General features: G+C 60.8%; 45 protein-coding genes and 1 tRNA gene (1 of these 46 running past the window's edge). 27 read left to right on the top strand and 19 right to left on the bottom strand.

Annotation, left to right across the window (positions count from 1 at the left end; genetic code table 11):
* The 7 genes from J7E24_RS14055 to J7E24_RS14025 all read left to right on the top strand — a co-directional run.
* On the top strand, positions 1-1,374 hold the final stretch of the coding sequence (locus J7E24_RS14055) for a phosphoribosylformylglycinamidine synthase subunit PurL (RefSeq protein ID WP_215138786.1). It extends 1,656 nt beyond the left edge of the window; the window shows 1,374 of its 3,030 coding nt (coding positions 1,657-3,030); its start codon lies off the left edge, out of view; it ends in the stop codon at positions 1,372-1,374.
* Between the two features lie 5 nt (positions 1,375-1,379).
* The gene (locus J7E24_RS14050; RefSeq protein WP_215138785.1) at positions 1,380-2,870 is read left to right on the top strand and encodes a phosphoribosylformylglycinamidine synthase subunit PurQ; all 1,491 of its coding nucleotides are present in this window, start codon (positions 1,380-1,382) and stop codon (positions 2,868-2,870) included.
* 84 nt (positions 2,871-2,954) lie between these two features.
* Positions 2,955-3,890 carry a phosphoribosylaminoimidazolesuccinocarboxamide synthase gene (locus tag J7E24_RS14045; protein WP_215138784.1) on the top strand — a complete coding sequence of 312 codons (936 nt, stop codon included), beginning with the start codon at positions 2,955-2,957 and terminating at the stop codon, positions 3,888-3,890.
* Between the two features lie 12 nt (positions 3,891-3,902).
* Positions 3,903-5,186 carry a phosphoribosylamine--glycine ligase gene (gene purD, locus J7E24_RS14040; protein WP_215138783.1) on the top strand — a complete coding sequence of 428 codons (1,284 nt, stop codon included), beginning with the start codon at positions 3,903-3,905 and terminating at the stop codon, positions 5,184-5,186.
* Positions 5,170-5,784: a phosphoribosylglycinamide formyltransferase gene (gene purN / locus J7E24_RS14035; RefSeq protein ID WP_251047205.1), complete on the top strand. Its 615-nt coding sequence runs from the start codon at positions 5,170-5,172 to the stop codon at positions 5,782-5,784. Before purD ends, purN begins: the two co-directional genes overlap by 17 nt.
* Positions 5,785-5,850: 66 nt before the next feature.
* Complete coding sequence (gene purF / locus J7E24_RS14030; RefSeq protein WP_215138782.1) at positions 5,851-7,362, top strand: amidophosphoribosyltransferase; 1,512 nt, start codon at positions 5,851-5,853, stop codon at positions 7,360-7,362.
* Positions 7,363-7,515: 153 nt separating this feature from the next.
* The gene (locus J7E24_RS14025) at positions 7,516-8,724 is read left to right on the top strand and encodes an AIR synthase-related protein (RefSeq protein WP_215138781.1); all 1,209 of its coding nucleotides are present in this window, start codon (positions 7,516-7,518) and stop codon (positions 8,722-8,724) included.
* 19 nt (positions 8,725-8,743) lie between these two features.
* On the opposite strand, the gene J7E24_RS14020 is transcribed toward J7E24_RS14025, so the two are convergent.
* From J7E24_RS14020 to J7E24_RS14010, 3 genes are all read right to left on the bottom strand, one after another.
* Entirely contained in the window at positions 8,744-10,984 is a 2,241-nt protein-coding gene (locus J7E24_RS14020; RefSeq protein ID WP_215138780.1) for an ATP-binding protein, read from the bottom strand.
* Entirely contained in the window at positions 10,981-11,529 is a 549-nt protein-coding gene (locus J7E24_RS14015) for a VOC family protein (protein WP_215138779.1), read from the bottom strand. The genes J7E24_RS14020 and J7E24_RS14015 overlap by 4 nt, the downstream gene beginning before the upstream one ends.
* 107 nt (positions 11,530-11,636) lie before the next feature.
* Positions 11,637-12,173, bottom strand: coding sequence for a hypothetical protein (locus tag J7E24_RS14010; RefSeq protein ID WP_215138778.1), 537 nt, complete (start codon positions 12,171-12,173; stop codon positions 11,637-11,639).
* A 355-nt stretch (positions 12,174-12,528) separates the two neighbouring features.
* On the opposite strand from J7E24_RS14010, the gene J7E24_RS14005 reads away from it, so the two are divergent.
* A complete protein-coding gene (locus tag J7E24_RS14005) occupies positions 12,529-12,960 on the top strand; it encodes a hypothetical protein (protein WP_215138777.1) in 432 nt (143 codons plus the stop codon).
* A gap of 21 nt (positions 12,961-12,981) precedes the next feature.
* Here J7E24_RS14005 and J7E24_RS14000 read toward each other — a convergent pair whose 3' ends face one another.
* The 4 genes from J7E24_RS14000 to J7E24_RS13985 all read right to left on the bottom strand — a co-directional run bounded on the left by J7E24_RS14000 (position 12,982) and on the right by J7E24_RS13985 (position 15,763).
* Positions 12,982-13,440, bottom strand: coding sequence for an META domain-containing protein (locus J7E24_RS14000; RefSeq protein ID WP_215138776.1), 459 nt, complete (start codon positions 13,438-13,440; stop codon positions 12,982-12,984).
* Positions 13,441-13,550: 110 nt separating this feature from the next.
* A complete protein-coding gene (locus tag J7E24_RS13995) occupies positions 13,551-14,153 on the bottom strand; it encodes a DUF4136 domain-containing protein (protein WP_215138775.1) in 603 nt (200 codons plus the stop codon).
* A gap of 323 nt (positions 14,154-14,476) precedes the next feature.
* On the bottom strand, positions 14,477-15,178 hold the full coding sequence (locus J7E24_RS13990) for a DsbA family oxidoreductase (protein ID WP_215138774.1): 702 nt from the start codon (positions 15,176-15,178) through the stop codon (positions 14,477-14,479).
* A 96-nt stretch (positions 15,179-15,274) separates the two neighbouring features.
* Entirely contained in the window at positions 15,275-15,763 is a 489-nt protein-coding gene (locus J7E24_RS13985) for a DUF2141 domain-containing protein (protein ID WP_215138773.1), read from the bottom strand.
* Between the two features lie 282 nt (positions 15,764-16,045).
* Here J7E24_RS13985 and J7E24_RS13980 point away from each other — a divergent pair, with 282 nt between their 5' ends.
* Positions 16,046-16,498, top strand: a complete 453-nt coding sequence (locus J7E24_RS13980; protein ID WP_215138772.1) for an META domain-containing protein — start codon at positions 16,046-16,048, stop codon at positions 16,496-16,498.
* Positions 16,499-16,583: 85 nt separating this feature from the next.
* Here J7E24_RS13980 and J7E24_RS13975 read toward each other — a convergent pair whose 3' ends face one another.
* On the bottom strand, positions 16,584-19,469 hold the full coding sequence (locus tag J7E24_RS13975; protein WP_317195660.1) for a hypothetical protein: 2,886 nt from the start codon (positions 19,467-19,469) through the stop codon (positions 16,584-16,586).
* Between the two features lie 151 nt (positions 19,470-19,620).
* Between J7E24_RS13975 and msrA the strand changes: the two genes are divergently transcribed.
* From msrA to J7E24_RS13960, 3 genes are all read left to right on the top strand, one after another.
* On the top strand, positions 19,621-20,316 hold the full coding sequence (msrA, locus tag J7E24_RS13970) for a peptide-methionine (S)-S-oxide reductase MsrA (RefSeq protein ID WP_215138770.1): 696 nt from the start codon (positions 19,621-19,623) through the stop codon (positions 20,314-20,316).
* 167 nt (positions 20,317-20,483) lie between these two features.
* Complete coding sequence (locus tag J7E24_RS13965) at positions 20,484-21,677, top strand: methionine aminotransferase (protein ID WP_215138769.1); 1,194 nt, start codon at positions 20,484-20,486, stop codon at positions 21,675-21,677.
* 62 nt (positions 21,678-21,739) lie between these two features.
* Positions 21,740-22,522: an amidohydrolase gene (locus tag J7E24_RS13960; protein WP_215138768.1), complete on the top strand. Its 783-nt coding sequence runs from the start codon at positions 21,740-21,742 to the stop codon at positions 22,520-22,522.
* Between the two features lie 154 nt (positions 22,523-22,676).
* Here the strand turns inward: J7E24_RS13960 and J7E24_RS13955 are convergent, their stop codons facing one another.
* A complete protein-coding gene (locus tag J7E24_RS13955) occupies positions 22,677-25,004 on the bottom strand; it encodes a T9SS type A sorting domain-containing protein (RefSeq protein WP_215138767.1) in 2,328 nt (775 codons plus the stop codon).
* A 42-nt stretch (positions 25,005-25,046) separates the two neighbouring features.
* On the opposite strand from J7E24_RS13955, the gene J7E24_RS13950 reads away from it, so the two are divergent.
* Positions 25,047-26,348, top strand: a complete 1,302-nt coding sequence (locus J7E24_RS13950; protein WP_215138766.1) for a UDP-N-acetylmuramoyl-tripeptide--D-alanyl-D-alanine ligase — start codon at positions 25,047-25,049, stop codon at positions 26,346-26,348.
* A gap of 173 nt (positions 26,349-26,521) precedes the next feature.
* Here J7E24_RS13950 and rfbC read toward each other — a convergent pair whose 3' ends face one another.
* Together rfbC and J7E24_RS13940 are read right to left on the bottom strand one after the other, a co-directional pair.
* The gene (rfbC, locus tag J7E24_RS13945) at positions 26,522-27,064 is read right to left on the bottom strand and encodes a dTDP-4-dehydrorhamnose 3,5-epimerase (RefSeq protein WP_215138765.1); all 543 of its coding nucleotides are present in this window, start codon (positions 27,062-27,064) and stop codon (positions 26,522-26,524) included.
* Positions 27,065-27,116: 52 nt separating this feature from the next.
* Complete coding sequence (locus J7E24_RS13940) at positions 27,117-28,247, bottom strand: glycosyltransferase family 4 protein (RefSeq protein WP_215138764.1); 1,131 nt, start codon at positions 28,245-28,247, stop codon at positions 27,117-27,119.
* Positions 28,248-28,387: 140 nt separating this feature from the next.
* On the opposite strand from J7E24_RS13940, the gene J7E24_RS13935 reads away from it, so the two are divergent.
* The 5 genes from J7E24_RS13935 (at position 28,388) to ppk1 (ending at position 35,248) form a co-directional block, all read left to right on the top strand.
* The gene (locus J7E24_RS13935; protein WP_215138763.1) at positions 28,388-28,795 is read left to right on the top strand and encodes a c-type cytochrome; all 408 of its coding nucleotides are present in this window, start codon (positions 28,388-28,390) and stop codon (positions 28,793-28,795) included.
* Positions 28,796-28,981: 186 nt separating this feature from the next.
* A complete protein-coding gene (hflX, locus tag J7E24_RS13930; protein WP_215138762.1) occupies positions 28,982-30,331 on the top strand; it encodes a GTPase HflX in 1,350 nt (449 codons plus the stop codon).
* 314 nt (positions 30,332-30,645) lie between these two features.
* A complete protein-coding gene (locus J7E24_RS13925) occupies positions 30,646-32,379 on the top strand; it encodes a GEVED domain-containing protein (RefSeq protein ID WP_215138761.1) in 1,734 nt (577 codons plus the stop codon).
* Between the two features lie 166 nt (positions 32,380-32,545).
* The gene (locus tag J7E24_RS13920; RefSeq protein ID WP_215138760.1) at positions 32,546-33,037 is read left to right on the top strand and encodes a SixA phosphatase family protein; all 492 of its coding nucleotides are present in this window, start codon (positions 32,546-32,548) and stop codon (positions 33,035-33,037) included.
* 90 nt (positions 33,038-33,127) lie between these two features.
* Entirely contained in the window at positions 33,128-35,248 is a 2,121-nt protein-coding gene (gene ppk1, locus J7E24_RS13915; protein WP_215138759.1) for a polyphosphate kinase 1, read from the top strand.
* 108 nt (positions 35,249-35,356) lie between these two features.
* Here the strand turns inward: ppk1 and J7E24_RS13910 are convergent, their stop codons facing one another.
* A complete protein-coding gene (locus J7E24_RS13910) occupies positions 35,357-36,505 on the bottom strand; it encodes a DUF6268 family outer membrane beta-barrel protein (RefSeq protein WP_215138758.1) in 1,149 nt (382 codons plus the stop codon).
* Between the two features lie 228 nt (positions 36,506-36,733).
* Positions 36,734-40,642, bottom strand: a complete 3,909-nt coding sequence (locus J7E24_RS13905) for a metallophosphoesterase (protein ID WP_251047204.1) — start codon at positions 40,640-40,642, stop codon at positions 36,734-36,736.
* Between the two features lie 245 nt (positions 40,643-40,887).
* Here J7E24_RS13905 and J7E24_RS13900 point away from each other — a divergent pair, with 245 nt between their 5' ends.
* Entirely contained in the window at positions 40,888-42,129 is a 1,242-nt protein-coding gene (locus J7E24_RS13900; protein ID WP_215138757.1) for a Pycsar system effector family protein, read from the top strand.
* Between the two features lie 184 nt (positions 42,130-42,313).
* On the opposite strand, the gene J7E24_RS13895 is transcribed toward J7E24_RS13900, so the two are convergent.
* Complete coding sequence (locus J7E24_RS13895; RefSeq protein ID WP_215138756.1) at positions 42,314-43,480, bottom strand: DUF2652 domain-containing protein; 1,167 nt, start codon at positions 43,478-43,480, stop codon at positions 42,314-42,316.
* A gap of 101 nt (positions 43,481-43,581) precedes the next feature.
* Here J7E24_RS13895 and J7E24_RS13890 point away from each other — a divergent pair.
* A tRNA-Arg gene (locus J7E24_RS13890) sits at positions 43,582-43,653 on the top strand.
* 208 nt (positions 43,654-43,861) lie between these two features.
* On the opposite strand, the gene J7E24_RS13885 is transcribed toward J7E24_RS13890, so the two are convergent.
* Positions 43,862-44,539 (bottom strand): response regulator, encoded by a 678-nt coding sequence (locus J7E24_RS13885; RefSeq protein ID WP_215138755.1) that lies wholly within the window; start codon positions 44,537-44,539, stop codon positions 43,862-43,864.
* Positions 44,540-44,639: 100 nt separating this feature from the next.
* On the opposite strand from J7E24_RS13885, the gene J7E24_RS13880 reads away from it, so the two are divergent.
* Positions 44,640-46,124 carry a nicotinate phosphoribosyltransferase gene (locus J7E24_RS13880; protein ID WP_215138754.1) on the top strand — a complete coding sequence of 495 codons (1,485 nt, stop codon included), beginning with the start codon at positions 44,640-44,642 and terminating at the stop codon, positions 46,122-46,124.
* Between the two features lie 170 nt (positions 46,125-46,294).
* On the opposite strand, the gene J7E24_RS13875 is transcribed toward J7E24_RS13880, so the two are convergent.
* Positions 46,295-46,963: a hypothetical protein gene (locus J7E24_RS13875; RefSeq protein ID WP_215138753.1), complete on the bottom strand. Its 669-nt coding sequence runs from the start codon at positions 46,961-46,963 to the stop codon at positions 46,295-46,297.
* Between the two features lie 512 nt (positions 46,964-47,475).
* Between J7E24_RS13875 and J7E24_RS13870 the strand changes: the two genes are divergently transcribed.
* Both J7E24_RS13870 and J7E24_RS13865 read left to right on the top strand, forming a co-directional pair.
* Positions 47,476-47,931, top strand: coding sequence for a hypothetical protein (locus tag J7E24_RS13870; protein WP_215138752.1), 456 nt, complete (start codon positions 47,476-47,478; stop codon positions 47,929-47,931).
* On the top strand, positions 47,921-49,228 hold the full coding sequence (locus J7E24_RS13865) for a hypothetical protein (protein ID WP_215138751.1): 1,308 nt from the start codon (positions 47,921-47,923) through the stop codon (positions 49,226-49,228). The genes J7E24_RS13870 and J7E24_RS13865 overlap by 11 nt, the downstream gene beginning before the upstream one ends.
* A gap of 88 nt (positions 49,229-49,316) precedes the next feature.
* Here the strand turns inward: J7E24_RS13865 and mfd are convergent, their stop codons facing one another.
* Positions 49,317-52,868, bottom strand: a complete 3,552-nt coding sequence (gene mfd / locus J7E24_RS13860; protein WP_215138750.1) for a transcription-repair coupling factor — start codon at positions 52,866-52,868, stop codon at positions 49,317-49,319.
* Positions 52,869-53,101: 233 nt separating this feature from the next.
* Between mfd and J7E24_RS13855 the strand changes: the two genes are divergently transcribed.
* The 3 genes from J7E24_RS13855 to J7E24_RS13845 all read left to right on the top strand — a co-directional run bounded on the left by J7E24_RS13855 (position 53,102) and on the right by J7E24_RS13845 (position 55,769).
* Complete coding sequence (locus tag J7E24_RS13855) at positions 53,102-53,314, top strand: hypothetical protein (protein WP_215138749.1); 213 nt, start codon at positions 53,102-53,104, stop codon at positions 53,312-53,314.
* A gap of 103 nt (positions 53,315-53,417) precedes the next feature.
* Positions 53,418-54,158 carry a metal-dependent hydrolase gene (locus tag J7E24_RS13850; protein WP_215138748.1) on the top strand — a complete coding sequence of 247 codons (741 nt, stop codon included), beginning with the start codon at positions 53,418-53,420 and terminating at the stop codon, positions 54,156-54,158.
* A 588-nt stretch (positions 54,159-54,746) separates the two neighbouring features.
* A complete protein-coding gene (locus J7E24_RS13845; protein WP_215138747.1) occupies positions 54,747-55,769 on the top strand; it encodes an NYN domain-containing protein in 1,023 nt (340 codons plus the stop codon).
* Positions 55,770-55,916: 147 nt separating this feature from the next.
* Here the strand turns inward: J7E24_RS13845 and J7E24_RS13840 are convergent, their stop codons facing one another.
* Together J7E24_RS13840 and J7E24_RS13835 are read right to left on the bottom strand one after the other, a co-directional pair.
* On the bottom strand, positions 55,917-56,378 hold the full coding sequence (locus J7E24_RS13840) for a PaaI family thioesterase (protein WP_215138746.1): 462 nt from the start codon (positions 56,376-56,378) through the stop codon (positions 55,917-55,919).
* Positions 56,379-56,486: 108 nt separating this feature from the next.
* Entirely contained in the window at positions 56,487-56,930 is a 444-nt protein-coding gene (locus J7E24_RS13835; RefSeq protein WP_215138745.1) for a GNAT family N-acetyltransferase, read from the bottom strand.
* Positions 56,931-57,062: 132 nt separating this feature from the next.
* Between J7E24_RS13835 and J7E24_RS13830 the strand changes: the two genes are divergently transcribed.
* A complete protein-coding gene (locus J7E24_RS13830) occupies positions 57,063-57,551 on the top strand; it encodes a YajQ family cyclic di-GMP-binding protein (RefSeq protein WP_215138744.1) in 489 nt (162 codons plus the stop codon).
* The last annotated feature ends 120 nt before the right edge of the window (positions 57,552-57,671 follow it).

The raw sequence follows: 57,671 nt of genomic DNA, 5'->3' as shown, positions 1-57,671 counted from the left end.
GAGCGGTTTACGCTGGCTGTCGAACCCGCCAAACTAGATGAGCTGCTGGCCCTGGGCCGCGAGATGGAAGTGGAGCTGACCGACATTGGTTACTTCACCGCCAACGGCTACCTCGACGTACGCTTCGCCGATAAGCCGGTGGCCTATATTAATATGGACTTCCTGCACGACGGTGTGCCGCGTAAGGTGCTGGAGGCCGAGTGGAGCAAGCCGACGCTGAACGAGCCCGCGCTGCCCGCCACCACCGAGTATACCAGCATCCTCACCCGGCTGCTCGGTAGCCTCAACATCTGCTCCCGCGAGTCGGTGATTCGGCAGTATGACCACGAGGTGAAGGGCCGCACCATCATTAAGCCCCTGATGGGTGCGACGGGGCAGGCGCCCCAGGATGCGGCGGTGGTGCGCTTCAACTTTGAGAGCTGGGAAGGCGTGGCCGTGAGCAACGGTATTCTGCCCCGCTTCGGTGATTTGGACCCCTACGCCATGTCGGCGGGCTCGTTTGATGAGGCCGTGCGCCAGATTGTGGCGGTGGGAGGGAAGCTGCCCAACCTGCGCTACGGCGACGGCAACTTCTGGTCCGTCAACGACAACTTCTGCGTGCCCGATTCGGTGTACGACCCCGCCAGCAACCCCGACGGCAAGTTCAAGCTGGCAAAACTGGTGCGCATGGCCCAGGCCCTGCGCGACGCCACGGCCGCCTACTGCATCCCGCTCACGAGCGGCAAGGACTCGATGAAGAACGACTTCAAGGCCGACGGTGTGAAGATTTCGGTGCCGCCCACGGTGCTGTATTCGATGACCGCCAAAATCGAGGATGTCCGCCGCACCATCACTTCCGACTTCAAGCAGCAAGGCGACGTGGTATACCTGCTGGGCGAAACCTACGACGAGCTAGGCGGCTCGGAGTTCTACCAGCTTTTCGGCGAGCTGGGCGCCAACGTACCGCAAGTGCGTTTCGACGCCGCCAAGGCACTCTACATATTAATAGGAGAGGCCAACGACCAGAACCTGATTCAGAGCTGCCACGATTTATCGGATGGCGGGCTGGCCGTGGCGTTGGCTGAGGCCACGTTCGGCTACGGCTTTGGCGCCGAAGTGGAGCTGCCCGACGGCCTGCCGGTGCATGTGCAGCTGTTTTCGGAGTCGCACTCGCGCTTCGTGGCCACGGTGGCGCCCGAAGACGTAGTGGCGTTCGAGCAACACTTCGGCCACCGCGCCACCCGCCTGGGCCGCGTAACATCCGACGGCCAGCTGACGGTGCGCCATGCGGGCCAGCCGGTTATTGCCGCCGACTGCGCCGCCCTGCGCCACGAGTGGACCAACGGCCCGGTAAACCGGATTATCGGCTTCGGCCAGCACGAAACCGCGCAGTAGTACTCATGGAAGACGACCAGCAACAACCAGATCAGCACCCAAATCTGCCTGACCTGAACCTGCCCCCACGCCCCCGGCCCGAGGACCCCGGCTACGAAATGGTGGACGGCGACGGCAACATTCTGCTGCCCGGCTACAAAAGCGTCGATGGCGGCCACGAGTCTAACGAGCCGCTGAAAAGCAGCCCGGAAGCACAGCCTGGCAACTCGCAACTGACAACCGACAACGCCAAGGTTCAGGCGCTCATTCTGACCGGCTTTGGTATCAACTGCGAGGAAGAATTTGCGGCGGCTTACCGGCTGGCGGGCGCCGAGGCCACCGTGGTGCACCTCAATCAGGTGCTGCACGGCCACGTCAGCATCCACGACTACGACATCCTCAACTTCCCCGGCGGCTTCTCGTTCGGCGACGATTTGGGCTCGGGCGTGGTGCTGGCCAACAAGCTGCGCTACCGCAAAAATGACCAGGGCCGCACGCTGCTCGACGATATCCGGGAGTTCGTGGCCGGTGGCAAGCACGTGCTCGGCATCTGCAACGGCTTCCAGGTGCTGGTGAAACTGGGCCTGCTGCCCGACCTGGCCGGTACCGTGACGCCTGAAGTAACGCTGACCCACAATGCCTCGGGCCGCTACGAAGACCGGTGGGTGCGCCTGCAAGTCAACCCGAAAAGCAACACGCCTTTCCTGCGCGGCCTCGACACGCTGGAAGTGCCCGTGCGCCACGGTGAGGGCCGCCTGCTCATCGGCAGCCCCGCAACGGCCGCCGCCATCGAAGCCCGGGGCCTCAACTGCCTCAGCTACCTCGATGAGGCCGGCGCGCCCACGGCCAACTACCCGCACAACCCTAACGGTGCCGACCTGCACTGCGCCGGCCTGACCGACACCACCGGCCGCGTGTTCGGCCTGATGCCCCATCCCGAAGCGTTCCTCTCCTTATATAACCACCCCGACTGGGCCCGCCGCAAACGCGCTAACCCGGACCTGAGCGAGGATGGTGACGGACTGAAGCTGTTCCGGAATATCGTGGAGCACGTGGCCTCGTTGCCTCACCCCCCGACCCCCTCTCCAGGGGGAGAGGGGGAGCCTGGCGCTGAAGAGTTAGGCAACCGGCCACGATTGACTGCAGATAAAAAGCAGTGGTTTGAGCGACTGAAATCCTTTAGTGGAGAAATGCGGCGCGAGCCCACTCCAGCCGAAGATGTCCTTTGGCAGGCGTTGCGAAACCGGCAGCTAGATGACGCCAAATTTCGGCGGCAACATGCCATCGGAAAATTCATTGTAGACTTCATCTGTACCCAACACAACCTGATTGTAGAGGTGGACGGTGAGGTACATGACGAAACCGGGCAAGCTGAATACGATACTGGTCGCACCTACGAGCTGGAGGGCGTAGGCTACCATGTACTTCGCTTTACCAATGGTCAGGTACTTCACCAGCTGCCTACTGTGTTGCAAAAAATCAGCGAAGCTCTCCTCCAGCATTCTTTAAAGAACTAATGTCGTCTGGCACCCCCTCTCCCCCTGGAGAGGGGGCCGGGGGGTGAGGCAACCAACCGAACGAACTCATCAACGCTCCACTACATGAACACGCTCGACCACTTCGCCACTCCCCAGCTGGAACTGTTGCACCGCGGCAAAGTGCGCGACTCGTACCGGGCACCCTCGGGCGAGCGGCTGCTGGTGGTAACCGACCGGCTGTCGGCCTTCGACTCGGTGCTCGATACGCCCGTGGCCTACAAGGGGGCGGTGCTGAACGGGCTGGCCGCGTTCTGGTTTGATAAAACGAAGCACATCGTGCCCAACCACGTAATCAAGCTGCTCGACCCCAACGTGACGCTGGCCCACGAGGCCGAGCCGATTCGGGTGGAGATGATTGTGCGCAACTACATTACCGGCTCGATGCTGCGCGGCTACCAGCAGGGCCAGCGTACGTTCTCGGGCGTAACGGTGCCCGACGGCCTGACCAAGCACCAGCAGTTCCCGGAGCCCATCGTCACGCCTACTACCAAAGAGGAATCGGACCGCGAGATTACGCCCGAGAGCCTGGTGAGCGAAGGGTGGGTGTCGGCCGACTTGTACGAGCAGATGCGGGTAAAGGCCCTGGAGCTGTTCAATTTCGCCTCCGAGTGGATGGCCGAGCGGGGCATCATCTTGGTGGATACCAAGTATGAGTTCGGCTTGCTCGATGGGCAGCTGATTCTGATAGACGAAATCCACACGCCCGACTCGTCGCGGTTCTGGAGCGCCGACGACTACGCCAAGAGCCCCGAAGCCGTGGAGCAGATGGACAAGGAATACGTGCGCCAGTGGCTCATCGCCAATAAGCAGGACGGCCAGTACCCGCGCGCCCTTACGCCCGAAGTGGCCGCCGAAGCTACCCGCCGCTACCTCGACATCTACGAGCGCATAACCGGCGCGCCGCTGTCCATAGCCGACGAAACTACCGGCGACGTGCGCACCCGCCTCGTGGGCAACCTCGTGCGGGCCGGTATTATGAAGGATGAAAGTGAATCTTAAGCGAAAACGAATTTGACAGCTCCTAAACCCATAGTTCTTCTCGGCGGCGGGGCCCGCGAGCATGCCCTGGCCTGGAAACTCACCCAGGACGGGGGCACCGTGCACGTGCTGCCCGGCAACGCCGGCATCCCCAACAGCCACCCCGACATCAGCGCCCTCGACTTCCCGGCCATCAAGCAGTTTTGCGAAGAACACGACGCCAAGCTCGTTGTGGTGGGCCCCGAAGCCCCGCTGGCGGCCGGCGTCACCGACTACTTCGCCGGCTCCGATATTCGGGTGTTTGGGCCAGGCCGTGCGGGCGCTACGCTGGAAAGCTCGAAGGTGTGGAGCAAGAACTTCATGCGCCGCCACGGCGTGGCTACCGCCATGTCGTGGCAGTTTCGCTCCGACAAGCTGGCCGAAGCCCGCGCCAAAGCGGCCGAGCTGGATGGGCAGGTAGTAGTGAAGTTCGACGGGCTGGCGGCCGGCAAGGGCGTGTACGTGTGCTCTTCCGTAGAAGAAGCCCATGCGGCGCTGGATGACCTGGAGGCCCAGCACAGCGGCTGGTTCAGCTTTCTGCTCGAAGAAAAGCTCAGCGGCCCCGAAATCAGCATCATCGGCATCACTGACGGCAACCGCATCCGCCTGCTCAGCCCCTCCCAGGACCACAAGCAGCTGCTGGCCGGCGACCAGGGTCCCAACACCGGCGGCATGGGCGCCTACTGCCCGGTGCCCTTCGCCGACGACAACATCCTGGCCGCCATCCGCACCCAGATTATCGACCCCACGCTGGAAGGTATTCAGGCCGAACAGTTTGATTTCAAGGGCTTCCTGTACTTCGGCATCATGCTCACGCCCCAGGGCCCCAAGCTGCTCGAATACAACGCCCGCCTCGGCGACCCCGAGGCCGAAGTGCTGCTGCCCGCCCTGCAAAGCAGCCTGCTGGAGCTCATCGAAGCCGCCCTCGACGGCACGCTGGCCCAGACTACCGTGCGTCAGCGCCCCGGCCATTACGTGGGCGTGGTGCTGGCCTCGGGTGGCTATCCGGCCAGTGGTTTTGCCACCGGCTTCCCCATCACGGGCCTTACCGAGCTGCACCCCGGCATCCTGGCGTTTCATGGGGCCACCCGCCGCAACGAAGCGGGCGAGCTGACGACCAACGGCGGCCGGGTGCTGGTGCTGGTGGGCCACGGCGCCACGCTGGAAGACGCCGTGCAGTACGTGTACCGCGAAGCGGCCCGGGTCACTTTCCAGGATATGTACTTCCGCCCTGATATCGGCCAACGGCCGGAACCCGTCCTTGCAAACAACTGGTAACCATAGCGCCCCCAAGGCCCGGCTGGCCATCCTGCTTTCGGGCCGGGGCTCGAACATGGTGGCGCTGGTAACGGCCGCCCAGACGGGCCTGCTGCGCGATTTGGCCGAGGTGGCGGTAGTGTTCAGCAACCACCCCGAGGCGCCCGGCCTGGCCACGGCCGCCGCGCTGGCCTGCCCCACGGCCAGCCTCAGCAGCCAGGGCCGGAAGCGCGCCGACTACGACGCCGAGGTGGTGGAAATTCTGCGCCAATACCAGCCCGATTACGTGGTGCTGGCAGGCTACATGCGCATTCTCTCGCCCACGTTTGTGCGCGCCTTTGCGGGCCGCATCCTCAACATTCACCCCGCCGATACGCACCAGCATCAGGGCCTGCACGCTTATGAATGGGCCTTTGATAATCAGCTGGTTGAAACCAAAATAACGGTGCATCTGGTTGATGAAGGGCTGGACACCGGCCCCATTCTGGCCCAGCAAACCGTAGACCTGCGCGGAGCCGAAACCCTGGCCGAAGTCGAGCGCCGCGGGCTGCTGGCCGAGCACCAGCTGTACCCCCAAACCTTAGCGGCTTTGCTGCGCAAAGAGGTAAAGATTGAGTAGTGAGATGGTAGTTTTCTCTATCATCTCACTACTCAATACCCACTACTCAATACTAATCCCAGCGCCATGTGCGGAATTGTAGGTTTTTACGGCCCCGAGGATGTTGCCCACGACATCGTGTTTGGCCTGACGGCGCTCCAGCACCGGGGGCAGGATGCGGCCGGCATGGCCACCTTCGACGGTAATTTCCACCTGTGCAAGGGCAACGGGCTGATTTCCGACGTGTTCCGACCCAAGCAGCTCAAGAAGCTCAAGGGCAACATCGGCATCGGCCACGCCCGCTACACCACCCAGGGTTCCAGTGATGCCGAGCTGGCCCAGCCGTTCACCACCAGCTACCCGTTCGGGCTGGCCATGGTGCACAACGGCAACGTCATCAACTTCCGCTCGGCCGCCAAGCGCCTGCACGAAAAGTACCACGTGCTGCCCAAAACCAGCAACGACCTGGAGCTCATCATGTACACCTTCGCCTCCGAGCTGCGCCTCAAAAACCTCGATGCGCTGTCGGTGGTCGATATTTTTGATGCCGTCGAAACCACCCAGGAGCTGGTGAAGGGCGCCTACGCCACCGTTACCATCATTGCCGGCCACGGCATGCTGGCCTTCACCGACCCGCTGGGCATCCGGCCGCTGGTGCTGGGCCGCCGCCAGACGGAGGCCGGCCCGGTGTACGCCTTCGTTTCCGAAAGCACCTGCTTCGACTACCTGGGCTTCGAGTTCGTGGAGAATGTGGGGCCGGGGCAGGCCATCTTCATCGACCAGAACTTTGAAGTGCACCGCAAGAACCCCTATAGCCTGCCGAAGGCGTTCTGCGTGTTCGAGTACATCTATTTCGCCCGCGAAGACTCCACCATTAATGGCCGGCTGGTAGCCCGCGAGCGGGTGCGGCTGGGCAAAATACTCGCCCGCAAGGTGATTGAGTCGGGCATCCAGCCTGATATGGTGATTGACGTGCCCTCGTCGGGCTACTTCGCGGCGTCGGGGCTGGCCGAGGCCATTGGCGTGCCCTACCGCCGGGCGCTGGTGAAAAACAACCACATGGGCCGCTCGTTTATCGTCAGCTCCCAGGCCGGCCGCGAGGACATCGTGCGCAAAAAGCTCAACCCCATCCGCGAGTTCGTGGAGGGCAAAAAGGTGGCCGTCGTCGACGACAGTATCGTGCGCGGCACCACCTCGCGGCGCATCGTGCGGATTCTGCGCGAGGCGGGCGCTTCGGAGGTGTACTTTATCAGCAGCGCCCCGCCCATCGTCGCGCCCTGCATCTACGGCATCGATATGGCCATGAGCACCGAGCTGATTGCGGCCAACTACACCGAGGAGGAAATCTGCCGCTACATCGAGGCCGACAAGGTGATTTACCAATCAGTAGAAGACCTACAGGAGCTGTTTGCCGAGGACAAGGGCCACGGCGGCGGTTGCTTTGCCTGCTTCACCGGCAACTATCCCACCGGCGACATCACCAAATACCTGGGCCACATCCAGGAGGAGCGCGAAAGCCACCGCATCGACCGCAAGAAGGACGCCGGTGGCCTCGTGCCTTCGGTGAGTGCCAAGGCCCCCGCCCCGACGGAGCACTAACCCCACCCCAACCCCTCCCCTCTGGGAGAGGGAATCTGATTTTAGGTTTCTAGTCTTTAAAAACTGACCCTGTGCTGCCGTCGTCAGGCTCCCCCTCTCCCGTAGGATTCTGCGGATTGAGCAGAGTGGGGCCGGGGGGTGGGGTCCCACCGCATGAACGAATCCATCAAAGCCACCGCCGGCTACTCCATCGAAGAAGGCAACAACGCCTCGCGTAACGCCTACGAGTGGGCCCAGAAAACCTTCGCTACCCGCGCCGGCAAGCCCGGCGAGCCGGCCCGCGACCTGGCCGGGGGCTTCTCCAATGAAATCCGGTTTGGCAACGAGCGGCTGGGCATCGGCTCCGACGGCATCGGGACCAAGATTGAAGTGGCCGAGCGCCTCGACCGCTACGACACGCTGGGCTACGACCTGATTGCCATGGTAGCCGACGACCTCATTGTGGCCGGTTTCGTGCCCACCAATCTTTCCAACATCATCGACGTGAACACGCTCGACTACACCGTAGTCGATGAGCTGATGCGCGGCCTGCACGACGCGGCCCAGTTCAGCCAGCTAGCCGTAACGGGCGGCGAAATTGCCGAACTCGGCAACCGCATCGGCGGCTACCCCGGTGCCCGCATGAATTTCAACTGGTGCTCGACGGCCGTGGGGGTGCTGCACCCGAGCCTGGAGCGCCCCCTGAGCGGCGCCAACGTGCGCGCCGGCCAGGCCGTGGTGGCCCTGCACTCGCCCTCGTTCCGCTCCAACGGCTACTCGCTGGCCCGCCGCGCCCTCACCCAAGCTTTCGGCGAAAAGTGGCACCTGGCGCCTTACGGCGAATTAGGAATTTTGAATTTTGAATTAGGAATTGCCGGCGGTGAGTCCGGCAATGTGGGCGTAACGAAAGCTACCGACGCTGCCAGCCAGTCCAGTGACACCGCCGAGGAATTCAAAATTCCTCACCCAAAAACCTGGGGTGAGGTCATGCTGGCGCCTTCGCTCATCTACTCGCCGGGCGTAGCGACGGTGCTCGATGCGGGCCTGCCGCTGCACGCCGCCGCCCACATCACCGGCGGTGGCCTGGCCGACAACTTCAAGCGGGTGCTCAAAAATGGGGTTGGCGCCGAGCTAAGCAACTTGTTCGAGCCGCTGCCCGCCATGCAGCAGCTCGCCGACCTGGCCGGCATCACGCCCCAAGAAGCCTACCTCTACTGGAACATGGGCAACGGCATGCTGCTCGTCACCGACGAAGCCCAAGCCGACGCCGTGGTGGCCAGCCTGCGCGGCAGCGGCTACCGGGCCCAGGTGGCGGGCCGCATCACGGCCGAGCCGGGCGTGACGCTGCAGGTGGGCGCAGGCGAACTGCGTTACGAAGGCTAGGCGGAGCGCCAACACTGCTTCAGCGCGGCAGGCGTATCGTAACCTCGGTGCCACCGCCGGGTTGGCTGCTGATGCTGAGCGTGCCCCCATGGCCCTGCACGATGATGTCGTAGCTCAGCGACAGGCCCAGGCCGGTGCCCTCGCCGGGCGGTTTGGTAGTGAAAAAGGGCAGTAGCGCCTTCTGGCGGGTTTCTTCGCTCATGCCGATGCCGTTGTCCAGAACCCTAATCTGTACCTGCCGGGCCAGCAGGCTGATGTGTACCTCCAGCTTGAGGGAGCTACCGGGCAGGCCCTGGTTGCGGCGTTGTGCCAGCGCATAAAAAGCGTTGGCGAACAGGTTGAGCAGCACCCGGCCTATATCCTGCGGTACCAGCCGCACGGCCGGCAACTGGGGGCTCAGGTCGGTAATGAGGGTAGCGTTGAAGCTGGGGTCTTTCGACCGGAACAGTTGATAGGCCATGGTGAGGTGGTCGGTAACCAGGGTGTTCAGGTTAACGGCTTCGAACACTCCGGCGCTGGCCTGCGAGTGTTGCAGCATGCCTTTCACGATGCTGTCGGCGCGGTGGCCGTGCTGGCTTATCTTGTGCAGGTTGTCTGTGAGCGTGGCCAGCAACTCGGTGGCGTAGGCTTTTTCGGCCTCCGGTAGCTGCTGCCAGGGGCCCTCCATAAACTCCTCTACCAACTCGGTGCTCACCTCCGAAAAGTTGTTGACGAAGTTGAGCGGGTTCTGAATTTCGTGGGCAATGCCGGCCGTTAACTCACCCAGTGAGGCCATCTTTTCGCGCTGAATGAGCTGGTTCTGGGTCGACTTCAGCCGGTCCAGCGCCTGGGTCAGGTCGGCTAGTGCTTTGGTCAGGTCGTCGCGCTGGCGGGCCACCTGGGCATTCTGGGCATTCAGGTGGCGGTTGATGCGCTGCTTGAGGTGCACGTTGCGGCCCAGCAGCCCTATCACCAGCACCAGGGCCGCAAAGCCGGCCAGCAACGCGTACAGCTGCAGGCGTTGGCGGGCGCTTTTCTGGGCCTGCAGCTGGCGGGTTTTTGTGAGCAGGGCAATCTGCGTTTCCTTCTGATCTAGCTCGTAGCCATAGCGCAGGGCGCTGGTTTTGCGCTGTGTGGCTTCGCCGGCCAGCGTATCCTGGTAAGCCGAAAACAAGCGTTGCTGCTGGTAGGCCGCCGGATAATTGTTCAGCTCGGCGTAGGCTTTGGCCAGTAGTTCGGTAGCCGCGGCCAGATTGCCGTTGCTGCGGGTTTTCCGGCTCAGCTCCCGGGCGTGGCTGGCCAGCATCAGCGTGCTGTCGGGGTGGTGCAGCAGCAGAAACGCCCGGGCCAGCAGCAGCTCCACCGAGGGCTGGTTGAAATCGTCTTGGGTGCTCCTGATCAGGTCGCGGGCCAGGCGGCCGTGCAGCAGGGCCCGAACCGGCTGGCCCTGCTCAATATATACTTCGGCCAGCCCGATTTCATTGGCCAGCTGGTTCTGCATATCGCCCATCCGGCGGCACACGGCCACCGCCCGCCGGAAGTAGCGAAGGGCTTCGGGCCAGTTGCGCAGCCGCTGGTGTACGCTGCCCAGGCTGTTGAGCACGGCCGCCACCACCTGCTCGTCGCCCAGGCGGTGGCCGTCGCGCAGGGCCCGGTCGAGTATCGGCAGGGCGCTGGCGTAGTCGCCCAGCTTGCCATAGGTATCCCCCACAATAGCCCGCAGCTGCGTTTGTACCGCCCGGTCAGTCGTTTGCTCGGCCAGGCGCAGTCCGCGCAGCCCCCACGTCAGGGCGGCCGTCAGGTTGGTTTGCTGGGCGTCAATCAAACTCAGTTCGAGGCAGGCACGCGCCTCGCGTGGCCGGTCGCGGCGGCGGGCGTACAGCTGTTGGGCCAGCAGGGTATAGTGGCGGGCCGAATCGTAGTTGGGTAAGCGGCGTTGCAGGATGCTGAGCCAGAGCAAGCTACGGCCAATGGAGGGCGTGTCGGCGAGTTGCTGCGAGAGTCGCAGGGCCTGGTGGCTTAGCCGCAGGGCCTGGGGGGCATTTACGGCCGCCAGCTCCATTACCAACTCATGCAGGCGCTTTACCCGCAGGGTATCGAACTGCCGGTTGGTTTGCAGCAGGTGGCGCAGGCTGTCGGCGGTGCGGCTTTGGGCGCAGCCTGGCCGCGGCACCAGCAGGCCTGCCACCAGCCCTAGCACCAGCAGCCAGCCGATACGCCGGAAAGGCAGACCGAGCCAGCTGGGCAGGCTGGTACAAGCCGACGGGAGGCCCTGGTTCATTTTGGGGGGTACACCGGGTTATTGATAACGCCGATCTGGTTGCCCTCGGGGTCTAAAACAATAAACCCCCGCACCTGCGTTACCCCCTCTGGGCCTGTGTTGCCGGCAGCGGGGCGTACTTCAGATGAAGAGGAACGAGTGCTGTCGAGCTGACGCAGCTTACTGAAAAGACCACCGTTGAACTTGTTGGCCCGGTTGGCGCTCAGCCTCTCAAATTTGGCTACCACATCTTCCGGCGTCGGCAGGGTCCAGTAAAATACCGGCTCGCGCAGTTGCAAAAACTGCGGATCAGTTTCCAGCCGCACCTCTGCCCCGTCTATATTGAACAGGGCATAAGGGTGCTCGGCATCCTGCACTACGCGGGTGGGTGGCTTACCGAAAAAATCGGTGTACCAGGCAATGGCGGCGGGCAGCCGCTCGGCGCTGCTTACCGGATACACAAGCGTTTTCTGGGCCGAAAAGCCGGGAGTAGGATTATCCTGGGCCTGCGCCAGCACGGGCCAAAGTAGCAACAGCAGCAGCGAAATCCACAGGGGCGTTTTCATAGGTCGGGGGACTATCGTTTGTGCTGGTAGCAGCAATTGCATCCGACCAGTATACCTGAAAAGCGAAACGAACCGACTAGGCCGGTGAAAGGCAATGGGAGCTTAGGTTATTTGCGGGGCGGATAAATGGGGTTGTTGATAACGCCAACCTCATTGCCCTCAGGGTCATACACGATGAAGCCAATCACCGTTTCTACAACATCCCTTTTACTTCCTTTGCCATCAGTGCGCCGCCTGGATCGGCGAATGCCTCCGTGATGGCGTATAGGGCTGAATAATCCGCTATTGAACCGGTTATTTTCCCCTTCGAGCGCGTTGAATTTGGTAGTTACGGCATCGGGTGTTGGTAGCACCCAATAGAACAGCGGGTCATTTAGCTTTAAGTACTTAGGGGAGGTTTCCAGCCTTACCTCCGTGCCGTCCACTATAAATACGGCGTAGGGGTTAGGTACATCTTTTCGTAAGGTATCGTGTGGTACACCGAAAAAATCAGCGTACCATTTAAGGGCGTTATCCAAGCGAGCAGCGTTGCTTACTGGATACACCACTGTTCTCTGGGTTTCAAAGCGCAGGTCGTTTGTCTCTTGGGCACTTGCTGCCAAAGACCCGAGCAGCAGTAGCAAAAGTAAAAGAGCGTTTTTCATAAACGAGCAAAATAAGAAGATGACCAAGCTAGAAAAGCATGTTGGGAGCCGGTGTGTATACATTATCGAGTCCCGACGCAGTCAAAGAACATAGTACTAAGTTAATAAAAAATAAGGATATATATTGATTTGAAAATAATAATATAAGTTATACTTATGAGTGTATTTTGCCTTGTTAATCAGTTGCTTGTGTTACTTGAGAGTTGCCCGCAGTGCTACTGTCATTGCCAACTGACAGCAGCACTACAGGCAGATCTGGTTGCGCGTGCCATACGGATGCTCCCGGAAAATCTGACTAGCACTCCAGCAAACTCCAGGCAATACTTCGCCACGCGAGATTTTGCTAGCTTCAACCATGGCCTCAGACGAGAATCCCAGCTACTTCCTCGACGATAAGTTCAGCCAGCGTGCCCACCAGTGGGCGGCGCTGCTGGCACGGGTGCTTCCCCAAGTCAATTATCTGGAGCTAAATAAGTTTCTGCTGCAAGGCCCGCTACCCGATATGCTACAGGAAGCAGCGGTGGAACTGCCGCAACAGGTAACCAGGGCATACGGCGCGACACATCGGTTCTGGCTGACGCCCGCCCTAAGAGCCTATTGCCAAACGCTGGCTTACGACGACTGGCGGGCTGGCGACTTCGAAGACCCCGCTTTCTACCACGACGACCAGTTGCTACTGGGCACCATCAGCCACGAAGATTATGTGATGCTGCAGCTCCATGAAACCGAAAAAGCCCTGCTCAACGAGCAAGGCTTTAACTTCTGGTGTCAGTGGTGGCCGGCGTAAACTGGCGGTTCGGTGGGTTGTTTAGCGGCTCAAGGTAATTACCGGCGTAGTGCCTTCCAGTAGGGTAAGGCCCTCGGAGTTCAACTGGTAAGTAAGAGTTTTGGAGCCCAGGGCAGCCAGTAGGCCGGCTTCGGGACTGTTGGGCGGGCAGGCCATGCGGGTAGTGGCCAGCGGCCCGAACGTGATGCCTGTGCCGCTGGTAGCGTATGTGCCCATCAGGCGGTTGCAGCCCGTCGAGCCCGCTAATTTATTCGTAGCAGTATCGAAGCTTAGGGTCGCATCGGCGGCGGCCTCGGCGAGTAGGGCCGTGCCGTTTAGCGTGCGGATGCGCCACTCGCCGGCCAGCGCGGCCGGATCGGGCGCGGCGGTAGAAACGGACATATCGGGGTTGGCGGTATTGGCTACCGGCTCGGTGGTTTTGGCAGTGCAGCTAGCCATGGCCAGGGCAGCCAAAGCAGCGTAATAAGCAGGGCGAAGCATAGGGCGGGGTATTGATGGCTGAAAAAAACGAAGCCGGGCACCAAGCATGGGCTTGTAAGCCGGAAATTAGCGCTCGTTCGGTAGTCGAATAAGAACTGTAAACCGGAGCCTTACATTTTCTGTACCGGAAACTCGTCGAGGATATCCTTAGCGGCCCGGCTGAACTCACTACCCAGGCGGGCCGGGTCGTTCACGGCATCCATCACGGAGCCGCGCCACACCAGGTTGTTGGTGTTGGCATCAACAAAGTCCAGAATAAGAGTGCCTTCCTGGTAAGTTTGGGTGCGGTAGCTGGTGCGGTAACGGGGCGAAGTATACCAATAGCCATAATTGATTGGCAGATAGCCTCCGCGATACGATACGGCATAAGGAAAGGCGTAACCTACCGGCTGCGGATTCGCTACGGTACGTTCAGCTTCATCGATGTACAGGTGGTAGGTGAGGTAAAAATCGGGTTTAGTGTCGCCGGTGGCTTGGCGGATGCCACGCTTAGCCAACTCGGCGCTGATGGCCTGCTGAATCTGAGCGTCGTTGAGCGTGCTTTGATAAATCGGATTCTGCGAATCGGCCGATTTTACTTCAGTCTTGGCCCAGTCGTAGGTTCGATACTGACTGAAATCGGTACCGGGTTTCTTCTGTACCGTAACGGCCGGCGAACAGCCCGATACAAATGCCACAAGAGCAAAAAGCAGCGGTAAGAGCGTGTGTTTCATAAGATTTGGGTTGTTTAGAATAAACGGTAATGTTTTCTTTAACTCGTTCATCAGTGGGCAGGTTACAGGTTTTACCTGGTAGGTCTTCGTTGCTGGGTCACGCATAAGGCTTTCCCAGCCTTTTGTACAAAAGGAAGCCCCCGCGCCTATATAGACAGCGGGGGCTCGGTATAGAAGCTGTTCAGCGTTAAACAGACACCATGCTGAGCACATCCAGACCATGGTATCCGCTTAACGCTGAATAGTTTGTAGTGAGCCTGTTTTATGGCCGCACTCACTGCGCCAAAAAACAGGCTCAAAGGAGCCGGACGTGTACTTTCTGTTTAGCAGTTGCTGCCGTCGAGGCCGCAGGCAGCGCCATTGGTGCCGGCAATGGCCTCATGGCGCGGCTGCGTTTCGCTCCAGGCTTTTTCCAGCACCTCAGCAAACAACTCGGCCGGCTGGGCCCCCGATACGGCGTACTTATCGGCAAATACGAAATAGGGCACGCCCCGCACGCCAATCTGGCGGGCCTCATACTCATCTTGGCGCACCTGCTGCTCGAACTCACGCGAGGCCAACACGGCTGTCACCTCAGCTTCTGGTAGTTCTAAGTCGGCACCAAGGCGGCGCAGTACGCCGTGGTCATTAATGTCGAGGCCTTCCTCCAAATATGCCTGGAACAGACGCTCCTTGGCCGCATCCTGGCGGCCGTGGCGAGCAGCCAGATGGATAAGCCGGTGGGCATCGAGTGAATTGGCGGGTACCAAGCTGTCGAAATCGAAGGCCAAGCCCTCTTCGGCGGCCATCTGGGTCATGTTGGCGCTCATCTGGCGGGCCCATTGCTCGGTGTTGCCATATTTGCGGGCCAGGCGCACATATTGGTTTTCGCCGGGCGTGGGGTCAGCGTTGGGGTCGAGCTCGAAGCTGCGCCACTCTACTTGTACATCGGCAGCATGCGCAAAACCCGCCAGCGCCTTTTCGAGGCGGCGCTTGCCGATGTAGCAGAAGGGACAGAGAATGTCGGACCAGATTTCGATTTTCATACAAACAGAAGTTATAACAGAAGAGTCAGCCAGCTATAAGCTGTCCGCTTCCGAAAAGTTTACGCGCTGCCAGCCAACGGCCGTTAGCCTGCCCTCCTACTTGAGCAACCGGATGCTGACTACCTGGCCCGGCTCGCGAACCGCAAACTTGCAATCATCGAAGGCGGGAGGGGCCAGGCGGGGGCGCACGTTGTTGGAGAAGGCGAAAGGCTCAGTCGGGATGCCCAGCAGATTCTTATCCACCTTGTCGTTGTTGTTCAGGTCCTGGGTGATGACCACGGCCCACTCGCCGGCCGGCAGCTGCACCGGCAGGCGCACCTGGCGCTGGCCGTTGGGCTTTACTACCCGCATAAAGGCATAGCCCTTCGGTACCAGGAACGTCTCGCGCACGTTGTAGAAATACAGCTTCACAGCCGAACTCTCCGAAGCCAGCGCCGACACAACCACCGTAACCGACAGCTCACTTGCCGGAAGTACAAGGGCAGCCCCCGGGCTGGGCGACGAACTGCCAGGAGTTGGCAGAGCAACTGCCGCCGGCTGTAGGGTGGTGCAAAGTACGCTCAATAAAGGGAGCAGAATAGGCATAGATAATAGCAGGGAAGATGAACGCCAATTATACGGCTCCAACAACCCAATGGTCAAAAACATTCGGTCGGCACCGGTACTCCAGAGTAGAGTCCGTGCCCAAAATACAGGCGAGTACTGCTATAGAATCCACATATGCCCTACATGGTCGGGCATAACCGCTGTAGCTGAATAAAGCACAAAATATGCGACTATGCAGACAGGTGAATGCAACTTTATATACTTTTTTTTCATCACATTACCTGACTCTTGTTCACGCTTGCACAGCCTCTTGGTTTTCCTATGAAAACGCCCCGCCGATTACCGCCTGCTCTGCTCGCGCTATTGCTTCCTGCCAGCCTGCTGCTGGGCAGCTGCACCAAGGACAACGAGCCGATGCCCGCGCCGCTCTACCTGCTCGACCAGTCGTGGCAGCTCATCGAGGCAGAGGGAAAGCCCACGGTGGTAATGGCTAGTGGTGCGGCCACCAGCCTCACCCTTAGCTCCGTTGATAACCTAAGCGCGGGCCAGGCATGGTGTAACCAGTATGGAGGCAAGTTCATGCTGGTGCCCGGCACGTCCTACCTCACGTTCTCGGGCCAGGCCAGCACGCGTGCCACCTGCGCCGAGCAACCGCAGGAAACCCGCTACCTCGATCTGTTGCCCCAAGTGCGCCGCTACACCATCAGCAACCGCCAGCTCCAGCTGTTCGACTCGGAGCGTCCGGAGCCGCTGCTGGTATTTGAGGTGAAGTAGGCCTTAGGGAATTAGGTTTTAGAACTGAGATGATGTTTCGGTTCTGCTTACTCATTTCCTAATACCTAAGTTCCTAACACCTAACTCAAAACCCGATGTTGAGCACCAGAGGCTGTACTTCCCAGGTGCCATAGTAGGAGTTGTACACGGTGCGCAGCCCCACTTCCAGGGGCGTGCGTAGCCGGAGCGGGTTGAAAACGGCCGACACGTCGAAGCCGGCCGAGTGGTAGGAGCGACGCAGCGGGCCCGACTCGCCCCGAACGTAATCGAGGAAGATATTGGCTTTGAGGCGCTGCACATAGAGCAGGCGCGTGAGCTGCCAGTGCACATCGGCCAGGGGCAGCCGGTACTCGCCGCTGAGCGACGTGAGCCGGTCGAAGCTCAGGTAGGGCAGACCCCGCGGATAGAAAACGGCCGCCCCAAATCGGTACTCGCGCTGTTGCTGGAACTGGTAACCGGCCCGCAGCCGCAACGCGTGGTGCAGCCCGATGCCGGGCAGAAACAAGCTGCCCTGGGCTGCCAGCTGCCGGCCCTGCAGCCCCTTGGTGCCGAAGGGCGTGTCGCGGCCGGTTAGCAGCAGGCTCTGGCCCCAGCGCGGCGCTACGTCGCGGTAGCTCTGGCGCAGCGTGCGGCTGAAGCTAACGGTGCCCAGCAGCACGTGCAGCGGCTGGCGGCCCACCTCGTTGATAAACCGTGCCGGCAGTTCGTAGCCCTGGGTTTGTTCCAGCTGATAAAACGCACCCACGGTAAGCGAAGTCAGCATACGGGACGTGGTGAGCACCAGCGGCAGGCGGCTGCCCACGCTCAGGCGAGTGTAGCGCCACCGGTCCTCGGCCACGCCGCCGCCGTTGGGCAGTAGCAAGGCCGCCCGCCGCCCGCCGTTTTCTATTCCGAAATCGAGCACTGGGCCCATGCCTTGGTAGCTGACATCGGCAAACACGCGGCCGGTGCGCTCGGTGCCGTCGAAGCCCAGTCCTGCCACGGCCTGGGTGGTACTCAGCACATCCTGGGCACGCAGACCGAGGCTGAGGCCAGTGCCGCCCAGACTCTGCACAAAACCCCAGCCATAGAGGTTGGGCGCGTGGGGGAGGCGGCGGTAGCGACGCGGCGTCAGCGCCGGTCCGGCCACCGAATCGAGGGGCAGCAGCGGGCCTACAGTAGCCGCGCCCGGCTCGCGGGCGGTCAGCTCGTCGGCGTACAGGTCGGCAGGGGTGGTATCGGCCCTGCCAGCCGGCAGGGCGGCCGGCCAGGAGGCGGGGCGCAGCGGCATTTCGGTTATCCGGCTGCCCTGGGCCCTTATTTCGTGGAAGGCCAGCCGCTGCCCGTCGGGGCTGATGGCGGCGTGGTAGCTGCCCACTGGCCGGCTGGTTATCGGTTGCACCTGGCCGGTGGTGGTCTGCACGGCATACACTTCATCCTGCCCACTACGGGGCGAGTTGAACAGCACGTAACCCGGCCCGGGCTGGGGGTGCGAAAGGTTGTCGTTGGTGGCCGGCAGCACAATTTGGGCCGCGCCAGATTCTACGTCGAGCAGTTCCAGGCGCTTGCCGGCCGTTTCCAGCCGCACCACGGCCGCCGTGCGCCCGCCAGCAGCCCCGGTCCCAAAGCGCGGGTGCAGGTAGGGTTCGTTGGCGGGGTTCTCGAAGGTGCGCAGCACGCGGCCGGTTTCGGTTTCGAGCAGGTGCAGGCGGTGCTGGTAGGCCGAATCGGTGCTTACGGCCAGCAGCCGGCTCCCGTCGGGCGAAAGCACGGCGGCCGTGTAGCGGGTGCGGCGGCCGGGCCGGCTCAGGCGGCCGGTAGCCACCTCCAGCACCCGTAACTCGGAGTACACCTGCTGCTGCCAGCGCGGGTGGTAGCGAAATTCCAGCCACGCCACTTTGCCGCCGCCCACCGACAGCTGCTCGGGGTTGTGGTGCAGGCCCAGCACCAGCCGGGTGCGCTCGGGCCGGCCGCGGGTCAATTCTACCAGCCGCGGCGTGTGGCCCAGCCCGCTTTTAAGGGCCAGCACGGTGCTGTCGGTCAGGTACTGCGGGTACTGGTATTCGGTAAAGACCTTTTCGGAAGTTTCCGCCGCAAAGTCGCGGACGGGCGTCAGGTTTCGGCCGGTTTGCTGGGCTTTCCAGAGGCTGTCGAGCTCCTGGGTGGTTTGGCTGTAGAGGTCGTCGGTGCGGAGGCCGGTGAGGCGGCGGAGCTTGTCGGAAAACGAGAACGGGTAAACCGGAAAATCGTAGTACTTGTCGAGCACGCCGGCCCAGGCCGTGGGGCCGGCCGTGCGCTTAAGGCGGGTGCTGAGGTAGTAACCCAGCACGTAGTGGTCGGGTACGTAGTGCCGGAACGAGCCGCCGGTGGCCTCGGCGTAGGAGTAGCGCCGGCCGGCCAGCAAATTAGCCCGGTAGTAGGCCCCGAAGTTCGGAATCCGCCCCCGCCCACTCCGGGTAAGCGCCGTTTCGGTGCCCACGGCGTCGCCCTCGGCAAACCAGTCGGGCACGCCCAGCGTGGCCAGGCCCAGCCCGCCAAAACCGCCGAACAGGTAGCCCAGCTGCCCCAGGCCCTGGTGAGCCTTATCAAACTGCACAACGTGGCGGTACTCATGCACCGTCAGCTGGTCGAGCCAGTCGAGGGTACCCACTAGGTAGGGGTTCTGGGGGAAGGTGGTGAAGAACTCGGAATGGCGCGGCAGCAGCGTCACGAAGCCGTTGCCAATAGTGGTGCGGGTTTGCAGCACCACTGTAACGGGCCGGGCGGCCAGCCCAAGCGAGGTGGCGGCTGGCTCGTGCACCTGCTCCAGCCGGTGGGCCGTGCGCCGGGCCTGCGCCTCGAACCCCTCGGGATATACCACCTGGAAATGCGGCGTGCGTACCTCGTACCAGCGCACCTTGGCAGGCACCTGCTGTTCAATGGGCAGCAGGGTTTGGGCAGCAGCGGGCACGGCGGCCAGCAACGCCAACGCGGCAGAAAACAGAATACGCACAGGCAAAACAGGTTAGCGGGTCCCGAAGAAACCACCCGGCCGGCCCGAATGCAAGCCCCGCCGCACGTCCGGGCAGGGGCGGGGCTGCGTAGGTAGGAGCAGCCCCACCCGGCCGGCAAACTTTCTGCCGCCACACTTTGTCTGTAAGCACATGACCAACCTCCTGAAAAACGGCTTTGCTGCCGTCTGCATTCTACTACTGACCGCCTGCTCCGAGCGGCCCGCCGAAGCCCAAAAAACCGCTACTGCCCAAGGCTCGACTGCCATCCGCTCCACAGCGGGCCCCGCACCGGCCGATATGACCGGCTTGGCCACGGCCGATTTCGCCGGAGGCTGCTTCTGGTGTACCGAAGAAGTATTTGAGGAAATAAAGGGCGTAAAAGCCGTGGTATCAGGCTACAGCGGCGGCCCCGAGGCCAACCCTACCTACGAGCAGGTGGGCCGCGGCGAAACCGGCCACGCCGAGTCTATACAGCTGTACTACGACCCCAAGGTAGTGAGCTACGCTACGCTGGTCGACGTATTTTTCCGCGCCGCCCACGACCCCACCACGCTCAACCGCCAGGGGCCCGATGCGGGCGCCCAGTACCGCTCGGTGGCTTTCTACCGCACACCCGAGGAGAAGAAAATCATCGACGATGCCATTGCGCGGGTAAACGCCAGCAAGCAGTACGGCAACCCCATCGTAACGCAGGTGGTGCCGTTCAAAAAGTTCTGGCCCGCCGAAGACTACCACCAGGGCTACTACCGCCTGCACCCCGAAGTGGGCTACGTGCAAAGCGTTTCGATGCCTAAAGTGGAGAAGTTCCGCAAGCAATTCCCCGAGCTGCTCAAAAACCCGCTGTAGGGTTCAGGCAGAAAAGCGCCTTTGGGCTAACAACCTAAAACGTCATTCAGAGCGAAGCGAAGAATCTCGCGTGCGTGGTAACTCCTGCTAGTAGGGTTACTTTGGCCCGCGAGATTCTTCGCTTCACTCTGAATGACGTTCTGTTTTACCGTAAAGTAATTCCCGCTATGTCCACTACTTCCGCTTTCACTTCCAAGTTGCCCGATGTGGGCACCAGTATTTTTTCGGTGATGACCCAGCTGGCTCAGGAGCACGAGGCCATCAACCTGGCCCAGGGCTTCCCGGATTACGACCCGCCCCGGCCGCTGCTGGAGGCGCTGGCCCGCCATGTGCTCACACCGGGCTACCAGCAGTACGCACCCATGCCCGGCCTGCCGCGGCTGCGCGAAGCTATCAGCCAGCAAACCGCCCACCGCTACGGCTACACGCCCGATCCGGCCACCGAAATTACCGTTACCAGCGGAGCCACCGAAGGCCTGTATGCCGTAATGGCCGCCGTGGTGCGCCCCGGCGACGAGGTGCTGCTGCTGGAGCCGGCCTACGATTTGTATGCCCCGGCCGTGCGCCTGCAGGGCGGCGTGCCGGTGTATGTGCCGCTATCAGCACCCGATTTCCGGCCCGACTGGGACCGGGTGGCGGCGGCCATCTCGCCCCGTACCCGGCTCGTGCTCATCAACTCGCCCCACAACCCCACCGGCGCCGTGCTTTCGGCTGCCGACCTCGACACGCTGGCCGGCCTACTGCGCAACACCGACACGCTGCTGCTCAGCGACGAAGTGTACGAGCACATGGTTTTCGATGGGGCGCAGCACAACAGCGTGTCGGCCCACCCCGAGTTGCGGGCGCGGGCCTTCGTGCTCTCGTCGTTTGGCAAAACCTACCACGCCACCGGCTGGAAGGTGGGCTACTGCCTGGCCCCGCCGACCCTTACGGCCGAGCTGCGCCGGGTGCATCAGTTCATCACCTTCAGCGTAAGCACTCCCACCCAGCACGCGCTGGCCGATGTGCTGCCTGATGCCGCATTGTATGAAAGTCTGCCCGCATTTTATCAGCAGAAGCGCGACCTGCTGCGCGAGCTGCTGGCGCCTACCGGCTTCGAGCTGCTGCCTTCCGGGGGCGGCTACTTCCAGGTGGCCGGTTTCGGCAACCTGGCCCCGGGCCTCGACGATGTAACCTTCACGCGCCGGCTCACGCAGGAAAGCGGCGTGGCCGTGGTGCCGCTATCGGCTTTCTACCACGACGGCCACGATGCGCAACTGGTACGATTCTGCTTCGCCAAAACCGAGCAAACCCTGCGCGCCGCCGCCGCACGGCTAACCGGTTTACAGGAGGCCGATTGGGTGAAGGAGGCAAATAGGTAGGCAGCGGGCTCGTTTATTTATCTTATTTTCAGGATATACCGCTGTCACAAACCACCTTTGCCTTGTCCAATCTCACTGTTTCCTTCATCCAGGCCAGCCTTCAATGGCACGATCCGGAGGCCAACCGGCAACACTTAGAGCGTCAGGCGGCTACCATTTCGGTGCCCACCGACCTGCTGGTGCTGCCCGAAATGTTCACGACCGGTTTCAGTATGACGCCGCAGGGGCTGGCCGAGCCCACCAACGGCCCCACCCTGGCCTGGATGCAGCAGCTGGCCGCCACCCACGATGCCGTAGTAACCGGCAGCCTAATGGTGGAGGAGAGTGGACAGTACTTCAACCGGCTGCTGTGGGTGCGCCCCGATGGCTCGTGGAGCTACTACGACAAGCGCCACCGCTTTACCATGGCCGGCGAGCATACCGTGTACGAGGCCGGCATGGCGCGGCTGATTGAGGAGTGGCGGGGCTGGCGCATCTGCCCGCTGGTGTGCTACGACCTGCGCTTCCCCGTCTGGAGCCGCAACAACCCGGCCGCGCCCTACGACCTGCTGCTGTACACCGCCAACTGGCCCGCTGCCCGCCGCGGTGCCTGGATAGCGCTGCTCCGGGCCCGGGCCATCGAAAATGTGGCCTATACCATGGGCGTCAACCGCATCGGCCGCGACGGCAACGGTGCCGACTATGCCGGCGACTCAGCCCTCGTCGATATGCGCGGCGAGTACCTGGTTGAAGTCGGCAACCAAGCCACCACCATTACCCGCACCTTGCGCCGCGACGAGCTGCTGGAGTTCCGGCAGCGCTTCCCTGCTTTGCAGGATGCCGACGCGTTTGAACTGTGTAGCTAAGGTGGCACTCTGGTACCCAGGGTTTGCTGAAACGGTGTAGGGGCGGGGCTTGTCCCCGCCCGCCGCCAGAACTGTGCGGCTTTGAATCGTTGCGCGGGAGGTTAGGAGCAAGCCTCGTTACTACTACACTCCCGAGCTTGAACTCAATAGCGCCCTACTTCACTTCCAGCCGCTGCACGCGCACAGTGCCAGCTTCGTTCTGGCAGCGCACTAGGTACAGGCCGGCGGCCAGGCCTGCCACCGACACCTGGTGTACGCGGGCGGGCCGCGTTTGGGGGCGCACTGTGCGGCCCAGCAGGTCGAGCACCGTCAGGCGGACGGGTTCGGTGGCTTCTACGGTAGCCTGGGCGGTGGCGGGGTTCGGATACACGCGCACCTCGGGGCCGGAGCGAATCACTGGGGCAGGGGAGGAAGTGATTAAGCCACCACGACCCACAAATGAACTGATGCCGCCGGTTTCCTGGCCCAGAAACAGCTCCGGCACCCCGTCGCCGTTTACATCGGCAGCGGCTGGCACCAGGCGCATATCAAACGAGCCGCCCCAGCGGGCTGCTTCCAGCTGCTGGTTGAGGGGATTGAAGACGATGTTGGTGCGGCCCGCAAACGTGGCGGGCTGGGTGCGCAAGTCAGTAAAGAATTGAACGGTGCCGTCAGTGGCGGCCGTGAGCAGGTCGGGGCGACCGTCACGGTCGAAATCGGCCACCACCGGGCTCAGAAAGCCGGGCAATGTGCCATCAGGATTGCGCAGCTGGCCGTAGTCGTTGTTTTCGAGGCGGAAACGCTGGCGTAGCTCGCCGGTGCCCGAGTTGCGGTAGTAGCGCAGCGGCCCGCCCGGAAAGGCCGCCGAAGCGCCCGTTACGCCCAGCAGCAAATCGGGGTGGCCGTCGCCATCCACATCGGCCACAGCGGGCATGGTGTAACGCTGGTTTGGTAGGTTGGGCAACTCCACAGTTGCCTCCAAGTTGAAGGTCGCCGGCTGGCTGGCCGCGGCGGTGTTCAGCAGGTAGCTTATGGTGCCGCCCCCACCTTTCAGGCTGAAGGAGGAATACAGCAGGTCGGGCTGGCCGTCTTCGTTGAGGTCGGCCAGTACCGGGCGCAGCGCGGCCAGCTTACGGCGGCTCAGGCCCAGGTAGTCGGCATCAAGTAACTCAAAAACCGGTTTCTGGTGGGTACCTACGTTGCGGTAGTAGCGCAGCGCCGCCCGGAAAAGCCCGCCGCCATCGGGACGGTTGAGGCTACCTACCAGCATATCGGTCAGCCCGTCGCCATCGAGGTCGGCGAAGGTCGGGGCGGCTTGTTCGCCCACGTCCAGCATATCGGGGTGCAGAAACCCGGCTGGCTCACGGGTCAGCTTAGGGCCGGTGGCCGCGCCGGTGTTGCGGTAGAGCTGCACCGCGTTGCGGGTATCCACGGTGTCGTCGTTGTCGCGGTTGTCGAACAGATTGGGGGCCAGCAGCAGGTCGGGGCGGCCATCAAAGTTCACGTCGGCGGGGTAGGCGGCGGGCAGGTTGGGCACTCGCGGGGCCTGGCCATTGAAGGGAGCGGGCGCGTTCAGGCCGGCGGCCGTAAACTGCGCCTGCTGGGCGCTGCCCTCGTTGCGCAGCACCGTTACTTCGGCGCAGTTGGTACGGCCGGTCAGCAGGTCGGCGCGGCCGTCGCCATCCACGTCGAACACGGCCAGATTGTAGCCCGTGTTGTGGGTGGGCCGCAGTGGGGCGGGCCGGCACTGGTCGGGGGCGAAGGTAAAGCCGCCGCAGCCGTGGCCGCAGATGCGTACGCCGCCCCAGTAGTCGGAGCCCAGCCCGAAGCTCAGGCCTCCGCAGGCCGCGGTGCTGGTGTTGCGGTACAGGTACAGGCTCGGCGTGTTGGTGCCGAATTCGGTAGTTACAATGTCGAGGCGGCCGTCGCCGTCCACGTCTTCAATGGCCGGCATGTTGTCGCCGCCCACGGCAATATTAATGTTGCCGCCGATGCTGGGCGCGAAATATGTGAGCACCGTGGTTATGAGCCGGAAAGCCGGTCGGCCCTGCGCGTCGGGCTCGTTGCGGAACACGCGGATGTTGCTGCCCCGCTCGTCGGCCGTAAACAGGTCGGGCCGGCCGTCGCAGTCGTAATCGCGCAGCAGCACCCAGCTGCGTAGGCCCTGTGGGAACAGGGCGGCATACTCGGGAGCGAAAAGCCAGGCCCGGCCGCCAGCCGCGGCCACGTTCAGAAACGGAAGTACCCGGTTGCTGATGCGGTCGAACACCAATAGGTCGGGCTGCTGGTCGGCGTTGAGGTCGAGGTTGGAAAACTGGGGCGAGTGGAGCCCGCCCGCCCAGGCCTGGCGCAACGTGTCGCCGCCCTGCACTACTTTTGCCACCGGCCGGAACTCGAAGCCGAACCCGGCGCTCTGCTGGGCCACAGCCTGATTTGCGCCGGCTAGTACCACCACGGCCAGCCCCAGCAGCCAGTTCCGGTTTTTCGGAGAAAAAATAGTCATGGGCGGATTTTCGTTTAGCTTCTAAATTTAGGTACAAACCGCATGGCAGACCTCGCGGCCCTCTACGCCCGCTTCCAGCAAGCATCAGCCGTCAGCACCGACACGCGCCAGCCGCAGGATGGCACGCTGTTCTTCGCCCTCAACGGCCCCAATTTCCGGGGCCGCGACTTCGCGCCGCAAGCCTTAGCTAAAGGGGCCCGCTTCGCCGTGACAGATGATGCCGACCTGGCCGCTTCCGAACCGGCCCGCTACACCTACGTGCCCGATCCGCTGGCCGCTTTACAACAGCTGGCCCTGCACCACCGGCGCCAACTGATTATGCCCGTACTGGCCATTACGGGCTCCAACGGCAAAACCACCACCAAAGAACTGGTGCAGGCTGTGCTTAGCCGGCGGTTCCGGGTACAGTACACGAAAGGCAACCTCAACAACCACATTGGGGTTCCACTTACGCTGCTCAGTATCCGGCCCGGCGCGCACGAGCTGGCCATCGTCGAGATGGGGGCCAACCATCAGGGCGAAATTGAGGAGCTGTGTCGGCTGGCCGAGCCTACGCACGGACTCATCACCAACATCGGCAAGGCCCACCTCGAAGGCTTTGGCGGGGTGGAGGGCATTGCCAAAGGCAAGGGCGAGTTGTTCCGGTTTCTGGAGCAGGTGGGCGGCACGGCTTTCGTAAACACGCTCGATGCCCGCCTGCCGGGCCTGGCCGCCCCGGTAGTCGAGCGCGTAACTTACCCCGGCCCCACCGACACCTACCCCGCCCGGCTGCTTGGCGCGGCCCCCGCGGTACGTATGGAGCTCTACGACGGCCAGGTAGTGGAAGCAAAGATTACGGGCGGCTACAATTTTGCCAACCTGGCCGCCGCCGCTGCGGTAGGGGCCTACTTTGGGGTACCGGCCGCGGCCATTGCCGGTGCGCTGGCCGCCTACGAGCCCAGCAACAACCGCTCGCAGCAGGTGCGCACCAGCCGCAACGAGCTGGTGCTCGATGCCTACAATGCCAACCCCAGCAGCATGGCCGCCGCCCTGGGCAGCTTCGCGGCCCGCCCCGGCGACCCGGCGGCTAAAGTGGTTATCCTCGGCGACATGTTCGAGCTGGGCACCGAGAGCGAAGACGAGCACCGCTCACTGGGCCGCCTGGTGCAGGGCCTGCCATTCGGCACTGTCATCCTCATCGGCCCCGAACTGGCCCAGGCCGCTGCCCTCGACTCCAGCATGCTGCACTTTGCCACCAAGCCCGAGGCCGCAGCCTGGCTGCGTGCCAACCCGCTGACCAACCGCCAAGTGCTGGTGAAAGGCTCCCGCGGCATGGGCCTAGAAACGCTGGTAGAACTGCTCTGATCACGGATTAGCACGGATTTTAGCGGATTTCACGGATTTTGTAGTCGATTAAAAAAGGCCACCCCAAGTTGAGGTGGCCTTGGTGTTTTTAAGGATGACACGGCCAATAGAACGTGCTAGTCGCGCCGACTACAAAATCCGTGAAATCCGCTAAAATCCGTGCTAATCCGTGATCAGAAGGGGCTGTTGAAATCGGCCAGCGAGGGTAGTACTTGGTCTTTGGCCGAGATGGTAGGGTTGGAAACACCCCAGTCGATGTTCAGGGCCGGGTCGTTCCAGAGCAGGCCGCCCTCCGAGTGCGGGGCGTAATAGTCGGTGCACTTATAGAGAAAGAGTGTGCCGTCTTCGAGGGCCGTGAAGCCGTGGGCGAAGCCAACGGGCACGTAAAGCATATTGAACCGCTCGGCATCGAGCACCACCGACAGGTGCTGGCCGTAGGTGGGCGAGTCGCGGCGGATATCCACGATAACGTCGAGGGCGCGGCCGGCGGCTACGCGCACGAGCTTGGCCTGAGCGTGGGGTGGCTGCTGAAAGTGCAGGCCCCGCACCACGCCCCGGTCGGAGCGCGACTGGTTGTCCTGCACCCAGTTGCCCACGATGCCCGCCGCGGCCATTTTCTCGGCGCTGAACGACTCAAAAAACGCCCCGCGGGCATCACCAAACACCCGGGGCTGGATTTCGACTACGCCCGGAATATCAAAATACGTAAACTCCATAGAGTGCTGTTTTGCTGGCGGTAGCCACTTTCGGCCCGCAAGTTAGGCAGATTTACCGGCGGCCGGCGCGGCTTTTGCCTACTTCATTTACCACGGCCAAATACTTATCGAGTACCAGCTGCTCGTCGAACTTGGTTACGGCCAGCTGGCGGCCGGCGCGGCCCATCTGCTCCAAATCGGCACTGGACAATCGTAGCACCTGTAGCATCTTGGCGGCCAGGTCGGGGGCGTCGCGCACCTGGCAAAGTAGCCCATTCTGGCCGTCTACCACCGTTTCGCGGCAGCCGGGCACGTCGGTGGTTACAATGGGCTTGCCCATGGCGGCGGCTTCGAGCAGGGTTTTGGGCGTGCCTTCGCGGTAGGAGGGCAGCACCACGCAATCGGCCTGGGTTAGCAGTTCGGCCACGTTGTCGGAGGTGCCCAGGTACTCGACGTGGCCGGCGGCCAGCCACTGCTCGAACAGCGCCCGCTTCACGCCCACACCGCCGCTTTCATCAATGCCGCCCAGCAGCTGCACCCGCGTACCGGGCACGGCCTCGCGCACCAGCCGGGCCGCCTCAAAGTATTCCTCCACGCCCTTTTCGTAGAGCACCCGCGCAATCATCAGAAACACGAACGGCGCGTTGCGGCTGAACTGCGGGGCGGGCTTAAAGCGCGTAATATCCACACCAGAGCCGGGCAGCAGGTCAGTTTTGGCGGCATCCACCAGACCGTTGCTGATGAACAGCTGCCGGTCGTCATCGTTCTGGAAAAACACGCGCTTCGGAAACTGAAACGCGAACTTGTAGAGGCCCAGCGCCACCTTGCTCACCAGGTTTTTTACGATAAACACCGTGCCCAGGCCCGACACGTTGTTCACACTCGGAATGCCGGCCAGCCGCGCCGCCAGCGTGCCGTAAATGTTGGGCTTGATGGTGTAATGAAGCACCACGTCGGGCTGCTCGCGCTTGTAGAGCTGGTAAAAGCGGCGCGTCAGGGCGGCATCTTTCAGCGGGTTGGTGCCCTTGTTCTCCATCAGAATGGGCACGAAGCGGCAGCCCAACTCGGTTTCCAGCCGCTGCGAGTAGGCATCGGGTGGCGCGATGGCCAGCACCTCGTGGCCGGCGGCCTGCAGGGCCTGCACCAGGCTGCGGCGGAAGTTCCAGATGTTCCAGGCGGTATTAATAACGATGGCGACGCGCATTCGGCAAGAAGGATAGACTTGAGCGGTAAAGGTACGCGGTCGGGGCACAGGGGCAGTGACGGCCGCAGGCGCGGTTACGGCGGCCCCGGCCTCCCGGTTTCGGCCAGTGCCTGCTGCCCGGCTCCGGCGTATCTTTGTCTATGCTCTCAGTTCTTTCCGTACTTATCCGCCCGGCAGTGTTGTTGGTAGCCGCACTGCTGCTCAACGCCTGCAGCCCGGCCACCGACGCCTCTGAAACTGCTGCCACCAAGCCGCTGCCTCCCATTCCGCCCGTTGCGGCTGCCACCGAAGCGCCGGCCGGGGCCGATGCGGCCGTGCTGGCGGCCGGGCAGGCGCTTTTCATCCAGAACTGCGCCATCTGCCACGGGGCCAACGGCAAGTTGGGCGTTAACGGCGCCCGCGACCTGACTAAGAGCAACCTCAATGCTGCCGGTCGGACCTACATGGTGGTAAACGGCTCCGTTTCGGGTGTAATGCCTGGTTTCAAGGGCCAGCTGACCGACGAGCAGATTGCGCAGGTAGTGGCCTACTCGCTCACGCTGAAGTAGGGCAACAAGTAAGCTGAAACACAAGTTGCGCCCTTTTGTGGCCAAACTGCGTTACATATCTCAGGGCTGCCGGCATGGCGCGCAAAGCTTCGGATTGCGCGTATCGTTGCAGAACATCGAGTGCCGCCTGCCGGTGCTATAGCCGGCTCCGCACCTCCTTTCTTTCCTTTTGATTACGCTATACCAATGGCAAATAAACCGACTTCCAAGGGCCGCAAAGACCAGAACAGCACCCGTCATCACGGCGCCGTAGATGGCGTGAAGGGCCGGGTGGGTCGCATCCTCACCAAGGCCGCCGAAAATGGCACCTACGACACCAGTGTAGACGAGGAAACGGCCGTGCTGGTAGCTGTGCCCAATAAACGCCAGGCCGAAGCCCAGACCACCGAATACCTCGACGAGTTGGCCTTTCTGGCCGAAACGGCCGGCGCCATCGTGGTGCACCGCTTCGTGCAGCGCCTCGACAAGCCCGATACCCGCACGTTTGTGGGCGAAGGCAAGCTGGCCGAAATCAAAGCCTACGTGGAGCACTCGGGGGCCAGCATGGTGATATTCGACGACGACCTCTCGCCCTCGCAGCTGCGCAACCTGGAGGCCGAGCTGAAGGTGAAAATCGTGGACCGCAGCCTGCTGATTATCGATATTTTCGCCCGGCGCGCTAAATCGGCCACCGCCCAGACCCAGGTAGAACTGGCCCAGTACCAGTACCTGCTGCCCCGCCTCACGGGCCTCTGGAGCCACCTCGACAAGCAGCGCGGCGGTGGCGTTTCGCAGCGCGGACCGGGTGAAACTGAGATTGAGACGGACCGCCGGGTGGTCAACGACCGGATTGCCTTCCTCAAAGAGCGCCTCAAAGACCTCGACCGCCAGAGCCAGACCCAGCGCAAATCGCGCGGCGGCATGGTGCGCGTGGCGCTGGTGGGTTACACCAACGTGGGCAAGAGCACGATTATGAATCAGCTGAGTCGCGCCGATGTATTCGCCGAAAACAAGCTTTTCGCCACCGTCGATTCCACGGTGCGCAAGGTGGTGCTCGACACCGTGCCGTTCCTGCTTTCCGACACGGTAGGTTTCATTCGCAAGCTGCCTACCCGTCTTATCGAGAGCTTCAAAAGCACGCTCGATGAGATACGGGAGGCCGATTTGCTGGTCCATGTGGTCGATATTTCGCACCAGAGCTTTGAGGAGCACATGGCAGTAGTCGAGGATACGCTCAAGGACATTGGGGCCGGCGAGAAGCCGGTGCTGGTCGTGTTCAATAAAATTGACCAGTACGACACCGGCGAGGCGGCCTACCACGACGGTTTTGAGGGCATGAACGCCGACGAGAATGCCCCGGCCCCGCGGCCTACCCTCGAGCAGCTGCGGGCCACCTACATGGCCAAGCTGCACAACAAGGTAGAGTTCATTTCGGCCCTCGACCGCACCAACCTCGACGAGTTGCGGGCGCGCCTGGTGAAACTGGTGGCCGCTATACACAACGAGCGGTACCCGGCCGTGCACCCCGTGCGCGACGACGAAGGCTGGCAGGAATAAGTACGTAGTATACCCCTCGCCCTGGGCTCTGTTAGTCACTGGTGCTAAACCGAAAGTCGGTTTGGTAACAATGATTCTGCAGGCACTCAGTGTCTTCTTAAAAGCACAATACCCGTTCCGACTTGCCGGAGCGGGTATTGTGCTTTTAAGGGTTGATTGTAAAATGGCGTTACAAGCGCTTAGGACATCATTTTGAATTAATAACAATTAAACACTGATGTAATTGCAATTAATTGAATAGTTTAGGCCCTGCGAACTGTCTTTTTCAACCAAGCACCTTTTTCACCTACTTCTTTTCATTCAACCCCCATTATATGAAGAAGAACATTTACTCGTTGTTTCTGAGCCTGCTGGGTTTGGGCGTCACGGCTGAGGCCTGGGCCCAACAGGAGGCGCTGCCCACCAAGCGCGACTGCGCGACCATGGAAGTGCTGGAGCGACAGCTCGCTGCCGATCCTGGAATGGCCATTCGTCTGGCAGGCATTGAGGCCCAAACGCAGTCGTTTACCGATAACCCGGTAGCCAACCGGACTACGGCCGTTGTCACGATTCCGGTGGTAGTGCACGTGCTCTACAACACGGCTTCGCAGAACGTTTCCGACGCGCAGATTGCCTCGCAGATTGCCGTACTGAACGAAGACTTCAACAAGCTCAACGCTGACGTGAGCAAAGTGCCTTCGGCTTTTGCTTCGCGGGTGGCCGATGTGGGCATTCAGTTTGTGCTGGCTAAGCGCGACCCCAACGGCAACGCCACTACGGGCATTCAGCGCAAGCAAACCTCGATTACCAGCTGGTCGAGCGACGACCGGATAAAGAGCACGGCTACCGGGGGCCTCAATGCCTGGCCCGCCGGACAGTACCTCAACCTGTGGGTGGGTAAGCTGGGCGGTGGCCTGCTGGGCTACGCGCAGTTTCCGGGCGGCTCCGCCAGCACCGATGGCGTAGTGGTAACCACTACCGGTTTCGGCCGCGGCGGCTCGTCGGCGGCCCCCTTCAACCAGGGCCGTACCACCACCCACGAAGTGGGCCACTGGCTGAACCTGCGCCACATTTGGGGTGATGCCAACTGCGGCAACGACCTGGTGAGCGACACGCCTACGCAGCAAACCAGCAACGGGGGCTGCCCGTCGTTTCCGAAAGTTACCTGCTCCAACGGCCCCAACGGCGACATGTTCATGAACTACATGGACTACACCGACGACGCCTGCATGTATATGTTCTCTACCGGCCAGTCGTCGCGGATGAACGCGCTGTTTGCCAGCGGCGGTGCCCGCGCTTCGCTGCTCACCTCGAACGGTGATACGGCCCCCGGAGGTGGCACTACGCCGCCACCCGTTACGCCGCCGAGCGTAACGTACTGCGCCAGCAAAGGCACCAATGTCAGCTACGAGTGGATTGACCTCGTGAAGCTGGGCACCATCAACCGGACCTCGGGTGCCAACGCCGGCTATTACGACGGCACGGCTACCAGCACAACCATTGCCGCTGGCTCGTCGCAGACCATCAACTTCTCGGCTGGATTCGCCTCGACGGCCTACACCGAAAACTGGCGCGTATACATCGACTACAACCGGGATGGCGACTTTACTGACGCTGGCGAAACGGTAGTATCAGGCTCCTCCTCGAGTGCCGGCACGCTGTCGGCCACCTTCACGGTACCAGCCTCAGCCAAAACCGGTAGCACCCGCATGCGGGTAACCATGAGCGACAACGCCGCCACCACCAGCTGCAACAACTTCAGCTACGGCGAAACCGAAGACTATACCGTGAACATCACGGGTGGTACGGCCCGCCAGATGGCAACGGTTGAGCAGGCGGGCTACCGCGTGTACCCCAACCCGGCTACCGACGTGCTCAACATCGAAATACCCACCACCATTGATGCCCGGGCCGTGTCGGTAAGTGTATACGACATGCGCGGCGCAGAAATGAAAACTGCCCGCTTCGAGGGTCGCATGCTCCACGTTGGTAACCTGGCCAAAGGCATCTATCTGCTACGTATCTCCGACGGGCAGCAAGTGTCGCACCAGCGTTTCGTGAAAGAGTAGGCCTGGCTTAATAAGCTGCCTGCCTTACCGCCCCCTTCCTGGTAGAACAGGAAGGGGGCGGTTGCTTTACGGGCGGCCAACCTGCCGCTGCTGCCGGGCCGGCCAGGGCATAACCTTTTGTGCCGCTCGTAGTAAAGAGGCCTGCCACCCTAACTGTTGCGCTCCTATGAAAACGCTGTACCTGATGCGCCATGCCAAATCGAGCTGGAGTTTCGATATGCTCAACGACCAGGAGCGCCCGCTCAACGACCGGGGCCGCGACGAAGCCCCTTTGATGGGCCGGGCCCTGGCCGAGCGCAGTGTCCGGCTCGACTTGCTGGTGTCGTCGCCGGCGGTGCGGGCCCTGAGTACGGCGGCGCTGGTGGCCGAGGCGTTGAGCCTGCCGCCCGAAAAGCTGCAGGTGATTGATGCCATTTACGAGGCCGAAGTGGTCGACCTGCTGGCCATTGTGCAGGGCCTGCCCGATGCGGCCGACGAAGTGCTGCTGGTGGGCCATAACAATACGCTCACCGATTTTGCCAACCTGCTTTCGCCCAGCCCCATTCCTTCCATGCCCACTTCGGCCATCGTGTGTCTTAAGTTCAGCGTGGAACACTGGGCCGATATTGACCGCGCCAAGTCGGAGTACTACTTCTTTGATAAGCCTAAAAATTATTAGGCCTTTCTGCACTATTGGCTTTTCGCACATAGGCAGCAGCATAAATTCAGGCAGGAAAATGCCTGCTACCGACCACCAGCCCCCGAAGAAATGACCAATAAATCGTCCCAGCCGCAACTATTAAACCGGGAAATCAGCTGGCTTACTTTCAACCGCCGGGTACTGCAGGAAGCGCAGGACCCCGCTGTGCCCTTGCTGGAGCGGCTGAAGTTTCTGGCCATTTTCAGCAGCAACCTCGATGAGTATTTTAAGGTGCGGGTGGCCACGCTGCGCCGGCTCAGCAAGCTCAAGAAAAAAACAAAAGCCAAGCTGGGCCAGGACCCTGCCGAGCAGTTGAGCGAGGTGCTGGCTGAAGTAGGCCGCCAGCAGCAGGCGTTCGGCGACACCTTCCGCAACCATATTCTGCCCGAATTGGGCCGCGAGCATATCCACCTGATTACGGAGCACGACCTTACAGCCGAGCAGCGTACCTGGGTGAAGCAGTATTTTGAGGAAAACGTGCGCGACTTACTTTCGCCCATCATCCTCGACGACAACCTGCACCACCTGTTTCTGCGCGACCAGAGCGTGTACCTGACCTTTTACCTGACCGAGCCGCACAACCCCCAAAAGCACGACGAGGAGCGTGTGCTGGCCATGGAGCTGCCCACCAAGCGCCACGGCGGCCGGTTTGTGCGCCTGCCCGATGTGGGCACCGAGCACTACGTGATGTTCCTCGACGACGTAATTCGCTGCTGCGCGGCCGCGCTGTACCCCAGCTACGGCAAGGTGCAGGTGCACGCGCTCAAGCTCTCGCGCGATGCCGAGCTCGACATCGACGAGGAAGTATCGGATAACCTGCTGGCCAAAATCAAAAGCAGCCTGCAGAAGCGTGCCACCGGCTTTCCGGCCCGCCTGCTCTACGACCCGGCCATGCCCGAGGCCATATTGCAGGCCATCGAGCGGAAAACCGGCATTGGCAAGGAAGAGCTGGTAGAAGGCAGCCGCTACCACAACTTCCGCGACTTTTTCGGCTTTCCCGATTTCGGCCTGCCCCACCTGCAGTACGCGCCCATGCCACCGCTGCCGCACCCCACGCTGCCGCGCACTGGCTCGTTGCTGGCCGCCACGGCCCGCCGCGACCACCTGCTGCACCCGCCCTACCAGTCGTTCGACTACGTAACGCGCTTGCTGAATGAGGCTGCCCGCGACCCGCAGGTGAGCGACATCAGCATTACGCTCTACCGCGTGGGTGGCAAGAGTGCAGTGGCCAAGGCCCTGCTGAAGGCGGCCAAAAACGGCAAGCAGGTAACGGTGATAGTCGAGTTGAAGGCCCGCTTCGACGAGGAAAGCAACATGTTCTGGGCCGAGAAGCTGCAGAAAGCCGGAGCCAACGTCATTTATGGGGTTCCCGGCCTGAAAGTGCACAGCAAAATGCTGCTCATTACCCGGGCCGAAGAGGAGCACAACCGCCTGTATGCCTACCTAAGCACGGGCAACTTCAACGAGGCCACCAGCGAGGTATACGCCGACTACGGGCTGTTTACGGCCCACCCCGAGATTACCCGCGAGGTGGCTGAAGTGTTCCGCTACTTCCACGACCACCTCGACAAAACCGGCCAGTTCCGGCACTTGCTGGTGGCCCCCTTCGAACTACGCCAGCAACTCAACGCCCTCATCGACCACGAAATCAAGCTGGCCCGGAAAGGGAAAGAGGCCTACATTATTCTCAAGCTGAATGCTTTGCAGGATGAGCGTATGATTGGCAAGCTTTACGAAGCCTCCGAAGCCGGTGTGCGCGTCGAGTTGCTGATTCGAGGCATTTCGTGCCTGCTACCCGGTGTGCCCGGCCAGAGCACCAACATCCAGCAGCGCGGCATCGTCGACCGGTTTCTGGAGCACGCCCGCATGTATGTGTTTGGCAACGGCGGCGACGAGAAGCTGTACGTGGCGTCGGCCGACTGGATGAACCGCAACCTCGACCGCCGGGTAGAAGTAGCCTTCCCCATCCTGGACCCTGACTTGCGGGCCGAGCTGCTCGACCTGCTCAACCTGCAGCGCCAGGACAGCGTGAAATCGCGCGACTGGCAGAACAACTTTGTGGGCCCCACCCAGGAGGCCGCTGCTGCCGAGGGCGAGGTGCGGGCTCAGTTTGAGACCTATGCCTACCTCGCGGCCCTGGGCCGTCCGGCCCGCAAGCGTCCGGCTACTCCAAAAAAGGCTCCGAAGTAAACCCGCCACAACCACCGAAGCGCCCCCTTGGCTTCCTGCATACAGGAAGCCAAGGGGGCGCTTCGGTTTTCTTCCGATGGCCTCACAAGCTGCAATTCGCGGTTTGGACTACTTGCTTATCTTGTTGAGTAGCTTGCGTGGAGGAACCAGGAATACTTCTACGCTCAGGTAAGGAGCACCGCCCAGCGTATTGACTACCGTTTTGTCGCGGTTGCCGCCGCCAATGCCAAACAGGTTGCGGCGGTTGCTGTCTTCGTCGAAGGCATTGAAGGAGTAGTTATAGCGGTAGCCACCCTCCAGGCCAACCCACAGGAAATCGTAAATCTCGCGCTCGGCCCGCAACCGGAATTTCAGCTCCGTCTGGCGGATGATGAGGGTTTGTAGCTCGCGTAGCGGCTCACGCAGCTTTATATTGTAGTTGAGACCATCGACAGTGTAGCCGCCAAAGAACAGGGTTTTGGAGTCTACATTGCGCCGCAGCGTTACACGGGCCGGAAACAGTGCCTCGACACCCCAGCGCGGGTTGAACGTGCGGTTGTAAAGAATAACCGGGTACAGGCTCTGGCGACCAAAGGTGTAGCCCAGCTGGGCACCCACGCCCCAGGCATAGGAGGGGCTGCGCTTCCAGCCATAAATAAACTCGCCCGACATCTTCAGGTAGTCGGACACCGACAACTCTGACGATGTGTAGTCACCATTAAGCTCGCCCTTTACCCGAGCCAGGTACCAGTGAACCTCATCAATGGGCCGGATAACGGCCAGCTGGGCCCCCAGTGTTTTTAGGCCCTTATCTTCCAGGTCGCGGTAAAACACCGAACGATTGGGGTCTTCAAACTTGAACTCCTCACGGTCGTAGTTAACGCCCAGAATAAGCTTGAGCCGGGGCCGGTTGAGCAGCGGCGCATAGGCCTTGATGAAGGCCCGGCGGTTCTTGACTACCGTATTTTCGGTTTTCTCATTCGGTTCCCGGTCCCGCAGGTCCGACTTGATGTTGAAGTTGGCCAGCCCTTCGATGTGGGCTACCACCCCTTTGCTGGGCCCCATGCCAATAACCGAAGGCACAGCGTAGCGCTGCGCTGCGCCCACTTGGTTGGCAGCCAGCGTGTCGGTTATCAGGGGGGCTGGCGGCGGGTACACGGTTGGCGAGGAGGGCTTTACCTGGGCTCGCGCCGCACCACCGGCCAGCACAAGGGCCGTGGCTGCAACCGGAATGAGGTAACTAAAAAACCCATGAGGGCGGGAGCAGAAAAACGGCATAGAGCAAGGGCGCTGAACGGGTAGTTAGGGGCCTTAACGGACCGGGCAGCCAAAAGGATAGCACCGGACGCCTATCGGCCGCAAAAAAGGCAGCGCGTAACCCCAAAACCAAGGGCCTTAGCCCGCCGAAGTGCCGTTGAAAGCGCGTCGTTTGTACGGGATAAGGCCCTTGGGTTGCTGCCAGTGCAGCAGCACAGTGGATAAGCGCCGAAGCAGCGTGGACGGGAGTTAAAACAGGAAGTCGAAGCCTACGAACAGCAGATTCTCCTCGCCAACCGAGTAGGTGGCGTTGATGACGGCCTGCTTGAGCACATCAACCCATATGCCCCCGCCGTAGGCCGTGTGGAAGGCTTTGGCACCGGTCTTCACGTCGTAGGGCGAGTACACCCGGGCGGCATCGGCCAGACCCAGGATACCAAATTTGCCCGGCACCAGGTAGGCGTTGAACTCGAAGAGCTGCACGCGCACCTCGCCATTGGCAAACACCGACGAGCGGCCGGCGTAGCGGGTGCGGCGGTAGCCGCGCAGGTTGGTGGTGCCGCCCAGCGTGTTGGCCTGGTAGAAGCGGTAGTCGCCGATGTTGCGCGTAGCCCCGATGCGGCCGGCCCAGGTGAGCTGGAACGGGAAGTTGGGCGACAGGTAGAACCGGGCCTCGGTGGCCAGGCGGCTATAGGCTAGCTTCTCGCCGCCTATCTGGCGGTTGTACTCGGCCGAGTTGTAGATGCGTAGGCCGATACGTGGGTTTTTGGGTGAAGAGGCTACATCGAGGTTGAGGTAGGCTTTGCCGCCCAGGTAGCGGTTGAGGCCGAAGTCGGAGCCCCGAATGCCCACGGCAGCAGTACCGGGCAGTCCGTTATTCTGCCCATCGAGTCCCTCTGCTATCTGGCGGCCAATCTGGTTGCGGTCTACCCGGAACTGGTCGTACTGCGGGCCGAAGCCGAGCTTGAGGAAGCTGAAGATTTCTTTTTCCAGCATGGGGTTCACATACAGCCGCGAGAAGCGGATACGGTACGTGTCGTTGATGTCGCGGTTGCGCGTGCCTTCGTCGTCGGCCAGAACGTTTTCCGTGTCGTTGCCAAGGCCGAAGAAGTTATAGAGCAGCTGGGGGCCGTACAGCTGCGCATCGAGCCGCAGGTCAAGCTTGCCGATAAGGTCGACGAAGTGGCCTTTATAGCGCACGTTGTAGGCGCTTTGCGAAGGCGAGTAGTTGGCGGCCAGGCTCTGCTCGCTGGCGTAGGGCTCCTTGCGGAAACCATAGGTACGGTATACCGCGCCCCCACCTAGAAACAGCCGGTCATCGACGTTGTAACCGAAGTACAGCGTGGGGCCGAAGTAGTTGAGCGTGTAGTCTTTGCGGTCGGCGCGCGAGTGCACGTCGTAGCGGCTCACGTCGAGGCCGGGCTCCAGGCGCAGGCGGGCATCGGGGCCGGCCACAATCACGTTGCCCGAGTCGGCATCGAACACCTGCAGGCGGTGGGCCAGCCCGCGCACATTCGAGCGGTCCACAATCGAGTCGCGCTCGATGCCGCCGATAATGCGGATGAGCGGGCCCTGCTTCACGTCGCCGCTCAGCTCGTACTGGTCTTCGCCGGCAAAGCCGTACAAGCGCAGCTCCTTGGTTTCCTGATTGTCGAAGGTGCGGTCGAAAATCATCTTCGTCAGCTCGCCCTCCTTGTTTATTTTCTGCACCGAAACGCGGGTTTTACCGGGCAGGCGCTCCACCACAAACCGTTCGCGCTTCTTCGAGCCTTTTACCTCGGCCACCTTGTTCAGCATGCCCGAGTAGTCGGCGGCCACTTCGGGTAGCAAGTCGCGGCGGCTTTTCAGCTTGGCCACAATTTCGGCCCCGTGCAGGGCGTAAATGTCGGCCGGAAAGCGGCCCTTTATGGCGTCCTCAATCACCTTATCGGTGAGGGCCGCCTTCATTTCCTGGGCCTGCTCTACCCACTCCTCCTTGGTTACTTCGGCCAGGTACACACGGTCATTGCTCAGCGCCGTCAGGTTCAGGCCCTTCCAGTCGGCGTAGTCGTAGCCAAAGTTCTGGAAGTTGCGGATGGCCCACTTGCGCGAGGCCAGGTAGGGCAGCAGGCCGTCGCCTTTGAAAAAGGCAATGTCGCGGTCTTCGGGCACGGCCGTAAACTTCCGGTCGCCATCCTTGTCCTTTTTCTCGGCCCAGCGCCACTGGTCCTCGTGCCGGTCCCAGTCGCCAATCCACATGTCAAACAGGCGCGAGCGGGCAAAAGCTACTTGCTTTACGCTGTTGTCGTTATCGTCGGTGATGCGCTCAAACACCTTGTCGGTGCCCACCAGGTTTTCGGCAAAGTCGAGGCTTTCCACGTTGCTCTGGTCGTCCTTGGCATCCTCTTCGAGCGTGCCCGTGATGTTGCCGAAGCGCGGCAGGTACTGGCCCAGCAGCGGGTCCTGGGGTACGTAGCGCAGCTCGGGGTTGGTGTGCAGAATGCCGGCCGCCGTGCCCAGGGGGGGCAGGGCAATGGCGGCGTACGGGTGCTGGGCCGAAATCTGGTCCTGCAGCACATCGGCCGCCGCGCCGGTGCGCAGCGCGGCTGGCAGCACGGCCGCCGGGTCCTTATCAATACCGCGGAAGCTGAACAGGCGGCCCTCTTCGTTGCGCAGCTTCAGCGAAGTGGTCTGCTTGCCGCCGCCCACTTTATAGGGCGTCAGGCCGCCCTTCTCAGTGGCCAGGTCGAGTACCGGAAACGTAACGGGCGTAGCCCATTCTTTGCGGTAGTGCTCGCCAAACAGAAACTTATGAAACTTGCCACGGTCGGCGTAGCGCGGGTTAACGGCCACCGTAATGGTCGAGTCGCGGTAATCGGGGCGGTTGGCGGGCCGGCTGTTAGTGGGCTGCTCGGCCACGGCCACCTCGGCCTGTCGGGCATACATGGGCGTACGGAACACGAGGCGGCCGGTGTCGCCGGTGCCCTCGGGCACGTAGTACTCCACCCACACCTCGCCGTTGTCGTAGTAATTCACGCGGGCAAAGCCTTTCTCCTTGTCAGAAAACTCGGCGGTGCCGCCCGGGCCGGGCTTTACGTGCTGGGTTTTACAGCCCGAGCCGCTGACGATGTGGTTGAGGGTGCCCGCCTTGAAATACTGCAGGTTGTGCTCGTGGCCGGCGGCGTATACAATGTTAGGGTACTTTTCGAAGATGTCCATCAGGCCCTTTTTGTAGGCCTGGTAAAGCGGATGCGGAATGTCCTGGCTGACGCCGCCATACTTGCGGGCAAACGGGTAGATGGAGCCGATAACGGGCAGCGGCAGGTAGGCGTACTTGAAAACGATGGAGAGCGGGAAAATATGGTCGCCGAGCGTGAAGTAGCCCCCATGAATACCGTCGGAGTACAGCGGGTGGTGGGCCACTACCACAATATTTTTGCCGGCATTGCGCTGGATAATGTCTTCGAGGCGAGTGAAGAAGTCGGTTTCGTTGGCCACGCCGCAGTTGCTGTTGCCGCCGGCCGGCCGTTCGCCGGCGGGCTGCAGAAACCACTGCGAGTTGATGGCAATCATCACCAAGTCATCCTGCAGCCGAATTTCTACCGGGCCGGGGCAGGCATCGCGGGGCAGAAAGAAGTCGCCGGTGTAAGGGAAAGCGGCCGAATCGGAGCGCAGGTAGTCTTCTACGAACTGCTGCTCGCGGTTTACCTGCGCCACGCTGCCGCGCTGGCCCTGCTTCCAGTCGTGGTTGCCGGGTATCATGTACTTCTCGCCTGCGTAGTCGCGCAGGGCTTTCAGCTGGCCCACCATGCGGCGCTCCGACTCCTTACGGTCGAAGTGGCCCTCAGGCGGTAAGCCGTATTCGTAGATATTGTCGCCCAGAAACACGGTGGAGCTTTTGGCTCCGGCCGCCAGAATCTGCTTGCGCATCAGGTTGAGTGAGGGCTCGCCGCCATTCGACTCCAGTTCGGGTTTGCCCACGTCGCCAATCAGGAACATGGAGTAACGGATGCGCGAGGTATCAGGCGGAGTTTTCGATTCCCAGTTGACACCGGCCCCGCGGTAGTTGGGCCGTTCGAGGTGGGGCGTCTGGGCCTTCGCCTTTTTCTGGGCCAGGGCCGGAGCCGTAACACCGAACACGGCCAGCAGCAAAGTCAGCAGCAGATAATTTCGATTCATACAATAAAACAGGGAGTGCGAAGTCGGGGCAGGCGTAGCGGGCAGAGCCGGCTATAGGCTGAACAACAAAAAAGACCGTAAACTTACCCAACACAAGGCATAAACGCTGTTTGGGCCGGGCCGGTGTGCTGCCCTACGCAATTCGCGGAAGCACGGTTGGGGCGGGTGCGCCAACTTCGCGGGCCCGAATAGCGTTGTAAGCCCCATCGGCCCCCGTTTACACCCCCGTGCCCCTGCTCTTCCCAATGGAAACTGCTCTTACCCCGTCTCCGGCCAAGGCCGAAATCATCAAGAATGCCAAGGCCCACGTGCTGGCCCTGTTCGAAGAAAAACTGCCGGCCAAGCTTGTGTACCACTCGCCCCGGCACACGGTTCAGGTAGTGAAAGAGGCCAAAGCGCTGGGCGAGGCCGCCGGCCTGGAGGCCTCCGACCAGGAAGCGCTGCTGCTGGCCGCCTGGTTTCATGATGTGGGCTACATTGATACCTACGACGGCCACGAGTTTCGGAGCGCCGAGCTGGCGGGCGAGTGGCTGGCCGGCCAGCATTACCCGCCCGAGCGGGTGGCGCTGGTACAAAGCCTTATAAAGGCTACGCACCGCGAGGCCGAGCGCCGGGCGCCGCTGGAGAAGCTGCTCGTAGATGCCGACATGAGCGGGCTGGGCCGCGAAGATTTCTTTGCCAACGGGGAGCTGCTGCGGGCCGAGTGGGAAGCCGCGCTGGGCCGCACGTTCAGCAACACCGACTGGGCCGAGAGCCAGCTCGACTTCCTGACCAACGCCCGTTTTCACTCTTCGGAGGGCAAAAAACGTTACGAGGAGCAGCTCAAGGAAAACATTCAGGCGCAGCGCAAGGCCCTCAAGAAAACCGAAAAAAAGCGCAAGAAGAAGGAAGAAGAAGCCGACGGCACCTTCGCCGAGCCCAAGCGGGGTATCGAAACCATGTTCCGGACTATGTACAGCAACCACATGAAGCTGTCGGATATGGCCGATAAGAAGGCGAGCATGATGATTTCGCTTAACGCCGTGCTCATGTCGCTCATCATTACCTACTTCGGAGCCAAGCTGGGGGGCACCTCGGCCGCGCTTACCGATATGACCGTTATCCAGAACCCCATTATTGCCGTGCCCATGGGTATTCTGCTGGCCACGGCGCTGGGTTCGGTCATCACCGCCATCCTGTGCGCCCAGCCCGACGTCACGAGCTTCAAATGGCTGAAGCGCAGCCCCCAGATTGCCACCAACCGCCGCGTGAACCTGCTGTTCTTCGGCAACTTCAGCAAGCTTAGCCTCGACGACTTCCAGGGCGGCATGCACGAGCTGATGAAGAACGGCGAGTCGGTGTATACCAACATGATAACCGACGTGTACTACCTCGGCGACGTGCTGACGCGCAAGTACCGCCTGCTGCGCCTGAGCTACACGGTGTTTATGGTGGGCCTGATTCTGACGGCCCTTTCGTTCGGTATCGCGCTGCTGTACAAGATGTAGCGTAGCGCCAACAGCAAGGCCACGCAAGCAGAAGGGCTACATAAACGACGTAGGGGCGGGGCCCGCCCGCCGTTGAACGATTTCCATTGTTACCGTCCCAGCGGCGGGCGGGGACAAGCCCCCCCTACGTCGTTTATATACAACTGCTTACGAGTAGGTGCCTGCCTGTTCACCCTTGACTTGCCTAACCCCCCACCAGGCGGGCCAGCCCCCGCACCGACTGGCCCAGCAGGCGGTGCAGCCGGCGCAGCTGCCCAAACCGGATGAGGCGCGAGCTGCTGGCAATGTGGCCGTAGCGCAGCTCCAGCGTGAGCAGGCAGGAGGCGTCGGTTACGGGTTCGAGGTGAAAGAAAAGCAGGGCGTTGGGGAAGAGGCGGAAGTGCGAAATCTTCTCCACGTACGTGTAGCGCCCATCGTCGTCGCGCAGGATCTGCACGGTCTGGAAATCAATCTGGCCATTGAGCAGGGCCACCTTGTAGCTCGTGCCCAGCCGGCCGGCCTTGCTCACATCGAAGCGGCTGGCGGTGGCCCCGGCCAGCCAGCAGTGGCGCAGGCGCAACGCCCCCACCACCCGCAGCGCATACTCGGCCGGCACCGGTAGCGCCCGGCGCACCTTCAGGCGGCCGCTGTGGCCGGGCATCGGCTCGTCGGTGGTTGGGGAGCCGGGTAGCGAGGGGGCATTCAGCAGCAGCCGTAGCGGCGAGAGGTAGGCGTAGCGGTAAGGCACATGGCCCAGGTAATCGTAGTGGCTGGAGCCGGGTAGCAGGCGCGTCCAGGCAAAGGCGCGGGCCAGGTCGGTGGGAGGCTGGGTGCTGGTGTAGCCCTCCGTGAGTAAAATGTACTCGGCACCGGAAATGTCGTTCTTCAGCAGCCGGTGCACCACAATCACATCGTGGCCCATTAGCTTGGTGTGGTGCCGGATGCGGGCCACGCTCACGCGGCCGTAATGCACCACAATTTTAAGCGTGAGCACCATTTCGCGCAGCGCGGCGGCCAGGTCCGAGTCGGTATCCTGTTCTACCAGCAGCAGGTAGTTCTGGAAATCGAGGTAGATGCGGCGGCACTGCTGCACCAGTTCGCGGGCCGAAGGCGGCGGGCCGAGTCGGTAAAACAGCACGGCGTCGCCCTGAATCTCGTTTACTTCCAGCTCCAGGGTGTTGGCTTCAATAAGGATTTCGAGCAGGTCGGCCACCAGAAACGGGGCCTGTGGGCTGCCCGACTGCTCGATAAAGCGCGTGAAGCCGCTGATATCGGGAATGAACAACAGGGCCGGCTGCTGCCCGTCGAAGGCCGAGGTGGCCACGGTGCCAATTCGCCGCCTTCTGGCCCGTAAGTCTTCCAGTACGCCCATAGTGTAGTCGGAATAAAAGCACCTGCGCAGCGCAGGGCACCGAAGATACGCGCCATTTGGCCCGCCTGTGCTTTCGGCGTACCTTTGGGGCCGGAGCGCTTGGCTGCGTAGTTTAATGGATAAAACGAGCGTTTCCTAAACGCTTGATATGGGTTCGATTCCCGTCGCGGCTACAACTAAACCGTGTTTGCAGTCTGCAGGCACGGTTTTTTTGCGTTTGGATCAGTGTTATTGGCTACGGTGTAGGGGCGGGGCTTGTCCCCGCCCGCCGTTCGCACCGTTCAACGATAACCGTTTCAACGGCACCGTTCAACGATAATCGTTCAACGACGGGCAGGGGCAAGTCCCGCCCCTACACCGTTCTGCTTAGCAGCAGTTCGCTCACCCAATCAGCCCCGTGCTCATGGCGTGGCGGATGAGGGCGGCGGTGTTTTTGGTCTGGGTTTTCTCGATGATGTTCTGGCGGTGGGTTTCGATGGTGCGCTTGCTGGTAAAGAGCGTGTCGGCAATTTCCTGGTTGGTGAGGCCCTCGGCAATGAGCTGCAGCACTTCCAGCTCGCGGCCCGATAGCTCGGCGTGGCTTGTGACGGTGGGCGGTGGGGCCAGCCGGTAGCCGTTGGGCAGGGCAGGGGCGGGGGTGCGCTCCACGAGGCGGCGCAGCAGGTTCAGCCCGATTTCGGTGCACAAAAAGGGGCGGTCGGCGGCCACGGTGCGGATGGCGAAGGCAATTTCGGTGCTGTCGGCATTCTTAAGCACGTAGCCCAGGGCCCCGGCCTCCAGGATGCGGTGCACGTAGTTTTCGTGGTCGAGGATGGAGAGTATCAGTACCCGTACCTCAGGAAATTGCTCGCGCAGCCGCGGCATCACCTCAAAGCCATCGAGTATGGGCATATTGATGTCGAGCAGCACCAAATCGGCGGGCGTGTGGGCCAGCAGCTCCAGCAGGGCCTGGCCGTTGGCAGCTTCGCCCACCACCTGCATATTAGGCTCGCGGGCCAGCAGCGCGCTGATGCCGTCGCGCAGGATAGTGTGGTCGTCGGCTAGAATAATTCGGATCATAATGGGAAGGGAAGAAGGACGGCTATACTACGAAATAGGCGCCAGTCGCGTCCAAATTAAATTATCTGCGTAAGCTTGCCCGACCAACCGCCGTGCTTCTATGAACCCAGCTCCCCTCTCGGGCCTCTACGCGCCCTCGCTCAGCCTGCTCACCGACTTGTACCAGGTTACGATGGCCTATGGCTACTGGCAGCAGGGCCTGCAGGACCGCGAAGCCGTATTCCACCTCTACTTCCGCCGCCCGCCGTTTCAGGGGGGCTACGCCGTGGCCGCGGGCCTGGCCTACGTGGCCGATTTCCTCGAAAGCCTGGCTTTCTCGGAAGACGACCTGACGTATTTAGCCGGTCTGAAAGGCGCCAAGGGCACGCCGCTATTCCCGCAGGAGTTTCTGGAGTACCTGCGCACGCTGGAGTTCAGCTGCGACGTGGACGCCATGCCCGAGGGCACCGTGGCCTTCGCCAACGAGCCGCTGATTCGGGTGCAGGGGCCGCTGCTGCAGGCCCAGCTGATTGAAACGGCCCTGCTCACGCTCGTCAACTTCCAGACCCTGATTGCCACCAAGGCCGCCCGCATCCGCGAGGCCGCCGGCGCCGATATGGTGCTGGAATTCGGGTTGCGCCGCGCGCAGGGCCCCGATGGCGGCCTGTCGGCCAGCCGCGCCGCCTACCTGGGCGGGGTGGATGCCACCAGCAACGTGCTGGCGGGCCAGCGGTTCGGCATTCCCGTCAAGGGCACCCACGCCCACAGCTGGGTAATGGCCTTCGAGGACGAAGAAACGGCCTTTGCCGCCTACGCCAAGGCCTTCCCCGACGACTCGGTGTTTCTGGTGGACACCTACGACACGCTGGAGGGCGTGCGCAAGGCCATCAAGGTGGCGCGGGCCATGCGGGCCGAGGGGCACGAGCTGGGCGGCATCCGCCTCGACTCGGGCGATTTGGCTTACCTGAGCCGCGAGGCCCGGGAGCTGCTGAATGAGGCCGGCTTCCCCGACGTGCGCATCGTGGCCAGCAACGACCTGGAGGAAAACCTGATTACCAGCCTCAAGCTGCAGGGCGCTAAAATCGACACCTGGGGCATCGGCACGCAGCTGGTAACGGCCTACAACCAGCCGGCGCTGGGAGGGGTGTACAAGCTGGCCGCGTTGCGCAAGCCCGACGATTCGGGCTGGGACTTCACCATCAAGCTCAGCGAGCAGCTGGCCAAAACCAGCATCCCCGGCATTTTGCAGGTGCGCCGCTACGAAACCGACAAGGGCCAGCCCCGCGCCGACATGCTCTACAACACGGCCACGCCGCCACCCACGGCCCCGCTGGTTATCGTCGACCCGCTCGATGCCACCCGCCGCCGCACCGTGCGCCCCGAAACGCCCTACCGCGAGCTGCTGGAGCCCGTGTTTCGGCGCGGCCGGCTGCTGCAGCCGCTGCCCCCGCTGGCCGAGAGCCGCGCCCGCGCCCACCGCGAAGTGCTGGCCCTCGACCCCAGCATCCGCCGCTTCCTCAATCCCCACACCTACCCCGTGGGCCTCGAAGAAACCCTCTACGACTACCGCAACCGCCTGATTCTGGAAAAGCGCGGGTTGGAGTAGGGGCGACTTGGTGATTTGGTGAACCGTTCTGTCATCCTGAGCGAAGCGAAGGACCTTATCACGCCAGTACGAATCGTTGTTACGGTCGTTCAAGCGTGATAAGGTCCTTCGCTTCGCTCAGGATGACAGGTCCTTTACTTTCCGGTTCACCAAGTCACCAAATCTCCAAATCATTTCTCACTGCGGGCGGCGGTGTTGATGGTTTGGCGGGCCGACTGGTAGGCGGCGTAGAAGGCGGGCTGGGGGCGCTGGTAGCGCAGTAGGTACTTATCGAGGCGGTTGCGGAGCAGGTTGTTGGCCTGGCGCAGGTCGGCGCCGATTTGCTGCTTGAGGGCCTTGCCGGTGGCCACGGCGGTGCGGGGCGTGGTCAGCTCCTGGCGGAAGGCGTTGAGGGCGGCTTGCAGGTCCTGGAGCTCCTGGGGCGTTACGTTTTGCCGGGCCAGGGGCTGGGCGTGCTCGGTGGCGCGCCGGTGCAGGTTGGCCCCGATGCGCAGCAGGTCGTTGTCGGGTTGGCGCTGGAGCTGCTTTTCGGTGTAGTCGGCGTCGGTGTGCAGGCCGATGTCGTCCTGCTCGTCGGCCAGGGCCAGCAGGGCGGCGGCGACATCGGCGGCGCGCTGGGCCAGCAGCTGCTTGGTTTGCTTTTTCACGGCGCCGGGCTGGGCGGGCGTCACGGCGTTGCGCTGGCGGTCGGCGGTGGGGTCGAGGGCCGCGACGAGGGCGGCCAGCTCGTCGTGGGCTTTGCCGAGGGCCTGGTTGGTGGCGTAGAGGGCGGCGTGCTGGTCGAGCACGGCCAGGGTGGCTTGCAGCATGGCCAGCTTCGCCCGTTGGGTATCGTTCATAAGGGAATGAGGGTTAGGGAATTTAGAGACGTAATATAGAAACTACCGCCACACTATGCGCCAGCGAAGCCCAAGGATATTTCAGCCGCCACCCCGCGACAGGCCCACCGGCGCCCGCGACGACCCCACACCGCCCCGCAACGACTTCAACGGCCGCGTTACGGGTTCAACTCGCCACGTTATAGGTTCATTCGGCCGCGTTATGGGTTTGAGCGGCCGCGCTACAGGTTTGAATAGCCGTGTTATAGGTTCAATTGTCCACTTTACGGATTCGTTCGGCCGCGTTGTAGGCTTAATGCGCCGCGCGCTTGTGTGTACTGCCTTCACGAGAGGCCGTGCCAGAACCTCCTAGCCACGGTTATTGAGGCAGCATTAGACTACGATATAAGCTGAACTTGCCCTCAGCACCACTACGTATTGTCTAACACTTTAAGAGGAAGTACAGTAATTGAGGCACAATCTCATAAGTATGTATAGATTTGCCTCCCCTTAAAAAACTAAACGATTGATATATGACATTTGAAGTATTACATGAAGGAACTGAGTGCAACTGTGTTGATGGGGTTGGTACAGATACGGAATCCACTTTCTTGCGTACAGTAGGTGGGAATCAACCAAAGGAACGGGACTTTATGTCTCATTGGGAGCGTTACAAGAAGCAGGGGAAAGAAATTGAGGCTAAGGGCTGTGCAGATACCTGTGGGTGGAAAGGTGTTTCAATGAACAAAGCTGATGGATATGATGAAGAGGAAATTATAACCGTATTTAGGCAGAGGCTCATGTTTAGTCCTCAGAGCAAGATGTACATCTGCCGATTTAAAACAGGGAGTGAAAATGGCGTTGTGAATCACACTCCAAATGATGACCATGACAGCCATCACGATTTGCTTAAATGTGACGTCTTTAGTGTTGAAAAGCTCGAATCAGTATCTGTTGTAAAAATTGAACTCGAAGACGATGCTGATTAATAAAATACAAACTGAAAAAAACGTATTAGCTCCTGATTTTTCAATCATTGAGACTGATTATGAGTTGTTGATTTCTGATGAATACCCTGTACTTTATGTAGGGAGAAATCAATATGGGTCTTGGATTATAGGTTCATTTTTGGAAGAAGACGAAGATGATCTTACTGTCCTGTACTATATACACTTTATTGTTAAAAATATTGATTATTTAGATTTTATATCTAAAAGGAGAAGTTATAGGGATATATTTGAAATATCTAAAAACGCTTTTATTGTTAAGAAAGATTTAATTTCACTGACTGTTAGTGATATATTTTCTGTCAATGCAGATGATATACCTAGTCAGTACAAGCCGCATAGAAAGAGCTATTATCCTGGTAAAAGAAAATCTTCATCATCATCGTATAAGATTACTTTAAAAGGTGGTATTGCAGATGCTCATCATGCACTAACAAAAGATTTGCTAAATATTCAAAGTGCTGTTGTTGATGTATTTTCAAATACTATAGAATCATTGCCTAATTTAGGTTTGACTACAGAGATATTTCAATTTGCAGATACTGAGGGTAGCTTCCAGCTCAATTTTGAGGTAAGCGTTGATGCGTCTAATGCTAAGAGTAAAGATTTATTCTTTAGAGAAGGCTTGTTTTCTGTATTCCAAAATGATTTGATAGAATATATTGTTAAATATCTTCCTGAAGAAGTGAATGACGTTTACTCTGTCCAAGAGCCCGGTGGAAATTTTAGAAAGTTATGTGATTCTGCTAAGGCTTTATATTCAAAACTTGGAAAAGCAATTGAGGATGAAGAGCTTTTTGAATCGTTGAAATCGTCAATACATTCCGCTTTGAATGATATTCTAAAAGCTTCTGAATCTGTGGGTAAAAATTATGACTCAATTGAATTTATATCCATAGAAGAAAATGGTGATGGCGGGCAACTTATAGGTTACGTTACGAAAGATAATAAAAGTGAGTTAATGGATACTGCAAAAATAATAGATCATTTAGAGCAAGAGGAGGAATCTGACGATACCGTTGCTGATGATGAACATCAAATTTATAATATATATATACATAATCTCAATACTGAAACTAGGAAAGGGGCTGGTACAGTAATGTTTGAAGATGGAAATGCGGCTAGGGTTAAAGTGTCAATATCTGGCTCTGACGTTCTGGAGGAAACGAAATATACAGAAAGCCTATACGCTCATAAATTTATTAAAGTATCGGCAATTGGGATTAGAAAAAAAGGATTTCTAAAAAAACTGGAAATAGATTTTGATCTTTCTCAATAAAATAAAAACCCCCTCTTGATAAATTATCAAGAGGGGGTTTTTATTTTAGTATCTGATAATACGCATAGTCATGCAAAAAAGGTAATTTCTACACCCCCACCGGCTCCTCGCTGCCTAGCTCGCTGAGCACGCGCTTGGCGGCGGCCACGCTGGGCACGTTGCTGATGCTGAAGACGAGCTGCTGCTTGCGCTCCTTCATGCTGGACGAGTTGGGGTGGGTCTGCACGTAGGAGAGGATGTTGCCGAAGGTGTCGCCCTGGAAGTAGGCCTCGTTGTTTTCGGCCGGGATGTAGCCCTTGAGCACGTTTTTCTTGTAGCTCAGGCGCTCGAAGCCGGCGTGGCGGCCCTGCCAGCGCAGGCGCACGATGTCGGCCAGCTGCTCCACTTCGGGCGGCAGCGGGCCGAAGCGGTCGGTCATGCCGGCCAGCAGCTTGTGCAGCTGCTCGGGGCCCTTGGCGCGGTCCATTTTGCTGTACAGCTGCAGGCGCTCCGACACGTTGCTCACGTAGGCGTCGGGGATGAGCACCTGCAGGTCGGTTTCGATGTTGCACTGCTGCACGCCGGCCGTTTTGGCGGCTTCCTGCAGGCGCTGGGTGGGGTCGCCGAGGAACAGGTCGCGGAACTCGGTTTCCTTGAGCTCGGTCACGGCCTCATCCAGAATCTGGTGGTAGGTTTCGAAGCCCAAATCGTTGATAAAGCCCGACTGCTCGCCGCCCAGCAGGTTGCCCGCGCCCCGGATGTCGAGGTCGCGCATGGCCACTTTGAAGCCGTCGCCGAGGTCGGAGAATTCTTCGAGCGTGCTCAGGCGCTTGCGGGCATCGGAGGGCAAACCGGCCACCGGGGGCGTGAGCAGGTAGCAGTAGGCCTTTTTGTTGGAGCGGCCCACGCGGCCCCGCATCTGGTGCAAATCGCTCAGGCCAAACAGGTGGGCGCGGTTGATGATGATGGTGTTGGCGTTGGGAATGTCGAGGCCGCTTTCGATGAGGTTGGTGCTCACCAGCACGTCGTAGTCGCCGTCCACGAACTTCATCATGCGCTTTTCGAGCTTGTCGCCCTCCATCTGCCCGTGGATGTAGGTCACGCGGGCGTCGGGCACGAGGCGCACAATCATGCCGGCCAGCTCCTCGATGTCCTTCACGCGGTTGTGCACGAAAAACACCTGCCCGCCGCGCTTGATTTCGCGGGCCACGGCGTCGCGAATCAGCAGCTCGTCGAACACGTGCAGCTCGGTTTGCACCGGCTGGCGGTTGGGCGGCGGCGTGGCAATCACGCTCAGGTCGCGGGCACCCATCAGCGAGAAGTGCAGGGTGCGCGGAATGGGCGTGGCCGAGAGCGTGAGCGTGTCGACGTTCACCTTCAGCTCCTTGAGCTTGTCCTTGGTTTTCACGCCGAACTTCTGCTCCTCATCAATCACGAGCAGGCCCAGGTCCTTGAACTTGATGTCTTTGTTGGTGAGGCGGTGGGTGCCAATGAGGATGTCGGTTTTGCCCTCGGCCACCCGGCCCAGCGTCTCCTTTATCTGCTTGGTTGATTTGAAGCGGTTGACGTACTCCACCGTCACGGGCAGGTTGGCCAGCCGCTCCCGAAACGTTTTGTAGTGCTGCATGGCCAGAATGGTGGTGGGCACGAGCACGGCCACCTGCTTGCCATCGGCCACCGACTTAAACGCGGCCCGGATGGCTATTTCCGTCTTGCCGAAGCCCACGTCGCCGCAGATCAGCCGGTCCATGGGGTGGGGCTGCTCCATGTCGTGCTTCACGTCTTCGGTGGCCTTGCCCTGGTCGGGCGTGTCTTCGTAAATGAAGCTCGATTCGAGCTCGGCCTGCATAAACGAGTCGCGGGCGAAGGCGTGGCCGGGCGCGGTTTTGCGCTTGGCGTACAGCCGGATCAGCTCGGCGGCAATGTCCTTCACCTTCTTCTTGACGGCCTTTTTCTTGTTTTCCCACTCCGGCGAGCCCAGCTTGCTCATGGTGGGCGGCGTGCCCTCGGCCCCGCTGTACTTGGCAATCTTGTGCAAAGCGTGAATGCTCACGGTCAGCACGTCGTCGTCGCGGTAAATCAGCCGGATGGCTTCCTGCATCCGGTCGTTGATTTCGACCTGCGTCAGGCCCGCAAACCGGGCAATGCCGTAGTCCTGGTGGGTCACGTAGTCGCCGGGCACCAGGGTGCGGAGCTCCTTGAGCGTGAGGGCCTTTTTCTTGGAGAACTTGCGGCCCTCCTGGGCCCTATAGAACCGCTCGAACAGCTGGTGGTCGGTGTACACGAGCAGTTGCAGCGTCTCATCAATGTAGCCCTCGCGCAACCCCAGCAGCAGATGCTGGAATTGCACGTTGTTGTCGAGCTCATCGAAAATCGTGCGCAGCCGGTCGGCCTGCCTGACCGATTCGGCGGCAATGATGTTGGTGTAGCCGTTGAGCTGGTTTTCGTGCAGGTTCTTCACCAGCCGCCCGAAGTCTTTGTTGAAGCTGGGCTGGGGCCGGGCCGTGAACTGGAACGCCTCGGCATTCTTAAAGTAGAACCGCTTGCCGAACTCGGCAATGGCAAAGCCCTCCAGCAGCTTCTTAAAGCTCTTGCCCGACTCAAACAGGTCCTCCGGCTTGCTCACAATCTGCATGCCCGCGGCCCCGGCCAGCAGCTGCTGGAAGTTGGCCTCGGCCCACTCAAACGACTCGGTTACCACGTCCAGCGTCTGGCGCAGGTCCTTGGCCCAAATGGCCGTATCGCCCGGAATAAAGTCCAGAAACGCCTCCCGCGTCTCCTGCAACAGCTTGGTCTGCACGTTCGGGATAATGCTCACCTGGGGCCGCTTCTCCACCGACAGCTGGCTCTCGGGGTCAAACGTGCGAATCGTCTCTACCTCATCGCCGAACAGCTCGATGCGGTAGGGCAACTCGTTGGCGTAGCTGAAGATGTCCACGATACCCCCGCGCACCGCGAACTGGCCGGCCTCGTACACGAAGTCGCTCCGCTCAAAGTCGTACTCGGCCAGCATCTCGCTGATGAAGTTCACATCGAGCCGGTCGCCCACCTTCACGATAAACGTGTTGGCCACCAGGCTTTTCTTGTTGATCACCTTTTCGAACAGGGCCTCCGGGTAGGTGACGATGAGGGCGCCAGGGGCCTCACCCCCCCGGCCCCCCTCTCCGGGGGGAGAGGGGGGAGCCTGACGACCCGTTGTAGCCACTGGCTTTTTGTCGCTTGGCTCCCCCTCTCCCCCCGGAGAGGGGGTTGGGGGGTGAGGCCCCGACGTCCGCGAGTTCAGCCGGTTCAGCACCTCGGCCCGCATGAGCACGTTGGCGTTTTCCGTCTCGTCGAAGGCGTAGGGGCGCTTGTAGGAGCTGGGGAATAGCAGGGGCTCCTCGTCGGGCAGCAGGTGCTGGAGGTCGGCCAGGAAGTAGGCAGCCTCCTCGCGGTCGTGGAGGATGAAGAGCTGGGGCTGCTGGGGGTAGTTGTGGTGCAGCGCGGCGGCCAGCACGGCATCCTGCGAGCCTACCAGGCCGCGCAAGTGCAGGCGGGCGGGGGCCTCGTCCTCGTTGGCGGCCTTGCCGAGCGAGCGGCGGGTGGTCGGGTTGAGGCGGGCGCCCACGGTGAGTACGGTGGGGTCGAGGAGGTAGAGCTTGAGGAAGTCGGAAACCTGCAAAGGGCGGAGCGGCTAAAGCGAAAATCAGAATAACGGCGCGGCTAAAATAGCGCAGCCGGCAACGGTAGAAGCCCGGCCGGGAGCAAAACCGGTCGGGCAGTACGGGCACACGGCGCGGCTCGCGCGCTAGTCAATACCACCGCCGGCCCCGGAAAGTTTCCGCAGCTTTTGCCGGTTCCCGTCGTACCTTCCCTCTTCACGCGGCACTGGGGCACAACCCCGCACGTAAAGCTATGGCAGACAAGCAACCACCGCAGGATCAGGAAGAATGGAACGGCATCGTGCAGCAGCTGCGGCTTATCTGCGAGCATGTGCGGCAGGATGGTCCCCTGCCCGCGCAGGAGCAGTCTGATGCAGAAGACGCCTTTCGCCAGTGCCTCACCCACCTCGAAAACCAGGTGCAGGATATGCACAACGGCCTAAAAGGCAGCGGTGGTAGCTTTTAAGGGAGATTAGGAGTTGGCAAAAGAACGTCATGCTTCGGCTGTGGCTGCGCCTTCGTTCAGCATGACGTTCTTTTGTGTATCCTGATTCTTTAAATCATCAAAATTGCGCGGTTCTTCTCATTTGGCCATTGGCCTCATTACCGGCGTGGCCGTTGCGGGCCTCGTGCCGGGCATACCGTTCTCGCCGGCCGGTATTGCTCTGGCTGGCTTCTCGGCCCTGGCCCCCGACCTCGACCACCCCGCCTCGCGCCTGAGCAAGCGCCTCGGTTTCGCCCAGAACTACGTGCGGTGGGCCTTTATAGCGGTGGCGGCTGTGGTGGCGGCCTACGCCCAATGGCAGCTGGTGCCCGGCCCCAACCGGCGGCTGGCCTTCACGGTGGCCCTGGCCTTCGGGCTGGTGGGCGCGGCCATGCAGGGCGAAACCACCCGCAAGCTGGCCCTGCTCTTTACCGGGCTGTGCACGGTGGTGGCGGGCCTCTATACCGGTTTTGTGTGGTTGAGTATGCTGGGCTGCTTCATTGCCCTGGCGCCCTTCACCAGCCACCGCACTTACACCCACACGCTCTGGGCCGCCGCTGCCTGGACCTACATCGGGCACCTAGCCAACCAAAGCTTGGGCTGGCACGGTATAGCCCTATTCGCGGGCGGTGGCTATGTATCCCATCTGTTGGCCGATTCGCTCACCAAGGCTGGCGTTAAATGGTTTATGCCCCTGGCCGATGTGAGCCTGGGAATCCCGCTCATCCGCACCGGCTCCAAGAGCGGCAATCTGCTCGAAGTTGTCATCTGTACCGTCTACGCCGTGCTCGTGCTGGCGCTTATCGCAAGTCGTTTGCAGTTTTAAGCGGCCGGGCAGGTTGGCTTGCTGCAACGGCATTTCGGGCCGTAAAATAGGGCGGTTGGCCGAATTTTCCGGCCCGGTATTTCCTTAAAACGTACCTTTCCATACAGTTGAGCTCAAAACCACGCAGTCGGCGGGAAAAGCAGAGAATCAATAATAATTGTACTTGACTAGGAATTACCGGCAGAATCCGGTGGTTGAATAGGTGGCCAGCTGCAGGCGGCGAATGAATATTAAGAAATTAGTATCCTGTAGATTGGCTTAAAAGCCGGCTATGCTTTAGTATTGCACGGCAATCAACAATAACCCTATAGCACGGTCTGCCAACAAGTTCGTAGTAGCTGCCTTACTAACAGTCTGTATCACTTTACACGCATACTGTCAGTTCATTACCCGCTTAAGCAGTTCGTCGCATTCCCTGTACTGCTACTGGTTAAATACGGAGCTGTACTCCGGCTATGGATTATTACCATATCGTAACCTCAACAAGCAGTACCTTTGCACCGGCTTCGGCTCCGAAGACGGTCAGTTGCTCCCTCACCCATACACAACCGTTTCGCTTACTTTTTTCGCGCTTAACCAGATTTCTTTATGAACCAGATGAATAGCCCGCTGATCAGGATTGGTATTTTTTATGACGGTAATTATTTCCTGAAAATCAGTGATTACTACTACTTCCAGCACGATCGTAAAGCCCGTATCAGCCTCGAAGGCCTGCATGAGTTTATCCGTCATCAGGTAGCCGAGGAAGAGGATGTGGATGTGCGGCTGAGCCAGATCATCGACTCGCACTTCTTCCGTGGCCGCCTCTCGGCCACCGAGGCCCGCGACAAGGACCGTCTGTTCCACGACCGGCTGCTCGACGATATCCTCATGAACATGGGTATTGCCACCCACTACATGCCCCTGAAAACCCGCGACGGCCGTTTGCAGGAAAAGGGCATCGATGTGTGGCTCTCGCTGGAAGCCCTGGAGCTGTCTATCCACAAGAGCCTCGATGTGGTGGTGCTTATCGCCGGCGACTCGGATTACGCACCCCTCATCAAGAAGCTCAATACCGTGGGCACGCGCGTTATGCTGCTCAACTGGGACTTCAAATACACCGATTTCAAGGGCGAGAACCGCGTAACCCGCGCCTCGCAGCAGCTACTCGATCAGGCTACCTATCCGGTGCAGATGCACGAAATCATCGACCAGGGCCTCACCGATGGCGACGACCTGATTGAGTCGCTGTTTGTGAACACGCCCGAGCCGGCTGCTTTCCCCAGCACCAAGCCCGTGCGCCCCACCGGCCCCACGGCCGCCGGCCCGGTTGGTACCATCGGTATGAGCACCATCAAAAACCTCAAAAACGGTTTCGGCTTCGTGGTGATGCCCCCCAACAACCTGTTCTTCAGCTATGCTGATATGTCGGAGGGCGACTTCAACGAGCTGCAGGAAGGCGACTGGGTGGAGTTTACGGTAGGCCGCAACCACCGCGACGAAGACTGCGCCCGCAACGTGCGCAAAGTCGATGCTCCCGAAATTCCGGATGGGGCCGAAGACGATGACGACGATAACTACAGCGACGAGCACGAGGAGCACGAATCGGCCAGCTCGCCCGAGCGTCTGTAGATTTTTGAGCCGTTAGCTGAGGTTTTTAGCTCATAGCTTTCGTGTAAGAAAATTCGACACCGCCGACTAAGCCGACTAATAGAAGGCCCCGCACTCAACCGAGTGCGGGGCCTTCTTCGTTTTTCAGCTAACAACTAACAGCTAACCTCAAAGGGACAATAAGTTGCTGAAGTCGCGCTTGGTGGCGGGGTAGCGGTTGAAGGTGCCCAGGCCCCGGGCCACTACAAGGTTGTCGCGGCTGGGGCAGCGGATGGTGACGGTGGTGACGACCAGGGTGCGGCCGGCGTGCTCGATGTTGCCGTGGGCCTCCAGTTCGTCGTGTAGATACACCGGATGAAAGTAGTTCATCTTGAACTCGACCGTGGAAACCAGCTCGCCGGCCGTAAAAGCCAGCGACAGGGCCGCCGCACCCAGCGCCGCATCCATCAGGCCGGCCAGTACGCCGCCGTGGCAGGTGTTGGGCGAGGAAAGGTGCTCGTCGAGTACGCGCATGGTGTAGCGGATGCTGCCCGGTTGGTCGACGTGCAGCGTCATGCCATTGGCGCGGCCGTAGTGGTTGATTTGGTTGTACGTGGCAATGAGGGCACTGATGTCGGGCAGGCTATCCATGAGATTCAAACGGGGTAGGACGGATTGAAAGAAGCGGCAGACCAGAGCAGCTGCCACAGCCGCAAGCTACAAGTGGTGCGCTTTCCTGAGCATGCCTGCTGCTTGCGCCTAAATACGCTTGCGCATCAGAAAGTGCTGGATGCGGCCGAAAAGTAGGTGCGAAGGGGCCACTACTACGTAATCGGCCCGCTCGTAAAACGGCACGGCTTCGGCGCGGGCCTGAAGCACTAGCTCCTGGAAGTGTTGCTGCCGGGCGGCAGCTTCGAGGTGCGCCAGCAGCTGCCCGCCTATGCCGCGGCCCTGCCAGGTGGGGGCCACGGCCATAAACCGCAGTTGGCCCTGCCCCGGGGCCGAGGAATGCAGACGGCCCACCCCAAGAGCCTGAGTGGGGTCGTCGGGAGCTAAGAGCAGGGCGTGGGTGGTGGTGGGGGCGTCGTCGTCGGGGGTGCGCTCCGAGCCGGGGGGCTGCTGCCAGGGCTGGCGCAGCACTTCGTAGCGGAGGCGGTAGTAGGCCGCCCAGTGGGCCGGCGTGTGGGGCGTGAGAATGGACATGAGCGGTGCCTAAATACGGGAATAATGCGCAAAAGCTGTCTTCATCGGCCGGCCGACGGCGCAGCCTTATCTTTGCCGTCTGTTTCTGCGTTAAGGCAACATCTACTCTTTCCTCACCTTTTCCCTCTTCCTATGCCCTCCTTCGATATTGTAAGCAAAGTTGATCCGCAGACCCTCGAAAACGCGGTAAACACGGCCAAGAAAGAGCTGCAGACCCGCTACGACCTGCGCGACACCAAGGGCGGCATTGAGCTCGACAAGAAAACGAACGTCATTACCCTCACCTCGGAAAACGACATGCGCATCCGGGCCCTCGAAGACATTGTGCTTACCCGCCTCGTGAAACAGGGCATTGATGGTACGGCCCTCGATTTCTCGGAAGAGGCCCACGCCAGCGGCACCATGATGAAAAAGGCCGTGAAAGTGCGCGCCGGCATTGATAAAGACGCGGGCCGCAAAATCATCAAGGCCATCAAAGACGCCAAGGTGAAAGTAGAAGCCCAGATGCAGGACGACCAGGTGCGGGTGTCGGCCAAGAAGATTGACGAGCTACAGGCCGCCATTGCCGCACTCCGCAGCGCCGACATCGGCCAGCCGCTACAGTTTGTGAATATGAAGTAAGCCGGCACCCCTAGTTGCCAGTATCCGGAGGGCCTTACTGCGCCAGCACGAGCCGTTGCCACGGCCTGTGGTGCGGTAGGGCCCTTTGCTGTGCGCGCACTAGGAGCTGTTCTCAATTAA

Source organism: Hymenobacter sp. ISL-91 (genome assembly GCF_018613725.1).
In the GTDB taxonomy this organism is placed as follows: Bacteria; Bacteroidota; Bacteroidia; order Cytophagales; family Hymenobacteraceae; genus Hymenobacter.
This window is presented reverse-complemented; position numbering and strand designations above follow the sequence as displayed.

Coding starts and splice junctions, on each gene's coding strand:
- J7E24_RS13985 (WP_215138773.1), bottom strand. CDS start 15,763: ATGCCTATTCTGCTCCCTTTATTGAGCGTACTTTGCACCACCCTACAG.
- J7E24_RS14015 (WP_215138779.1), bottom strand. CDS start 11,529: ATGAAAACGCCCCTGTGGATTTCGCTGCTGCTGTTGCTACTTTGGCCC.
- hflX (WP_215138762.1), top strand. CDS start 28,982: ATGGCAAATAAACCGACTTCCAAGGGCCGCAAAGACCAGAACAGCACC.
- J7E24_RS14020 (WP_215138780.1), bottom strand. CDS start 10,984: ATGAACCAGGGCCTCCCGTCGGCTTGTACCAGCCTGCCCAGCTGGCTC.
- J7E24_RS13870 (WP_215138752.1), top strand. CDS start 47,476: ATGACATTTGAAGTATTACATGAAGGAACTGAGTGCAACTGTGTTGAT.
- J7E24_RS13935 (WP_215138763.1), top strand. CDS start 28,388: ATGCTCTCAGTTCTTTCCGTACTTATCCGCCCGGCAGTGTTGTTGGTA.
- J7E24_RS13875 (WP_215138753.1), bottom strand. CDS start 46,963: ATGAACGATACCCAACGGGCGAAGCTGGCCATGCTGCAAGCCACCCTG.
- J7E24_RS13830 (WP_215138744.1), top strand. CDS start 57,063: ATGCCCTCCTTCGATATTGTAAGCAAAGTTGATCCGCAGACCCTCGAA.
- J7E24_RS13990 (WP_215138774.1), bottom strand. CDS start 15,178: ATGAAAATCGAAATCTGGTCCGACATTCTCTGTCCCTTCTGCTACATC.
- J7E24_RS14000 (WP_215138776.1), bottom strand. CDS start 13,440: ATGCTTCGCCCTGCTTATTACGCTGCTTTGGCTGCCCTGGCCATGGCT.
- J7E24_RS13910 (WP_215138758.1), bottom strand. CDS start 36,505: ATGCCGTTTTTCTGCTCCCGCCCTCATGGGTTTTTTAGTTACCTCATT.
- J7E24_RS13835 (WP_215138745.1), bottom strand. CDS start 56,930: ATGTCCATTCTCACGCCCCACACGCCGGCCCACTGGGCGGCCTACTAC.
- J7E24_RS13940 (WP_215138764.1), bottom strand. CDS start 28,247: ATGCGCGTCGCCATCGTTATTAATACCGCCTGGAACATCTGGAACTTC.
- J7E24_RS13980 (WP_215138772.1), top strand. CDS start 16,046: ATGAAAACGCCCCGCCGATTACCGCCTGCTCTGCTCGCGCTATTGCTT.
- J7E24_RS14025 (WP_215138781.1), top strand. CDS start 7,516: ATGAACGAATCCATCAAAGCCACCGCCGGCTACTCCATCGAAGAAGGC.
- J7E24_RS13920 (WP_215138760.1), top strand. CDS start 32,546: ATGAAAACGCTGTACCTGATGCGCCATGCCAAATCGAGCTGGAGTTTC.
- J7E24_RS13995 (WP_215138775.1), bottom strand. CDS start 14,153: ATGAAACACACGCTCTTACCGCTGCTTTTTGCTCTTGTGGCATTTGTA.
- J7E24_RS13965 (WP_215138769.1), top strand. CDS start 20,484: ATGTCCACTACTTCCGCTTTCACTTCCAAGTTGCCCGATGTGGGCACC.
- msrA (WP_215138770.1), top strand. CDS start 19,621: ATGACCAACCTCCTGAAAAACGGCTTTGCTGCCGTCTGCATTCTACTA.
- rfbC (WP_215138765.1), bottom strand. CDS start 27,064: ATGGAGTTTACGTATTTTGATATTCCGGGCGTAGTCGAAATCCAGCCC.
- J7E24_RS13895 (WP_215138756.1), bottom strand. CDS start 43,480: ATGGGCGTACTGGAAGACTTACGGGCCAGAAGGCGGCGAATTGGCACC.
- J7E24_RS13955 (WP_215138767.1), bottom strand. CDS start 25,004: ATGACTATTTTTTCTCCGAAAAACCGGAACTGGCTGCTGGGGCTGGCC.
- J7E24_RS14010 (WP_215138778.1), bottom strand. CDS start 12,173: ATGAAAAACGCTCTTTTACTTTTGCTACTGCTGCTCGGGTCTTTGGCA.
- purF (WP_215138782.1), top strand. CDS start 5,851: ATGTGCGGAATTGTAGGTTTTTACGGCCCCGAGGATGTTGCCCACGAC.
- J7E24_RS14045 (WP_215138784.1), top strand. CDS start 2,955: ATGAACACGCTCGACCACTTCGCCACTCCCCAGCTGGAACTGTTGCAC.
- J7E24_RS13845 (WP_215138747.1), top strand. CDS start 54,747: ATGAACCAGATGAATAGCCCGCTGATCAGGATTGGTATTTTTTATGAC.
- J7E24_RS13865 (WP_215138751.1), top strand. CDS start 47,921: ATGCTGATTAATAAAATACAAACTGAAAAAAACGTATTAGCTCCTGAT.
- J7E24_RS14050 (WP_215138785.1), top strand. CDS start 1,380: ATGGAAGACGACCAGCAACAACCAGATCAGCACCCAAATCTGCCTGAC.
- J7E24_RS13905 (WP_251047204.1), bottom strand. CDS start 40,642: ATGAATCGAAATTATCTGCTGCTGACTTTGCTGCTGGCCGTGTTCGGT.
- J7E24_RS13950 (WP_215138766.1), top strand. CDS start 25,047: ATGGCAGACCTCGCGGCCCTCTACGCCCGCTTCCAGCAAGCATCAGCC.
- J7E24_RS13840 (WP_215138746.1), bottom strand. CDS start 56,378: ATGGATAGCCTGCCCGACATCAGTGCCCTCATTGCCACGTACAACCAA.
- ppk1 (WP_215138759.1), top strand. CDS start 33,128: ATGACCAATAAATCGTCCCAGCCGCAACTATTAAACCGGGAAATCAGC.
- J7E24_RS13855 (WP_215138749.1), top strand. CDS start 53,102: ATGGCAGACAAGCAACCACCGCAGGATCAGGAAGAATGGAACGGCATC.
- J7E24_RS13885 (WP_215138755.1), bottom strand. CDS start 44,539: ATGATCCGAATTATTCTAGCCGACGACCACACTATCCTGCGCGACGGC.
- J7E24_RS14005 (WP_215138777.1), top strand. CDS start 12,529: ATGGCCTCAGACGAGAATCCCAGCTACTTCCTCGACGATAAGTTCAGC.
- J7E24_RS13925 (WP_215138761.1), top strand. CDS start 30,646: ATGAAGAAGAACATTTACTCGTTGTTTCTGAGCCTGCTGGGTTTGGGC.
- J7E24_RS13880 (WP_215138754.1), top strand. CDS start 44,640: ATGAACCCAGCTCCCCTCTCGGGCCTCTACGCGCCCTCGCTCAGCCTG.
- J7E24_RS13900 (WP_215138757.1), top strand. CDS start 40,888: ATGGAAACTGCTCTTACCCCGTCTCCGGCCAAGGCCGAAATCATCAAG.